General features: G+C 66.5%; 49 protein-coding genes (1 of these 49 cut by a window edge). 23 read left to right on the top strand and 26 right to left on the bottom strand.

Annotation, left to right across the window (positions count from 1 at the left end; genetic code table 11):
- Window positions 1–79: 79 nt before the first annotated feature.
- From LGR64_RS10975 to LGR64_RS10965, 3 genes are all read right to left on the bottom strand, one after another.
- Window positions 80–340, bottom strand: coding sequence for a hypothetical protein (locus LGR64_RS10975; RefSeq protein ID WP_141831999.1), 261 nt, complete (start codon window positions 338–340; stop codon window positions 80–82).
- A gap of 73 nt (window positions 341–413) precedes the next feature.
- Window positions 414–1,208: a TraI domain-containing protein gene (locus LGR64_RS10970; RefSeq protein WP_141831997.1), complete on the bottom strand. Its 795-nt coding sequence runs from the start codon at window positions 1,206–1,208 to the stop codon at window positions 414–416.
- 113 nt (window positions 1,209–1,321) lie between these two features.
- Window positions 1,322–2,191 (bottom strand): LysR family transcriptional regulator, encoded by an 870-nt coding sequence (locus LGR64_RS10965; RefSeq protein ID WP_063326077.1) that lies wholly within the window; start codon window positions 2,189–2,191, stop codon window positions 1,322–1,324.
- A gap of 166 nt (window positions 2,192–2,357) precedes the next feature.
- On the opposite strand from LGR64_RS10965, the gene LGR64_RS10960 reads away from it, so the two are divergent.
- The 3 genes from LGR64_RS10960 to LGR64_RS10950 all read left to right on the top strand — a co-directional run bounded on the left by LGR64_RS10960 (window position 2,358) and on the right by LGR64_RS10950 (window position 4,358).
- On the top strand, window positions 2,358–3,536 hold the full coding sequence (locus LGR64_RS10960) for a multidrug effflux MFS transporter (protein WP_230355427.1): 1,179 nt from the start codon (window positions 2,358–2,360) through the stop codon (window positions 3,534–3,536).
- Window positions 3,533–4,069, top strand: a complete 537-nt coding sequence (locus tag LGR64_RS10955) for an NADPH-dependent FMN reductase (RefSeq protein WP_141831995.1) — start codon at window positions 3,533–3,535, stop codon at window positions 4,067–4,069. Before LGR64_RS10960 ends, LGR64_RS10955 begins: the two co-directional genes overlap by 4 nt.
- Window positions 4,070–4,169: 100 nt before the next feature.
- Window positions 4,170–4,358, top strand: a complete 189-nt coding sequence (locus LGR64_RS10950; protein WP_141831993.1) for a hypothetical protein — start codon at window positions 4,170–4,172, stop codon at window positions 4,356–4,358.
- 273 nt (window positions 4,359–4,631) lie between these two features.
- On the opposite strand, the gene LGR64_RS10945 is transcribed toward LGR64_RS10950, so the two are convergent.
- Window positions 4,632–5,033, bottom strand: a complete 402-nt coding sequence (locus LGR64_RS10945) for a hypothetical protein (RefSeq protein WP_230355426.1) — start codon at window positions 5,031–5,033, stop codon at window positions 4,632–4,634.
- Between the two features lie 165 nt (window positions 5,034–5,198).
- Here LGR64_RS10945 and LGR64_RS10940 point away from each other — a divergent pair, with 165 nt between their 5' ends.
- From LGR64_RS10940 to LGR64_RS10920, 5 genes are all read left to right on the top strand, one after another.
- Window positions 5,199–5,417, top strand: a complete 219-nt coding sequence (locus LGR64_RS10940; protein WP_230355425.1) for a hypothetical protein — start codon at window positions 5,199–5,201, stop codon at window positions 5,415–5,417.
- A 103-nt stretch (window positions 5,418–5,520) separates the two neighbouring features.
- Window positions 5,521–6,468, top strand: a complete 948-nt coding sequence (locus tag LGR64_RS10935; RefSeq protein ID WP_230355424.1) for a Dyp-type peroxidase — start codon at window positions 5,521–5,523, stop codon at window positions 6,466–6,468.
- 331 nt (window positions 6,469–6,799) lie between these two features.
- Window positions 6,800–7,372, top strand: a complete 573-nt coding sequence (locus tag LGR64_RS10930) for a DUF3455 domain-containing protein (protein ID WP_230356177.1) — start codon at window positions 6,800–6,802, stop codon at window positions 7,370–7,372.
- 66 nt (window positions 7,373–7,438) lie between these two features.
- The gene (locus tag LGR64_RS10925; protein WP_202758716.1) at window positions 7,439–8,017 is read left to right on the top strand and encodes a sigma-70 family RNA polymerase sigma factor; all 579 of its coding nucleotides are present in this window, start codon (window positions 7,439–7,441) and stop codon (window positions 8,015–8,017) included.
- Window positions 8,014–8,760: an anti-sigma factor gene (locus tag LGR64_RS10920; RefSeq protein WP_230355423.1), complete on the top strand. Its 747-nt coding sequence runs from the start codon at window positions 8,014–8,016 to the stop codon at window positions 8,758–8,760. The genes LGR64_RS10925 and LGR64_RS10920 overlap by 4 nt, the downstream gene beginning before the upstream one ends.
- 98 nt (window positions 8,761–8,858) lie before the next feature.
- Here the strand turns inward: LGR64_RS10920 and LGR64_RS10915 are convergent, their stop codons facing one another.
- Together LGR64_RS10915 and LGR64_RS10910 are read right to left on the bottom strand one after the other, a co-directional pair.
- A complete protein-coding gene (locus tag LGR64_RS10915) occupies window positions 8,859–10,037 on the bottom strand; it encodes a porin (protein WP_230355422.1) in 1,179 nt (392 codons plus the stop codon).
- A 115-nt stretch (window positions 10,038–10,152) separates the two neighbouring features.
- Window positions 10,153–10,605, bottom strand: coding sequence for a nuclear transport factor 2 family protein (locus LGR64_RS10910; protein ID WP_230355421.1), 453 nt, complete (start codon window positions 10,603–10,605; stop codon window positions 10,153–10,155).
- Window positions 10,606–10,774: 169 nt separating this feature from the next.
- Here LGR64_RS10910 and LGR64_RS10905 point away from each other — a divergent pair, with 169 nt between their 5' ends.
- Window positions 10,775–12,046, top strand: a complete 1,272-nt coding sequence (locus tag LGR64_RS10905; RefSeq protein ID WP_230355420.1) for a LysR family transcriptional regulator — start codon at window positions 10,775–10,777, stop codon at window positions 12,044–12,046.
- A gap of 18 nt (window positions 12,047–12,064) precedes the next feature.
- Here LGR64_RS10905 and LGR64_RS10900 read toward each other — a convergent pair whose 3' ends face one another.
- The 12 genes from LGR64_RS10900 to LGR64_RS10845 all read right to left on the bottom strand — a co-directional run bounded on the left by LGR64_RS10900 (window position 12,065) and on the right by LGR64_RS10845 (window position 29,715).
- Complete coding sequence (locus tag LGR64_RS10900) at window positions 12,065–12,784, bottom strand: alpha/beta fold hydrolase (RefSeq protein WP_209801732.1); 720 nt, start codon at window positions 12,782–12,784, stop codon at window positions 12,065–12,067.
- The gene (locus LGR64_RS10895) at window positions 12,781–13,653 is read right to left on the bottom strand and encodes a class III extradiol dioxygenase subunit beta (protein WP_230355419.1); all 873 of its coding nucleotides are present in this window, start codon (window positions 13,651–13,653) and stop codon (window positions 12,781–12,783) included. The genes LGR64_RS10900 and LGR64_RS10895 overlap by 4 nt, the downstream gene beginning before the upstream one ends.
- Window positions 13,653–14,060, bottom strand: coding sequence for a protocatechuate 4,5-dioxygenase subunit alpha (gene ligA, locus LGR64_RS10890; protein ID WP_230355418.1), 408 nt, complete (start codon window positions 14,058–14,060; stop codon window positions 13,653–13,655). Before ligA ends, LGR64_RS10895 begins: the two co-directional genes overlap by 1 nt.
- An 84-nt stretch (window positions 14,061–14,144) precedes the next feature.
- A complete protein-coding gene (locus LGR64_RS10885) occupies window positions 14,145–15,485 on the bottom strand; it encodes an MFS transporter (protein ID WP_230355417.1) in 1,341 nt (446 codons plus the stop codon).
- A 292-nt stretch (window positions 15,486–15,777) separates the two neighbouring features.
- A complete protein-coding gene (gene paoC, locus LGR64_RS10880; RefSeq protein ID WP_230355416.1) occupies window positions 15,778–18,030 on the bottom strand; it encodes an aldehyde oxidoreductase molybdenum-binding subunit PaoC in 2,253 nt (750 codons plus the stop codon).
- Between the two features lie 4 nt (window positions 18,031–18,034).
- Entirely contained in the window at window positions 18,035–18,985 is a 951-nt protein-coding gene (locus LGR64_RS10875) for an FAD binding domain-containing protein (RefSeq protein ID WP_230355415.1), read from the bottom strand.
- A complete protein-coding gene (gene paoA, locus LGR64_RS10870; RefSeq protein ID WP_013802387.1) occupies window positions 18,982–19,626 on the bottom strand; it encodes an aldehyde dehydrogenase iron-sulfur subunit PaoA in 645 nt (214 codons plus the stop codon). Before paoA ends, LGR64_RS10875 begins: the two co-directional genes overlap by 4 nt.
- A gap of 257 nt (window positions 19,627–19,883) precedes the next feature.
- A complete protein-coding gene (locus LGR64_RS10865) occupies window positions 19,884–25,421 on the bottom strand; it encodes a DNA repair ATPase (RefSeq protein WP_230355414.1) in 5,538 nt (1,845 codons plus the stop codon).
- A gap of 136 nt (window positions 25,422–25,557) precedes the next feature.
- The gene (locus tag LGR64_RS10860; protein ID WP_012205645.1) at window positions 25,558–27,633 is read right to left on the bottom strand and encodes a hypothetical protein; all 2,076 of its coding nucleotides are present in this window, start codon (window positions 27,631–27,633) and stop codon (window positions 25,558–25,560) included.
- 98 nt (window positions 27,634–27,731) lie between these two features.
- The gene (locus LGR64_RS10855) at window positions 27,732–28,400 is read right to left on the bottom strand and encodes a hypothetical protein (protein WP_013802385.1); all 669 of its coding nucleotides are present in this window, start codon (window positions 28,398–28,400) and stop codon (window positions 27,732–27,734) included.
- Window positions 28,401–28,474: 74 nt separating this feature from the next.
- Window positions 28,475–29,185, bottom strand: a complete 711-nt coding sequence (locus LGR64_RS10850; RefSeq protein WP_012205647.1) for a PspA/IM30 family protein — start codon at window positions 29,183–29,185, stop codon at window positions 28,475–28,477.
- Between the two features lie 41 nt (window positions 29,186–29,226).
- On the bottom strand, window positions 29,227–29,715 hold the full coding sequence (locus tag LGR64_RS10845) for a YjfI family protein (protein ID WP_230355413.1): 489 nt from the start codon (window positions 29,713–29,715) through the stop codon (window positions 29,227–29,229).
- A 441-nt stretch (window positions 29,716–30,156) separates the two neighbouring features.
- Here LGR64_RS10845 and LGR64_RS10840 point away from each other — a divergent pair, with 441 nt between their 5' ends.
- The 4 genes from LGR64_RS10840 (at window position 30,157) to LGR64_RS10825 (ending at window position 35,347) form a co-directional block, all read left to right on the top strand.
- Window positions 30,157–32,790, top strand: a complete 2,634-nt coding sequence (locus tag LGR64_RS10840) for a bifunctional diguanylate cyclase/phosphodiesterase (protein ID WP_141831962.1) — start codon at window positions 30,157–30,159, stop codon at window positions 32,788–32,790.
- A gap of 157 nt (window positions 32,791–32,947) precedes the next feature.
- On the top strand, window positions 32,948–33,955 hold the full coding sequence (locus LGR64_RS10835; RefSeq protein ID WP_088164715.1) for a diacylglycerol/lipid kinase family protein: 1,008 nt from the start codon (window positions 32,948–32,950) through the stop codon (window positions 33,953–33,955).
- A gap of 23 nt (window positions 33,956–33,978) precedes the next feature.
- Window positions 33,979–34,794 carry a metallophosphoesterase family protein gene (locus LGR64_RS10830; RefSeq protein WP_141831960.1) on the top strand — a complete coding sequence of 272 codons (816 nt, stop codon included), beginning with the start codon at window positions 33,979–33,981 and terminating at the stop codon, window positions 34,792–34,794.
- 184 nt (window positions 34,795–34,978) lie between these two features.
- A complete protein-coding gene (locus tag LGR64_RS10825; RefSeq protein ID WP_012205652.1) occupies window positions 34,979–35,347 on the top strand; it encodes a response regulator in 369 nt (122 codons plus the stop codon).
- Between the two features lie 35 nt (window positions 35,348–35,382).
- Here the strand turns inward: LGR64_RS10825 and LGR64_RS10820 are convergent, their stop codons facing one another.
- From LGR64_RS10820 to LGR64_RS10805, 4 genes are read right to left on the bottom strand one after another with little or no spacing between them, the layout of a single operon-like run.
- Window positions 35,383–36,513 (bottom strand): hybrid sensor histidine kinase/response regulator, encoded by a 1,131-nt coding sequence (locus LGR64_RS10820; RefSeq protein ID WP_034393830.1) that lies wholly within the window; start codon window positions 36,511–36,513, stop codon window positions 35,383–35,385.
- 48 nt (window positions 36,514–36,561) lie between these two features.
- A complete protein-coding gene (locus tag LGR64_RS10815) occupies window positions 36,562–37,176 on the bottom strand; it encodes a chemotaxis protein CheB (protein WP_063326060.1) in 615 nt (204 codons plus the stop codon).
- Window positions 37,176–38,015 carry a CheR family methyltransferase gene (locus LGR64_RS10810; RefSeq protein ID WP_012205655.1) on the bottom strand — a complete coding sequence of 280 codons (840 nt, stop codon included), beginning with the start codon at window positions 38,013–38,015 and terminating at the stop codon, window positions 37,176–37,178. The genes LGR64_RS10815 and LGR64_RS10810 overlap by 1 nt, the downstream gene beginning before the upstream one ends.
- A gap of 13 nt (window positions 38,016–38,028) precedes the next feature.
- Entirely contained in the window at window positions 38,029–41,562 is a 3,534-nt protein-coding gene (locus tag LGR64_RS10805) for a response regulator (protein ID WP_230355412.1), read from the bottom strand.
- A 217-nt stretch (window positions 41,563–41,779) separates the two neighbouring features.
- Here LGR64_RS10805 and LGR64_RS10800 point away from each other — a divergent pair, with 217 nt between their 5' ends.
- Both LGR64_RS10800 and LGR64_RS10795 read left to right on the top strand, forming a co-directional pair.
- Window positions 41,780–42,169: a hypothetical protein gene (locus LGR64_RS10800; protein WP_012205657.1), complete on the top strand. Its 390-nt coding sequence runs from the start codon at window positions 41,780–41,782 to the stop codon at window positions 42,167–42,169.
- A 106-nt stretch (window positions 42,170–42,275) separates the two neighbouring features.
- Window positions 42,276–42,683, top strand: coding sequence for a hypothetical protein (locus LGR64_RS10795; protein WP_034393841.1), 408 nt, complete (start codon window positions 42,276–42,278; stop codon window positions 42,681–42,683).
- 46 nt (window positions 42,684–42,729) lie between these two features.
- On the opposite strand, the gene LGR64_RS10790 is transcribed toward LGR64_RS10795, so the two are convergent.
- The 4 genes from LGR64_RS10790 to LGR64_RS10775 form a co-directional block, all read right to left on the bottom strand.
- Entirely contained in the window at window positions 42,730–44,517 is a 1,788-nt protein-coding gene (locus tag LGR64_RS10790; protein ID WP_230355411.1) for a methyl-accepting chemotaxis protein, read from the bottom strand.
- Window positions 44,518–44,558: 41 nt separating this feature from the next.
- Window positions 44,559–45,389 (bottom strand): flagellar filament capping protein FliD, encoded by an 831-nt coding sequence (fliD, locus tag LGR64_RS10785; protein ID WP_141831955.1) that lies wholly within the window; start codon window positions 45,387–45,389, stop codon window positions 44,559–44,561.
- Window positions 45,390–45,612: 223 nt separating this feature from the next.
- The gene (locus LGR64_RS10780; protein WP_013802371.1) at window positions 45,613–46,350 is read right to left on the bottom strand and encodes a GntR family transcriptional regulator; all 738 of its coding nucleotides are present in this window, start codon (window positions 46,348–46,350) and stop codon (window positions 45,613–45,615) included.
- 814 nt (window positions 46,351–47,164) lie between these two features.
- A complete protein-coding gene (locus tag LGR64_RS10775) occupies window positions 47,165–47,647 on the bottom strand; it encodes an Hcp family type VI secretion system effector (protein ID WP_013802370.1) in 483 nt (160 codons plus the stop codon).
- A gap of 615 nt (window positions 47,648–48,262) precedes the next feature.
- Here LGR64_RS10775 and LGR64_RS10770 point away from each other — a divergent pair.
- The 8 genes in view from LGR64_RS10770 to LGR64_RS10735 are tightly spaced (at most 42 nt apart) and all read left to right on the top strand, a layout consistent with a single transcriptional unit that may run on beyond the window.
- Complete coding sequence (locus tag LGR64_RS10770; protein ID WP_230355410.1) at window positions 48,263–50,383, top strand: serine/threonine protein kinase; 2,121 nt, start codon at window positions 48,263–48,265, stop codon at window positions 50,381–50,383.
- Window positions 50,384–50,392: 9 nt separating this feature from the next.
- Window positions 50,393–51,181: a PEGA domain-containing protein gene (locus tag LGR64_RS10765; protein WP_063326055.1), complete on the top strand. Its 789-nt coding sequence runs from the start codon at window positions 50,393–50,395 to the stop codon at window positions 51,179–51,181.
- A gap of 2 nt (window positions 51,182–51,183) precedes the next feature.
- Window positions 51,184–51,678: a TssQ family T6SS-associated lipoprotein gene (locus tag LGR64_RS10760; protein ID WP_012205665.1), complete on the top strand. Its 495-nt coding sequence runs from the start codon at window positions 51,184–51,186 to the stop codon at window positions 51,676–51,678.
- 42 nt (window positions 51,679–51,720) lie between these two features.
- Window positions 51,721–53,853, top strand: coding sequence for a type VI secretion system-associated FHA domain protein TagH (gene tagH / locus LGR64_RS10755; protein WP_230355409.1), 2,133 nt, complete (start codon window positions 51,721–51,723; stop codon window positions 53,851–53,853).
- On the top strand, window positions 53,850–54,638 hold the full coding sequence (locus LGR64_RS10750; protein WP_034393863.1) for a PP2C family protein-serine/threonine phosphatase: 789 nt from the start codon (window positions 53,850–53,852) through the stop codon (window positions 54,636–54,638). Before tagH ends, LGR64_RS10750 begins: the two co-directional genes overlap by 4 nt.
- A gap of 19 nt (window positions 54,639–54,657) precedes the next feature.
- Window positions 54,658–55,257, top strand: a complete 600-nt coding sequence (gene tssJ / locus LGR64_RS10745) for a type VI secretion system lipoprotein TssJ (protein WP_013802365.1) — start codon at window positions 54,658–54,660, stop codon at window positions 55,255–55,257.
- 17 nt (window positions 55,258–55,274) lie between these two features.
- The gene (gene tssK, locus LGR64_RS10740) at window positions 55,275–56,609 is read left to right on the top strand and encodes a type VI secretion system baseplate subunit TssK (protein ID WP_230355408.1); all 1,335 of its coding nucleotides are present in this window, start codon (window positions 55,275–55,277) and stop codon (window positions 56,607–56,609) included.
- 21 nt (window positions 56,610–56,630) lie between these two features.
- On the top strand, window positions 56,631–56,959 hold the beginning of the coding sequence (locus LGR64_RS10735) for a DotU family type VI secretion system protein (RefSeq protein WP_012205670.1). The gene runs 1,003 nt beyond the window's last position; only the first 329 of its 1,332 coding nucleotides appear in the window; its start codon is at window positions 56,631–56,633; the stop codon falls past the right edge of the window.

The following is a 56,959-nucleotide window of genomic DNA, read 5'->3' as shown; positions in this document are numbered from 1 at the left end:
GCGACTCATATCGGTGGCATTCACTAACTATGCGGACGTTATGTTCAGAAGTTTCTTCGTTGACTCCAGCGCTAAGCTTTCAGAACACCTGATGAGGATTGCGCAAACCATTCCAGACCAGGCTCCACCAGAACCACGCACGATCGACCAAGCCCTGCTGTACCCACCGCATGAAGTCCAACGCCAACTCGCTGGGCTCGTGCGCAGGCCTTTCCTGGCCTTCGATCTTGAGTCGTTGCTGCAAGAGCAGCACCGGCTGGGGCTCATCCGCGCGTGAAGCCTGCGGCTCCGTCCTGGAACGCACCACGACCGGTGGCAAGTCATCGAGTTCGTCGCTCAAGCTCCGAAACTCCGCAGCTACGCTCATATGGCGCTTCGTTGCCGCGGATACAGGCGTGCGTGTCATGGCCGCCTCAGTGGGTATTGCGGCAGTTTCGGATGAAAGAATTTGGGCGGTAGGCGGTGCTGGAGGCTCTGGCGAAGCCGGGGCCTCGTCCAGGCCTGCGGCAGCTTCCGATGATTGCTCGCGCATCGCACCGCCCTCCTCCCTGGCCCGCGCCGGCTTCGGCGGCCGCGGGCCTTTCTTCGGTCGCATCGCCGGTTCCGCGTTCGGATTTCGCCGCAGGCCGCTTTGCCGTACCAGGTGGCGCCCTGAATGCCGGTTCACGCATGACTGCCGCAAGCTTCAATTCCTGCTTGCTGGGCGCCTTGGGAGCAGCTGCAGGCGCGCGAGCACTGGCTGGTAGTGCTGCAACTTCGGGTGCATGGCCTGCCGCATCCTCCTTACCACCAGAACCTGCCGCAGGAATCTGCAGCTGCACGGCCTGCTGTGAGGCACCGCCCTCACCGGCCTCATCCTTGCGTTTTTGCCGCAGGACCAATCTGCCTTGCATGGGCGCCGGATACTTGCTCTCGTGCGAAAAGACCTTGGCCAAGGGAAATCGCAGCATGGCCAGGTCGTGCTCATAACCTCCTCGATCTGCCGCAGCTTCGGATGCCTCTCCTTGCACTGTCACATGCCAGATAGCCTGCCCGGTAGCCGGGTTCAGGTCGATGACGCCATGGTCCTGCCAGGTGTCGAATAGCCGATCGTTCTTCGAGTCCCCTGGTACAGCCTCATCGGACTCATTGCGCTTGATCCATTCGCGCACCGAATCCGCCAAGCGCTTGGCCACGACCAAGGTCGTAGCACTCACCTCGGTGCTCACATCTGAACTGCCCGCAGCTCAGTTCATTGTTCGAAGATGAAACGCTGCTCGTCCTTATCGCCTCTCGGCCGTCGCCACCCAAATCAAATATGTGGCTTGCACATGTCTGCCTTTCAATCGCCGAAAGCCGCAGTGATCGACTCCACTACGACACGCACCCTGGCCGTGCGCGCCAGGTCCTGGTGCAACACCAACCACGCCTCGTAGGGCTTGGCCCGCTGGCACTGCGGCCATATCCTGACCAGCGTGGGGTCGCGTCGGGCCACGTATTCGGGTAATTCGCCTAGGGCCAGGCCAGCGCGCACGAAGGTCGCAAGCATCAGGCTCGAATCCAGTTCGGCAACTATGCGACCCTGTGCCCTGGATTCACCTGCCAGCGTGTCGTCCTGCCGGCCGGTCACACCCTCCTGGTAGAGCGCGATGTCGTGGTCTGCAAAGCCTTTTCCGGGCTGCGGTTCCCCATTTTTTGCCAGATAGCCTTCGGTAGCGTACAAGCCCACTTCCCAGCAGCCGAGTTGGCGAACGATCAGGTCCGGTTGCTCCGGCCGCAGGGTGCGGACAGCAATGTCGGCTTCCCGTCGCGCTAGATCGAGCTGGCGCCTCGTGGTGCTCAGGATCACCCGCACCTCGGGATGGCGGGCACGCAGGTGTTCGAGGGCGGGAACCACGAAATCCACCGCCAAGGCGTCGGTGGTGGTCACACGCACCTCCCCGGCCACGCGCGCATCGGCACCTTCGCCGCGGCGCTCGAAGGAGACGGCCATGCGCTCCATGTCTTCGGCCATGCGCAGCACTTCCTGGCCGGTTCCGGCCAGCACCAGGCCGCCCGTGGTGCGCAGGAACAGCCGGCTGCCCAGCGACCGCTCCAGCCCGGCCAGGCGCCGGCCCACCGTGGTCTGGTCGATGGCCAGTTGCTGAGCCGCCCCACGCAGGGTGCCTGCACGGTGGATTGCCAGGAATATCCGCACGTCATCCCAATTCATCGCTGCCCCATTGCTCGTACTGCAAATATGCAGCTATAGGCTGCTATTTTGTGCATTTTCACATTGAAGGCAGCTCCGTAGCATGGCGCTCATCCCTTCTGAACCCTTGACGCGCAGCCCGTTCGCCTGGCTGCCAGGAACTGCCATGCCTCGCTTATCTTTCACCTTGACCGTCGCCATGCTCAGTGCCTTCGGCCTGATCGCGTCGGACGTCTATCTGCCCGCCATGCCGGGCATGGCCACGGAGTTTGGCGTTGCCGACTGGCAGATGCCACAGACCGTCTCGTTCTACCTGCTGGCACTGGCAATTGCCCAGCTGGCCTACGGCCCGCTGTCGGATCGCAATGGCCGCAAGCCCGTGCTGCTGGCTGGCATCGCTCTCTACATCGTCGGCTCGGTGGGCTGCGCCATCTCCGCCAGCTACAACGGTTTCCTGGCGTGGCGCATGCTGCAAGCGGTCGGCGCGGCTGCGGGCCTGGTCGTGGGCCGGGCACTGATCGCCGACACCTGCGACAAACGTACCTCTGCCAAGGTCTATGCGGTGATCTACCCGCTGGTGTCGCTGTCGCCCGCCCTGGCGCCTGCCATCGGCGGGCACCTGGCTGCGGCTTTCGGCTGGCGGTCTGACTTCCTGTTCGTCGCTGCGTTTGGCGTCGTGGCTCTGCTGATGGTGATGAAGTGGCTGCCGGAAACGCTTCCCTCTGCCGCCCGTACCCGCACCGCGCCCTTTGCTGGCTTCAGTCATGTTTTGCGGGACCGGATTTTTCGCCGCTATACGCTGGTGGTCTGCGCGATCTATTGCGCCTGGTTCGTCTACCTGACCCAGTCGCCGTTTCTTTTTGCGCGCCAAGGGCTGAGCGAGGAACAAAGCGGCTGGCTGTACCTGCCGCTGACGGCGGGCATCATCGGCGCGAACCTGCTTGCCAGGCAGCTGCTTGATCGCTGGCCCTACGACCGCATCCTCTTTGCAGGCGTCGTGTGCTTCGTGCTTGGCGGCGTGGCATTCGCGGCCGTGGTGGAATCGGGGCTGCAGGGCGCGGCAGCCGTGGTGCTGCCGATGTGCCTGGTCAGTCTCTCCAATGGCTCGTCGCTGTCGCTGGGCGTGTCCGGGGCCATCGCCAGCGAGCACGGGCATGCGGCCACTGCATCGGGGCTGGTCGGGTTCTGTCAGATCGGCAGCGCAGCGCTGGTGGCGATGGGCGTGAGCGCGGCCTTCGGTACGGGCCTCGGCGTGCTTGGAGGCGCGGTATTGGTGCTGGGCCTGATCGCGCTGTGCGCCTGCCTGCCATGGTCCGGACGCCGGCCCGGCATGGCCGATGCTTGGCAAGCAAAGAGGACATCATGAAAATCCTGGCTATTTCAGGCAGTACGCGCGAAGCATCCACGAATACGACGTTGTTGCAAACCATGAAAAACTTGGCGCCGCTGGGCATTGATGTCTCAGTTTTTCATGGTCTCCAGGCACTACCCGTTTTCTCGCCGGATGCGCAAGGGGAGAGAACGCCCATGGCCGTGCGTGAATTCCTGGAAATTGTTTGCGCACACGATTGCATCACCATCTCGAGCCCCGAATACATCCGTGCAATTCCCGGCGGCCTCAAGAATGCAATCGACTGGTTGGTTTCACGCGTCGAAGTGATCGGCAAGCCGATTGCCTTGGTACATGCATCGCACCGAGGTGACGATATGTTGGCTTCGCTGAGGCTGGTACTTTCGACCGTAAGCAGCAATTTTTTTGAACATCTGTTTTTGCGTATCCCGCTCATTGGGAAATCCCCGGAAGACGCGGTGAAGTTTCTATGCCTACCCGAGAACGAGTCACAAATCAGGTCATTTCTACTTGATCTTGAAGCGCTGGTTATAAGTGCTCGTGCTTGACCCGCTCAGTCACGTAAGACGTGAAGGCTAAGTTCACCGACGGTAACTGAACTGGCTGACCGTCGTGGCTGGCGAAGTTCTGCTAGCGCAGAGGGCGACCATGCAGACGTTACTCGACATAGCCCAGCGAAGCGAGCAGGCCAAATGTCGGTTGCCCGCCCAATTTCCACCACCACGGCCGGTCTGGAAAGAACTCAGAGTCCTGACACTCGCGGCAGCGATGTCGCTGGGCCTGTTTGCCCAGATCGGGCACATCGCTGAACTCTTCTCCTTAAGCCAAATCCTCTGAAACTTGGTGGAGGCATGATCTGGCAGGCGGACAAGGATAAAGAGCAGGTAGATGCTGTTTCCACTGCACTGTACGTTTTACTGAAGTAGTGCCCTATTGATCCGAGCATTGGTATAGAGGACGATCTCCTACGTAAGTGGGGGATCGTCTGACGTCGCCGGGCGTCGCGAAGTTAATAGTCCGCCCTGAGCTACACACCGACTGAGGTGAGTGCGAGCAATCGTTCTCTGTACCGGGCGGGTGCGGGCTGCCTTGCCGCGCCTGGTAGATTTTTCATCTTGCTTTGCCCTGCAGCAGGCTTGCGCATTGCCGCGCCCTGCAGGGCATTCCTGAAGCAGGAGTCCAGACGGAAAGGTCTTCCTCGGCATGGCCAAGAGCTAGGAACTGCAGGAATGTGTGCTCGATGGGGTCCCAGCGAATCCGAGGTCGCAATCCGTCAATGCTCCAGTCGCAGCACACATGCACGAAGGGCTGGGCCACGATGGTGTGGACGATGCTGTGCCAGGTCACATCTGCCAGGCCTTTCCGTTCCCCGGCGCCTCTCGGCTGATCAGCTACATGCCGCAGGAGAATCTGGCGCACACACAGCACCGGATCGCAGTCCTCTTCCAAATGGCGCTCCAGCCCTTCAAACCTGCCCAGCCAGCTCAGCAGCCGCGCCGTCCAGCTTTCCAAACCAAGCTGCTGCAGGGACTCTATGACGGTGAAGATCGCACAGCCATGGTCCAGCGGATCACGCCCTCAAAACGGGTGCTCCTGTGAAGGGCGAACTGGCATGTGCTGGCTGCGAAACGACGGTGTATCCATGGCCGCGCCTGGATGACGGTCAGGGGGCTCTATATGGCGGCAGGCACGCCTCCATCGGCAATACGCTACTGGTGCGACACCTTGCAAAAGGCGATGGGCCTTCCTGGCTATATGGCACTTTTGGAGAATTTCGACCTGTACCGCTACTCCCTGGTCGGCAGGCCGCTGCAGGAGTACCTGAAGCAGAAAATCCAGGAGTACCGGGAAGATGCCGAAAAAATGGGGGTGAGGATCTGGCGAAACCGTCCGTGATGTTGCTCCTGGTGCCGGTTTGGCCGGTTGGGCCGGCTGCGTCGGTTGGGCCAGATAATGCGCCATCCCTGACGCCCATTTCGTCCATCTGCCGGTACTTCCAATGACCACACCTACGATCCCGCGCCAGGCCGAGCCCCAGCAAATTGATGCAGCGCTGTCGATCGCCGCATCCTTCCTGGTCCTTACCGTTGCAAGAGACGCAGCGTCCCTCTCCACCGTGCGATCCGTGCTCGGCGATCTGGACGGCCTGATCAAGAACGTCCTTGTACGGGACGTGACCGGGACCTTTACCTGCAACGTGGGCATCGGTGCCGATGTGTGGGGTCCGCTCGTCGGTACCCCGCTTCCGGCCGAACTCCATCCATTCCGCGAAATCCGGGGCGCCACCCATGTGGCAGTCTCTACTTCGGGGGACCTGCTGTTCCACATCCGCGCCAGGTCCATGGATCTCATCGTGGCGTTCGAGCAGATGCTCCTGGAAGCCCTGGAAGGGACAGTCGCGGCCATGGATGAGGTCGCCGGATTCCGGTACTTCGACGGACGCGACCTGCTGGATTTTGTCGATGGCACGGCGAATCCGGTTGGCCTGGCGCTGCCGGCCTCAACGATAGTCGGCGAGGAAGATCCTGAACATGCGGGCGGAAGCTATGTCGTCGTACAGAAGTACCTCCACGACCTCCCGGCATGGAAAGGCCTGAGCACCGAAGCCCAGGAGCAGATCATTGGACGAAAGAAGTTCACCAACACCGAGCTTCCCGATGCCTCGGAGGCGGAACAGAAGTCACACAAGACGCTGTGCACCATCACGCAGGACGGCGTCGAGCACGACATCCTGCGAGACAACATGCCCTTCGCGAGGCCTGCACTCAAGGAGTACGGGACCTACTTCATCGGCTATTCCAGGCACCTTTGGGTGATCGAGCAGATGCTCGAACGGATGTTCATCGGAAGCCCGCCTCCGCTCCATGACCGCATCCTTGACTTCTCGGCGGCGGTGACAGGCATTGCCTTCTTCGTTCCGTCAAAGGACATGCTCGCCCACCTTTGAGATCGACTCGGGCATCGACGCCTGCCGCACGCAGGATCGCAACCTCAGGCCCTCCATCAATGATGGTTGGGAAGCAGGCGTCAAGTTCTCTCCCCTGCCCTGGCTCAACGGCCGCGTGGCCTACTGGGAGCAGCGCGCCTCGGGCGAGGTGGCCCGGGTGCTGCAGGTCAAGAATGTCACCAACCGCAGTCTGATGGAGTCTGGCGCCGGCATTTGTCGAAAATATTTTTGCATGGGGTGCATCCAAACGATGCGATGGCGGGTAGTACCAGCAGCAGCCCAAAAAATACGCTGCTCCAGTCCCCTTCACAAAACTGTTTGGAGAATTGCAATGTTGACCTCTCGTTCCGCATCCCGCACCGCCGCCGTTTCTTTCGCTGTAGCCACAGCGGCCCTGCTCGCTGCCTGTGGCTCGATGCACAAGCCGGCCAGCACTTTCTCCCAGGCATCGCTGCCCGCCTCCATCCAGGTTCCTGCAGGGAACAAGGTCGCGTGGGAAACCGTCGGCAGCGGTGACATCACCTACGAGTGCCGCGACAAGGCCAACGCGCCTGGCCAGACGGAATGGGTCTTTGTGGGACCCGATGCTGTGCTGAAGGACCGCATGGGCAAACAAGTGGGCCGCTACTACGGTCCCCCTGCAACCTGGGAGGCCAACGACGGCTCCAAACTCACCGCCACCCAGCTGGCTGTGGCGCCGTCCGGCGTAGGCAATCTGCCTTACCAGCTGGTGAAGGCAAACCCAGCCATGGGCAGCGGCGCGCTGGAGGGTGTGAGCTACATCCAGCGCGTGGCGCTCCAGGGCGGAGTGGCGCCGGCTGACAAGCCCTGCATGGCTGCCAACAAGGGCCAGAAGACCACCGTGAAGTACCAGGCCGACTACATCTTCTGGAAGCCCATGTAAGAGCCGGCAGCGGCGCGGATACACTGGACGAAGGATTTCCCGCAACGCCCCCCTTCGCTCCATTTCGTGCCGCCCGCTGCCTCCCAGAACAACGAAGCTTTCGACCATGACGCAGCATTGCATGCATGTGCACGCGGCGAACGCGATGCTTTGCAGCGCATTTATGAGGCCGAGGCGCGCTTTCTTCTCGGCGTGGCACTGCGCATCGTCCGCGAGCGCGCCGCTGCGGAAGACGTGCTGCACGATGCGTTTGTCTCCATCTGGAACCGCTCATCCACCTTCGACGGCAATCGCGGAAGTGGTCGAGGGTGGATCTACAGTGTGGTGCGGCACGCCGCCCTCAACCGTGTACGGGATGGTGCACGCGAAACCGTGCTGGATGAAACTGCCCATGAAGCGCATGACGCCCAGGCCGCACTTTCGGCATGGAAGGAAGGCGGCAGTGAATGGGAGCGGCAGGCGACGCTGGGTCGTCTTGGCGATTGCCTCGACCGGCTGGACCCCGAGCGCCGCGCCTGCCTGTTGCACGCCTACGTGGACGGCTGCAGCCACAGCGAAATTGCGGCGCGTGTGCAGGCGCCGCTTGGTACGGTCAAGGCCTGGGTTCAACGCGGACTGCGTGCCCTGAGAGAGTGCATGCAATGAGCGGCGACACCCACCCCAATCCCTCAGAGTCGACGGATGACGGCTCCCCAGACGATCTCCAGATGCAGGCCGGCGAGTACGTATTGGGCACCCTCAATGCAGCCCAGCGCCGCTCCATCGAATCCCGTCTGCCCTACGAGCCTGCGTTGCGCACTGCCGTGCAGGCGTGGGAGCAACGGCTCTTGCCGCTGGTTCAGCTGGCTCCCTCCATCGAGCCCTCCGCAACGCTGTGGCAGCGCATTGCGGCCAGCGTCAAGCCGGCCCGGCCAGCGGTCCGCGCACAGCGCGGTGCCTGGTGGCACTGGGATAGCCTCGCCCTTTGGCGCGGCTTGGCGGGTGGCGGCTTTGCAGCTGCAGCACTGCTCGCGGCTGTGCTGGTTGTGCGAGAGGCATCACCGCCGGCTGCCCCGCGCTATTTCGTCGTGCTGGCAGCGCCGCAGAATCAGGCCCCCGGGTGGGTGGTCCAAGCCCAGTCTGAAGGCCGTCTGCGCCTTGTGCCACTGGGCAAGGATGCCATTCCGGCGGAGAAATCCCTGCAGTTCTGGACCAAGGCGGACGGCTGGAAAGCGCCGGTGTCCCTGGGTCTGGTCAAACCGGGCGAAGCCATCGAAGTGCCGGTAGACCAGTTGCCGCCTCTGCAGCCGAATCAGCTTTTCGAGCTCACCCTGGAGCCAGAAGGCGGCTCCCCGAGCGGACGCCCGACAGGGCCCATTCAGTTCATCGGCCGCGCTGTACAGATCTAGAGCGTGGTGTGCACTTTCAAGTGCCCGCGTCGGCTCTTCGCGCTGGTGATCACACGCTCCAGGCGTCGCATTGGATGCGGCCGGCCTGGCCTTCGGTTTCAGAACGAGTGGCGCAGGCCCAGCATCAGGCCAGTCTGCGATGCGCCCGCCAGCGGGCTGCCGCCGGCTGCGGCCGAGCTGACCGAGATGGCCAGGCGCTGTCCGTTGTCAATGCGCGCGGCCTGGGCATAGACCGCCGTGCGCTTGGAGAACCTGTAGGTGGCGCGCAGGGCCAGCAGGGTGGAGCGGTCGCCGCCCTGGGCATAGCGCAGTTGCTGCAGCTGGCCATCGACCACGACGGCGGCGCTGGGGGACCAGGACAGGCCGCCCCAGGCCAGGGTGCTGCGCGGCGTGGCGCCGTTGCTTGCCGAGGCCGCCTGGGCCGCGTCGTTGTCGCGGCGCATGAGACCGGCGCCCAGTTTGATGGTGGGTGACAGCGCGGCATAGCCGTTGAGCATGATGCGGCGGTCCTTCAGGTCCGAGCGCGTCAGCCCTGCAAATGCGCCGGCGCCGCCGCGCATCTCGTCCACGGCCAGCGCAAAGCCCCAGGGCGCGGTGTCGTATTTCAGCATGGCGGACCACTGGCGGCAGGCCTGCCTGTCCGTGGCCGATTCGCCGGCGCAGTTGGTGCCGGCCGGGCTGGGGCCGGCGTTGACGGCATCGCGTCCCAGGCTGTAGGCCGCACCCAGGCTCCAGGCGCCGAAGCGCCCCCGGTAGGCCAGGGAGTTGTCGGTGCGCGTGTTGGGGATGTAGCTGTCCAGGCTGCTCAGACCGAAGGCGTTGGGACCCAGCAGGTCGGCGTCGAACAGCGCCCAGTACAGCATGGTGTAGTTGCGCCCCAGCGAGACGCTGCCCCAGCCGCCGGACAGTCCCACCCAGGCCTGGCGCCCGAAACCCCGCCCGCCCTGGTTGAAGGTGCCGGCATCCGGGCCAAAGCCTGACTCCAGCGCAAAGACGGCGCTCAGGCCGCCGCCCAGATCCTCGCTCCCGCGCAGCCCCCAGCGCGACGGTGCCGTTCCCGTGAGGCCGGGCATGCGCGTCAGCGATCCGCCGCCTTGCACATTCGTCAGGTGCTCGATGCCGGTGTCCAGATGACCGTACAGCGTCACCGATGAGCCGGCCTGGGCCTGGGCGCCGCCTGCTGCTGCCAGCATGGCGAGCGGGGCGAGGCGGGCCAGACAAGCCCGCAGTGGGCGCTTGGCTGGGGGTTGGGGAATGCTCTTGAGAGTGCGTTTCATGCTTTTGTCTCCTGTTGTTGTCGTTGCGGAATCGGCACGCCGCAACGCTGCGCCTTGGGAAGGCGAGAGTGGCGGGCGCGGGGAAATGGGAGAAAGCGGCTGGGCGCCCTGCGCTTCAGGCGCCCGGGACGTCCCGGTACATGACGAAGCGCGCCACGCGGCGCGTGATCAGCCAATGGCCTTCAGGACTGCGGCCGAAGGTGTCATCGAACTCGCCTACGAGCTGGCGCGGTTGCGCCGGGCGGCCGTGCGGCGTGATGGCATCGGCCTCATCGCAGGACCACAGCAGCACCTGGCTGCGCGCGCTGGCGCGGTCCGGGCCTTGCAGTTCCACCAGCGTGTTGGTGACCAGATGCCGGGTCATGCGGCCCGCGGGACGCCGGGAGTACGCAGCGGCGATGGCCGTGCGCCCGCCCAGTACCTCGCCGCCGGGCCGTTGCAGCTGGCCGTCTTCGGCAAACAGCTGCGCCAGGGCCTGGGCATCACCGGCATCCGCAAAGGCAGCAGCGCGCAGCACCAGATCCATGCAGGCCTGGCGTGCCAGCAGCCGGTCGATTTCATGGTTCATGTTTCTTGTCTCCCCGGAATTCGCAGCCTGCGATGGGCTGTCTTGATCCAGGCACCAAGCATTCCACGCTGGCTTCGATCCGGCCAATGCCGGAGCCCCGGCCATCAATGCGTTTTTCTTATGGGACAATCAAAACACGTTCTTCCAACGTACCGCGAAGCGCCTTTCAATGAACCTTTCTCTTGCCCCCTGGACCAGCAGCAATCCCTCGCGTTTTCCCGAGTTGGCAGGCCATTTGCGAGCCATGCGCGCCATGCTGGGCGTGGTGCGCCACGGCAGCACCACGCGGGCCGCCCAGGCTATGCATCTTTCTCAGCCGGCCGTGGCGCGTTCGGTACTGCAACTGGAAGAGGCCTGCGGCATGCCGCTGTTCATGCGCGGTGCGCGCGGCATGATGCCGACCCCGCTGGGCAGCCAGCTGGCCGCCCGCATCGAGGCCATGCTCCAGCATCTGGGCAGCGGCGCTGCCGACGCCCAGGCCGCCGCCACGCTGGCGGCCAGGCGCCCTCCCCTGCCCGAGCGTTTTGCCGAGACCGTGCCGGCAGGCCAGCTGCGCGCCCTCATGGCCATTGCCGACTGCGGCAGCGAATCCCTGGCCGCGCAGTGGCTGGGCCTGACGCAGCCCGCCGTGCATGCGGCGCTGCAGGGGCTGGAAACCAGTCTGGGCATGCAGCTGTTCTACAAGCTGGCCTTCGGCACGCGGCTGACGCCGTCCGGCGAAGCGCTGCTGCGCCGTGTCAAGCTGGCCCTGGCCGAGGTGCGCGGCATGGACAGCGATATTTCCGCCTGGCGCGGCGAGATCCGGGGGCGCGTGGTGGTCGGCGTGCTGCCGCTGTCGGTGGGAATCTTCCTGCCGCGCGCGATCGACAGCCTGGCCGCCAGCCACCCGGACATCGAGGTCAGCATCGTGGACGGCACCTACGAGAGCCTGGTGCAGCACCTGCTGAGCGCCGACATCGACGCCATCGCCGGCGCCCTGCGCGCCGACATGCCCTCCGATGAGGTACGCCAGCTGCACCTGTTCGACGATGACCTGGTCGTGGTGGCACCGTCCGGCCATGCCTGCCTGGGCTGCGGCCAGCTGGTTCTGGAGGACTTGCTGCAATGGCCCTGGGTGTCGCCCCTGCCCGGCACGCCGGCCGATCGCGCCATGGTCCAGCTGTTCCGCAGCCAGGGCCTGGAGCCGCCGCGCGCCAGCCTGCGCGCCAGCAGCCCGACCATGACGCTGGCCTTTGTGCTGCAGACGGGCCGGCTGGCCCTGGCCTCGCGCGGACAGGCCCTGCAGGATGACCACGGCGGGCAGTTGTCCATCGTGCCTGTGGACCTGCCTTCCACACGCAGGCGCATCGGGCTGGCCACGCGTGCGCTGAGCACGGCATCGCAGGACCTGGAGCTGTTCATGCAGGCCTGCCGGCGGGCCGTGGGCGATCCGCCGGCCTAGTCTGAGTGCAGCGCTCGCTCAGCGCCCCATCCAGTCGAGCAGTGCCCGCGACACCTGCTGCGGCTGCTCCATGGTGCTCATGTGGCCGCTGTCCTCGATCACCACCAGCTCGGCGCCCGGGCACAGGGCCTGCATGCGCTCATGGCGTGACAGCGGGCTCCAGGCATCCTGGCGACCGCAGGCCAGCAGGGTCGGGCAGCGCAGCTGCCTGAGCACATCGCCCGCATCGGGGCGGTTCAGCAAGGCATTGATCTGCGCGGCGAACACCTCGGGCGTGAAGCGCGCCACCATGTCGAGCACCTCACTGAACAGCGGCGTATCGAGCCGGTCCGGATGCACCATGCCGCGCGCCCATTGCAGGCCCATCTCGCGCATGCCGCTGTGCCGGGCGATCTGCAAGAGCGCCATGCGCTTGGCGCGTTCGCTCTCGCCGGCCTCGCCCGGGGCGATGGGGTCCATGCCGGTGTCCAGCAAGGCCAGCCGCTCCACACGCTGGGGCGCCATGCCGGCAATGGCCAAGGCCACGCGCCCGCCCATGGAATGGCCCGCCAGCGAAAACCGCTCGGCCGCCACGCCATCCAGCACCAGGCGCGCCATGTCTTCGATGGTGGCCGCCGCGCCATAGGACGGAACAATGCACTCGGCAACACCGGCAAAGGACAGGGCCGCATGCTGCTCGCGCCAGACCGTCTCGTCGCACAGCAGGCCCGGCAGAAGTACCACGCAAGGCCGGCTCATGCAGCGTTCTCCAGGATGAGGTGTCCCACGGCCGTATTGGACGCGGGCACATGGTAGAAGCGGTGGTTGACCCTGGGCAGCGGCGCGGGGCCGTCCACATCGACCATGGCGCCGCGCGCGATCAGCCACATCACCAGCTCGATGCCTTCGGAGCCGGCCTCGCGCACGTAGTCGATATGCGGCATCTTGGCCAGGCCGGCAGGGTTCTCGATCAGCAGGTCCAGGAAGCGGTTGTCCCACTCCTTGTTGATCAGGCCCGCACGCGCGCCCTGCAGCTGGTGGCTCATGCCGCCCGTGCCCCAGATCTGCACGTTCAGGTCTTCGTCGAAGCTTTCCACGGCGCGGCGGATGGCGCGGCCCAGGTTGAAGCAGCGCTGGCCCGACGGCACGGGGTACTGCACCACGTTGACGGCAAACGGAATCACCGGGCAGGGCCAGGCGCCCGTGCGCGCGTCCTGCTCGCCGCACATCAGCGACAGCGGCACGGTCAGGCCGTGGTCCACGTCCATCTTGTTGACGATGGTCAGGTCGAAGTCCTGCTGGATCACCGACTGCGCCATGTGGCTGGCCAGCTCCGGATGGCCGACGACCTTGGGCACGGGGCGCGGGCCCCAACCTTCGTCGGCGGGCTGGTATTCAGCGGCCGTGCCGATGGCAAACGTCGGGATGAAATCCAGGCTGAACGCGGTCGCGTGGTCGTTGTAGACCAGGAAGATCACGTCGGGCTTGTTGTCCTTGAGCCATTGGCGCGAGTGCTCGAAGCCCTTGAACAAAGGCTGCCAATAGGGGTCGCCCACCTTGCCCAGGTCCATGGCCGCGCCGATGGCGGGCACATGCGAGGTGTAGACGGATGCGGTGATGCGTGCCATCAGATGCCTTTTTCCTGTCGTTCCTGCTCATGCAGGTAGCGGTTTCCATTGATGCTGCGTCCGCCGCCCAGCATCATCTGGCGGTAGTCCTCCTCGTTCATGCCGCTCATGGTCGAGACCATGTTCTGCACGCTGACGCCGTCGGTGGCGCCGATCTTCACGAGGAAGTAGATGTTTCCGCCCAGCGCAATGCAGCGGTTCAGGTCGCGGTCCAGCACGGCCTCTCTTTGCTCGGCCGTCATGGCCCATTCGCCCAGATAGGCGCGCTCGTCAGCCCGAAAGCGCTCACGGTTCTCGGCCTTCATCAGCGACATGCAGAACTGGTTGAGCCAGTAGCCCTGGCGGGATTGCTCGGCGTCGAAGACCGTGGTTCCCGGTACGTCGAGATAGGGTTTGTCCAATGCCATGGAAGTGTTTCTCCTGCGCTTGAGCGCTTGGGCGCTTGGGCGCTCGGGCGCTCGGGCGCGTGCTCACGGATAGGGATTCAAGGATCAAGCACCAGCCGCTCGCAGCGCGCCATCCCCCGGCGCCAGGGTGCGGCCGGCGCCCGTGGCCCACACGGCCAGCGCAGCGGCAATCAGCGGCAAGGCAAAGACGTAGTACAGCGAGGCAGGCTGCCAGCCACCGTCCAGCAGCAGGCCGGCCATGGTGGGCGCCACGATGGCGCCTATGCGCCCAATGCCTATGGCCCAGCCCATGCCGGTGGCGCGCACCTGGGCCGGATAGGTGGCCGACACCAGCCCGTACAGCCCGGCCATGGAGGCGAACAGGAACACGCCCACGCCCACCGCTGCGGCAAACGCCCAGCCCAGGCTGGCCGAGGCCAGGCCGAACAGCGCGGTGAACAAGGCATTCAGCAGCAGGCTGCCCATGGCCAGATGCCGCAGCCTCACCTTCACTGCCAGCAGGCCGAACAGGCTGCCGCCGGCAATGCCTCCCAGGTTGAGCAGCACGCCGCCCGTCACGCCCTGCTGTGCCGACAGGCCGGCCTGCACCAGCAGCTTGGGCGTCCAGCTCAGCGAAAAATAGACGCTGAACATCAGCAGGAAGAAGCCGGCCCAGAGCATCAGCGTGGGGCGCGCCAGGCCGTTCCTGAACAGGGCAGCCACGGTGTTGCCCTGCCGGACTTCGCCGCCGGCCCGTGCAGGCAGCTGCAGCAAGGCAGGATGGCCCATCAGCGCCATCAGCCGGTTGAGCTTTTCCAGCGCACGTGCCGGGCGGCGGTCCAACAGAAAGTCCACCGACTCCGGCAGCCGCCACAGCACGATGGGCACCATCAGCGCCGTGGCCAGGCCGCCGAACACGAAGACCGAGCGCCAGCCATGGTGTGTCAGCAGCCAGGCGGCCATGAGCCCGCCCAGCGTGGCGCCAATCGGATAGCCCGTGGCCTGCAGCGCAATCGCCGTGCTGCGCCATTTGTTCGATGAATACTCAGAGGTGATCACCCCCACGCTGGCCAGCATGCCGCCAATGCCCACGCCCGTCATGGCGCGCAGGGCTGCCAGCTCGACATGGCTGCGCGCTGCCGCAGACAGCAGCATGCCCACGGACACCAGCACCAGGCACAGCACGATGATGGGTTGCCGGCCACGGCGGTCGGCCACGGGCGCCAGGAACAGCGAGCCCAGGGCCATGCCGATCAGACCGGCGCTGAACAGCACGCCCAACTGCGCCCCGTTGAGCTTCCATTCGGCAGCGACGGCCGAGGCGGTGAAGGCCATCACCAGCACATCGAAGCCGTCCAGCATGATGAGCAGGGTGCAGATGGCCACGGCCAGCCACTGGAACGGCGCCATGGCGCCCTCGTCCATCGTCTTGCGGATATCTTTCATACAAGTCCTTGTCGGAGCAGGTTGTCTCTTTGCCCTGGCAGGCGCTTTGCGCCCAGGCCAGGTTCTTTTGTGGGAAAACTGGGGGACAGCCTGCGTTCGGAGCGCACAGCGCCGACATTCCCCAGTGCAAAAAGTATCTCCACGCCAGCCTTTCCAGGCCAATGCCGACGGACGCGCAAGCTATGCGTTCTATTGATGACCACATGCAAAAAGGCCGGCCACCCAGAGGTGACCGGCCTTCGTTCATCAAGAATCCTGGGCCTGAGCGGGCTGCCTCAGGTGCAGTCCCCTCTCATGCCAGCCTCCCCAGTCCTGCCAGCAGCTTGTCCAGCGTGATCGGGTAGTCGCGCACCCGAACGCCGGTGGCGTTGTGGATGGCATTGGCAATGGCTGCGCTCACGCCGCAGATACCCAGCTCGCCCACGCCCTTGGCTTTCATGGGCGAGGCCATGGGATCGACCTCGTCCAGAAAGATCACTTCCTGGTGCGGGATGTCGGCATGCACGGGCACCTCGTAGCCTGCCAGGTCATGGTTGACGAAATAGCCCAGTCGCGTGTCCACGGCCAGCTCTTCCATCAGGGCCGCTCCCACGCCCATGGTCATGGCGCCTATCACCTGGCTGCGGGCCGTCTTGGGGTTGAGGATGCGGCCGGCCGCGCAAACGGCCAGCATGCGGCGCACGCGGACCTCGGCGGTGAATGCGTCCACGGCGACCTCCACGAAGTGCGCGCCAAAGGTGGACTGCTGCATCTTCTTGTCGAGCATGCCGAATTCGATGGCGTCCTCGGCCGTCAGGTCGGCGTCGCCGGCAGCGCTGGCCAGGGCCCGGCGCTTGCCGCCCGCCTGCACATGCCCATCCGAGAATTCGGCCGTCGCCGGGTCCATGCCCAGCTTGCGCGCCACGGCCTCGCGCAGCTTCACGCAGGCGGCATAGACGCCGGAGGTGGCACTGGCCGCACCCCATTGCCCGCCCGAGCCGGCCGACACGGGAAAGCCGGAGTCGCCCAGCCGCACGCGCACCTGCTGCAGCGGCAGGCCCAGCATCTCGGCCGCCGTCTGGGCAATGATGGTGTAGCTGCCCGTGCCGATGTCGGTCATGTCGGTTTCGACGGTGAGCATGCCCTGCCTGTCCAGGCGCACGCGGGCGGCGGACTTCATCACAGGGGCGCCTCGGTAGGCACCGGCCATGCCCAGGCCGATCAGCCAGCGCCCTTCGCGTCGTTGGGCCGGCTCGGGATTGCGCTGGCTCCATCCGAAACGCTCGGCGCCCGTGCGCAGGCACTGCACGAATTCACGGCGGGAAAACGGCTTGTGCTCCTGGGCAGGGGTGCCCTCCTTCGCCTTGGGTTGCGGCTTCTTGCCGCTGTCCGGCACCACCTGGGTGTCGTTGCGGATGCGCAGCTCCACGGGATCGATGCCGAGCTTTTCCGCCAGCTCGTCCATGGCAACCTCCAGGGCCATGTGCCCCGTGGCCTCGCCGGGGGCGCGCATGGCATTGGCCTCGGGCAGGTCCAGCACGGCCAGGCGGGTGGCGGTCATGCGATGGGTGCTGGCATACATGCGGCGGGTCTGGTCCACGGCACCGTCCGCCGATCCTCCGGGCTGGTCGCCCGACCAGCTTTCGTGGCCGATGGCGGTGATCCTGCCGTCCTGCCCTGCCGCGATGCGCACACGCTGGATGGTGGCGGGGCGGTGCGTGGTGTTGTTGGCCATCAGTGGGCGCTGCAGTGCAACCTTGACGGGCCGGCCTGCCGCGCGCGCCCCCAGTGCGGCCAGCAGGGCATCGGCCCGCAGGAACAGCTTGCCGCCAAAACCGCCGCCAATGAATGGCGAGACCAGGCGCACCTTGTCCTTGGGAATGCCCAGCGTCCTTGCCAGCTCGCCCTGGCCCCAGGCAATCATCTGGTTCGAGGTCCATACCGTGAGCTGGTCGCCCTTCCATGCGGCCAGCGTGGCATGGGGCTCCATCATGGCGTGCGACTGGTCGGGCGTGGTGTATGTGGCGTCCACCTTCACGGGGGCAGAGGCGAAGGCGCCGTCGAAATCGCCAATGGCCGTATCCGGCGCATCGCCATTGATGCTGTCGGGTGGCACGGCGGAGTCCTTGGCCTTGGCCAGGTCATAGGCGCCAGCCACGGGCTCGTAGTCCACACGGACCAGTTGCGCGGCAGCGCGCGCCTGCTCGAAGGTCTCCGCCACCACCAGGGCCACGGCCTGGTGGTAGTGGGCCACCTGGGGGCCTGCCAGCAGCGGCGCGGTATTCATCTTGCCCTGGCCCAGCTTCCCAGCGGTCTGCGCGGTGACGATGGCGAGCACGCCGGGCGCGCGGCTTGCCTGCGCCAGCCCGATGCTGCGTATGCGGCCCTTGGCGATGGCCGAGCCCACCACATAGCCATAGGCCGGGTGCTGGACCACGTCATGCCGTTCATAGGCATACGGCGCCGTGCCGGTGGTCTTGAGCAGGCCGTCGATGCGGTTCATCGGCTGGCCGATGATTTTGAGCTGGTCAATCGGGTTGAGGGTTGCGGGGGTGTCGAATTTCATGGCGTCAGCTCCTTGCCTGATGCAGCACGGCGGCGAGGGTGCGCTCGGCCAGCGGGAGTTTGAAGGCGTTGTCCTGCGTGGGCCGGGCGCCCGCCAGCAGGCGGTCGGTGACGGCCTTGGCTCCCTGCGGCATCTGTGCTTCGGCAGCCTCCAGACGCCAGGGCTTGTGCGCCACGCCGCCCAGGGCCACTCGCCCGCTGCCGTCGCGCTGCACGATGGCAGCCACCGACACCAGCGCAAAGGCATAGGAGGCCCGGTCACGCACCTTGTGATAGATGTGCGTGCCGCCCGGCGGGGGCGGCAGGGTGACGGAGGTGATCAGTTCGCCGGCCTGCAAGGCCGTCTCTACATGCGGCGTGCTGCCGGGCAGCCGGTGGAAGTCGGCAATGGGGATGACGCGGGCCTTGCCGTCGGCGTGGATGGTTTCCACCGTGGCGTCCAGCGCGCGCAGCGCCACGGCCATGTCGCTGGGATGGGTGGCAATGCAGGCCTCGCTGCCGCCTATCACCGCATGCTGGCGGCTCACGCCGGCAATGGCCGAACAGCCGCTGCCCGGCACACGCTTGTTGCACGGCATGTTGGTGTCGTAGAAATACGGGCAGCGTGTGCGCTGCAGCAGGTTGCCGCCTGTGGTCGCCATGTTGCGCAATTGGCCGGAGGCGCCGGCCACCAGGGCGCGGGTCAGCACGCCGTAGTCGCGCCGCACGCGCGCATGGGCGGCCAGGTCGCTGTTGCGCACCAGCGCGCCTATGCGCAAGCCGCCTTGTGCGGTGGGCTCCACGGTGTCCATGCCGGTGCCGTTCAAATCGACCAGATGCACGGGGGTTTCTATCTGCAGCTTCATCAGGTCCAGCAGATTCGTGCCCCCGGCAATGAAGCGGGCGCCCGGCCGGGCCGCCACGGCGGCGGCGGCCTGCGCGGGGGATTGGGCGCGTTCGTAGGTGAAGGCAATCATGTGCGCCCCTCCCCCGCCACTTCGGTGATGGCATCGACGATGTTGGAATACGCCCCGCAGCGGCACAGGTTGCCGCTCATGCGTTCACGCAGTTCATGGGCCGACACCAGGGGCTGGGCCACGATGTCTTCGCTGGCATGGCTGGGCATGCCGCGTTTGATTTCATCGAGCACGCCCACGGCAGAACAGATCTGCCCCGGCGTGCAGTAGCCGCACTGGAAACCGTCGTGCCGCACGAAGGCGGCCTGCATGGCGTGCGGGGATTGCGGTGTGCCAAGACCTTCGATGGTGGTCACGGCGGCGCCCTGGTTCATCACGGCCAGGCTCAGGCAGGACACCACGCGCCGGCCATTGACCAGCACCGTGCAGGCCCCGCACTGGCCATGGTCGCAGCCTTTCTTGGTGCCGGTCAGGTGCAGATGCTCGCGCAGGGCGTCGAGCAGCGTGGTGCGGGTGTCCAGGTCCAGGCGGTGTTCCTTGCCGTTCACCTGCAGGGTGACGGGCAGTTGGACCCCTTCGGGGATGGAGGGAGGCTGCACTTGCGCGCCGGCCGATCGAGGCACGGCCGTTGCCGCAGCCGTGGAGGCACCTGCAATCAGCAGGTCCCTGCGCGAAACGGAAAGCTGGGTGTTGTGTTCCATGGGGCGTCCATCGTGTTGGCTCGTTCGTGGGGCGTGCACACTGCTGCGAACCCGCCGCTCCAAGCATCGGTTCGGGACGCGTCTCGGGTTGTAGGTGATGGTCCAACGTCCGGGACATCGGGTTGTCCGATGACGGATCAGCGCATGCAGACGTGCGAGGGCCCCCGGCCCATGCAAAGGCAGCGCCAGCAAGGCGCCCCAGCCTTTGCCGATGTGCCCTGCCCCGGCTTTGTCCCGGCTTTGCCCCAGCGATGGGCCTAGGCCGCAGGCGGCACGTCGCCGCGCTGCATGCGCTCGAAGGCCTTGTCGATTTCCTCGGAGCGTATGGCGCCCGCAGCCGGCACGGGACGGCCCGCGCGCTGGGCGTCGATCTGCTCCTGCATGCGCGTGGCCACCTGCATCAGCACGCGGTGCAGGCCCAGCTGCTGGCGGCGGGCCTGGTCCAGGTGCGTGACCACGGGCTCCAGGGACTGGGTCAGCGACCGGGTCAGCAGTTGGCCCAGCATGTGGACCAGGGCCTGACGTTCCTGGGCGGCCTGTACCTCCGAAAGGGTGCTGGCCTGGGTGCCGACGGGCTCGCTGGCCGCCCTTTGCGCCATCAGCTCGCGTATGCCGTGCAGCGAGTCGCCTGCGGCGCTTTGCGTCTGCAGCAGCCGGGCCAGCAGTGCCTGCAGCGCTTGCAGGAGCTGGGACTGTTCGGCGGCGCCTTCCTGCATCGCCTGCTGCTGGGGCTGGGCCACCGACTGGGCCACCTCGCGCGTGGCGGCGACCAGGTCGACCAGCTGCGCCGTCACGCGCGTGGCAGCGTCGGCATTGGCGCCGCCTGCGGCCTGGCGGCGCAGGAACTGCTGGCGTATCTGCTGCCAGCGGGCGCTGTCCTCGTCGCTCATGTGGCCGCGCAGCTCGGCGAGCTTGAGCAGGTTCTCCTCGGCGCCCGTGGTCAGCATCTGCGCTTCGCCCTGGTAGTGGTCGGCCAGCATCTGCTGCATTTCCTGGTCGTTCATCACGGGCGTGATCTTCTCGGCCAGCTTGTTCATGTTGCGGTAGCTGCCCTGCAGCCGGAAGGCCGGCTCGGTGCGGTAGCCGTCGTCCTGCGCGGCGCTCTGGATGTACTGCTGGTTGACCTTGAACACCAGTTCACGCACCTGCACCATGCGGGCCAGCACGGCCTCGATCTCGCGCAGCTCGGCCGATGAATAGTCGTGCGACAGCGCATTGCCCGAGACCTCCCGGCCCTGCGCCTTGTCCAGCAGCAGGTACAGGTCCTGCAGGCTGCGCGTGGCCATCGGCGCCAGCACGGCGTTCGAGGTCATGCTGTTTTCGATGTAGCTGAGCTTGAACACCTCCTGCATGCCGCCCAGCACATCGCCCAGGTTGTAGATGTCGGCACGGTTGGCCAGCATGTCGGGGATCTTGAAGACCTCCCCCGACTCGGTGTACGGATTGCCCGACATGACCACGCAAAAGCGCTTGCCGCGCATGTCGTGGGTGCGGGTCTGGCCCTTCCACACGCCCTCGATGCGGCGCGTGCCGTCCGACAGCGAGATGAATTTCTGCAGGAACTCGGGGTGCGTGTGCTGTATGTCGTCGATGTACAGCATCACGTTGTTGGCCATCTCCAGCGCCAGGTTAAGCTTTTCCAGCTCCTTGGCCGCCGTGGCGTCCGGCGCCTGGGCCGGGTCCAGCGAGCGCACGGAGTGGCCCAGCGCCGGGCCGTTGATCTTCATGAAGATCAAGCCCAGCCGGTTGGCCACGTACTCCATCAGCGTGGTCTTGCCGTAGCCGGGCGGCGAGATCATCATCAGCAGGCCCATCTGGTCGGTGCGCTTGTTCTCTCCGGCCACGCCGATCTGCTTGGCCAGGTTGTCGCCGATCACGGGCAGGTAGATCTCGTTGATGAGCCGGTTGCGCACAAAGGACGACAGCGGCCGGGCCTTGAATTCCTCCACCCGCACGCGCGAGCGCCAGTCCTGCAGCAGCTGCTGGCGCAGCGCCTGGTAGCGGCCGAATTCGGGAACAAAGGTACGGAAATGGCGCGCAGCGCGCTGGCCCAGGTCGTCGATCTGCAGCCACATGCGGCCGTCCGCAATGCGCGGATGCTGGCCCAGCAGGCCCGGCACTTCGTGGCGCAGGTCCACGCTGCTGACCTTGCAGGGCAACTGGCCGGCACAGCACAGCCAGGCGGCGGCCTCGCCACAATAGGCCAGCCAGGCCTGCCCTTGCCCGCCGTCCAGCGCGCGGCAGGCGGTCTGCAGCCAGTGCAGCGCGCTGCGCCAGCGCTGGTCCAGCGGCGCCACGGCCTTGTCGCGCCGGTCCTCGCCCTGCCAGTAGGCCTGCATTTCTTCCCAGCGCTGCAGCGGCTGGGCCTGCTGCTGCACGGCGGCCTGCAGCGCGGCAATGGCCGACTGGCTGTAGCTGGAGAAGGAAAAGCGCACGGCCTTTTGCGCCAGCTCGGCCTGCAGGTAGTCGGCGGCGCCGTGGATCAGGCTGTCGATATCGCTGTCTGCGGGCGCCGCCTGTCCTGGCAGCAGGTCGCGCAGCAGGCCCCGTTCTTCGGCATAGGCGCGCAGGCGCTCGGAGATGTCGGTGCGCAGGCTCAGCTGTTCGGCCTCGCTGCCGAACATCTGCTGCATGGCCTGCGCCTGCTGGGCACGCAGCGGCCACTGCGCCATGGCGGCAACCAGCTGCGGCTGCTGCACCTGGGCCTGTGCGCTCCAGAACAGCAGGGCCAGCGCACGGGCGTCGGGCGCAAAGCGCAGCACGCCGGCGGCATCGCGCAGGGGCAGCAGCACCTGCAGGATGCGGGCCGCATCATGGTCGTGGATGCCGCGCTCATAGCCTTCGCGGTAGCGCGGCGCGGAGAATTCGCGGATGGCCTGGGTCAGCGCCGCCTCGTCGGGCAGCAACTGGGCCAGCCGGGCCTCGCTCCAGCCGTCACGGCGCTGGCGCGCGGCCAGCACCACTTCCAGGGCCAGGTATTCGCCCCGGTAGAACTGCGGCGATTCGGCCGGCGTGGAAGCATCCCAGTAGGCCTGCAGGGCGGCCAGTTCCGGGTTGTCCATGGGCTCGAAATACTCGGTGCCGACCAGGTGCAGGAACAGTTCGCCGTTGCGCGGCAGCAGGGTCAGGTCCAGCTCCTGGTTCCCCACGCTGAAGCGGTGGCGGCCCAGGCGGATGATGGCGCCGTCGCCTTCGTACAGTTCGGTGCGGTCCTGCAGCGCGCGAAACGCCTGGTCGCGCAGGTTCTTGACGCGGCCGTCGATGTCGTCGGCCTTGACCGGGTCATGCAGTTGCTCGCGCAGGCGCTGGGCCAGCTCCTTGAGCTTGCCGATCAGCGGATCGCCCGCAAAAAAAGCATGTAGGGCATCGGCGCTGGCCAGTTTTTCGGTGCGCTTGGGCAGGCTCTGCACGATGCGCAGCGCCGCGTCCAGCACGCCCTGCGCCTTGCGCTGGCGCTCGTCCTGCAGCGACTGGCGGCGCGCCTCGAAGCTCTCCAGCACCTCCTCGCGCTTGGCCATGATGTCGCCGAGGAACTGCTCGTGCTCGCCGAAGCGGCTTTCGATTTCCTCCAGCTGCACCAGCAGGCGCGCCAGCTGCTCGTCGCATTTCTCGGGCGTCTGCGCCAGGCCCAGGGCGCTGACGATGCTTTGCGAGAACAGCGCCAGCTGGGCTGCGAACTGGGCCACGTTCTCGGCGCCGCCCAGACCAGACCGGCGCTGCTCGGTGCGTGCACGCACCTGGTTCAGGCGCGCGTAGACGGCCGAGATGCGATCCACCACCTGGGTGCGCTGCGTGGCGTCGTCAATGGACAGGCTGCCCATGAGCTCGGACAGCATGTCCAGCGCAGCCGCCATGTCGGCCATGCGCGCCAGCGGCTCGTTGATCTGCGCCACCGTGGCTGCCGCCTGCGCGGCCTGGTCCAGTGCCTGCAGCTGGTCGGCATAGGGCTGCATGGCCTCGTCGGTGGCAATGAAGGCGGCCGTGCGCTGGGAGACTTCGGCCTGGGCCTCGTTGACGCCCCGCACCATGGTGTCGATGGCGGCCTGGTCCACATAACGCAGGTCGCGCGTGGCCATGAGCTGGCCGCGCAACTGGCCCAGCTGGGTGAGCGCGTCCACGTACTCGCCAATGCTTTTCCAGTCGGCCAGCCGCAGTGTCTTGAGCAACTGGCCGTGGCGGCCGGAAACCTCGCCCATGGCCTTGGCCGAGGCGTTGCGGATGCTCTCGACCTTTTCGTACTCGTCGATGACCGCATCACCCGTGGCGACGATGCCCAGCAGGGTCTCGTGCACGCCCTTGAGCTGCGGCGCGCCCAGCCAGTGGTAGCGCTCGAACAGGCGGCGCGCTGCGTCGATCAGGCGCTCGTAGCGCGGCAGCGAGACCTCGGTGGCCGCGATTTCCTTGCGCACGCTGTACAGGTCGGAGATGCCGCTGACCAGCTCGGCATTGCCGATGCGGCCCAGGAAGCTGTCGCGCTGCGGCTGGCGTGCCGCATAGTCGTCCGAGGCGAAGGGCGTGCGCCAGACCTGCATGGGGTGCACGCGCGAGGCCTCGTTGCTCTCGGCCGCGAAGATGACGACGCGCCCGTCGTCCATGCGCGCATAGCCGTGGCCGATGATGGGCGGCTGCAGCGCGCGCTCGATCAGGTTGTACTTGAACAGCGCCATGCGCCCGCTCTCGGGCTCGTAGAACACGTAGAGCACATCCTCGCCGTTGGGCGAGCGGATGCTGCGCCGGTAGCGCATGCCCTGCATGTTCTGCTCGAACGAGCGGTTCTCGCCGCTTTGCAGGTAGTAGCCGCCGGGGAAGATGATGCCGTGGTCCTGCGGCAGCTGGATGCAGGCCGCGCCGATGGCGTCCATGCGCAGCACCTGGCGCGACAGGGTGTTGAAGATCAGGTAGCGCCACTGCTCTTCGCGGTAGGGCAGGATCTTCAGCAGGATCAGGCTGCCGACGGCGGCGTACTCGAACACGGCGTCGTCCAGCGACTGGTTCTTCTCCTGCACGGGCTCGCTGTAGATGCCCAGTCCGTCGTTGGTGTTGTTCTCGACCTTGATGGTCAGCGTGCCGCCCAGCGTCTCGACGAAGACCTTGTCCAGCACGTTGATGTGCGGGTGGCGCCCCTGCACCAGTTGCTCGCGCCCGGCGCGCTGCCACTCGAAGTCATGCGGTGCGGGCAGCTCGATGTCGCGCTCGCCCCGGTTGTCTATGTAGCGGATGGGCTGGCCATCGACGGGCACGGACCAGCGGAATACGCGCACATCGGACAGGCGCTCGCCAATCTGAAAGCTCGCCAGCAGCTTGCCGTCGCGCACGGCCAGCTGCATCAGCCGGGTGTTCTTGTAGTAGGCGTACAGCTCCTGGAAGTCCTGCACGAAGCTCTGTATGCCCAGAAAGCTGTCCTTGAGATCGACCGGCGTGACCTCGTAGCCCTGCTCTCCCTCGTGCAGGCGGTACAGCACGAACACGTCTTCCACGCGCGTGGACTGCTTCAGGCCCATGAAGACGTTGTAGCCAAACAGCAGGTAGCCGCCGACCTGGGCGATGTCGCGGCCCAGGCAGTTGTTTTCGGTGCGCACGCGCATGCGCCCGATGACTTCCATCTGGCTGCGGCCGAATTCCTCCAGCCGCTCCTCGTTGAGCTGGCGTGCCAGCGTCTCCAGTGCCTGCCCCTGGCCGTCAAGGCGCTTGGCCAGCACTTCGTAGGAGCCGCCGCTGGCGACTGCCTGGTCCACGGCGGAGGCCGCGGTGTCGGGGGACAGGGACTGTGAGGACGATGGGGACGGTTGGGACATGGGCGTCACGGGCTTTCGCGTGTCAGGGACCATTCACGCCCTCCCCGGCCAGCTGACTGGCAGGCAGGCGGGCGGAGGAAGGCGGATGCGGGAGGCTGGGCAGCCGGTGGAGGGAGCGGCCGGGCGGCCGCCCCGTTCAGTCGACCCTCTGCGTGGGCGGCAGGCCCTTGCCGTCGCCCAGCGCGTTCAGCAGCGATGCGCCGCCCTTGCCGCTGAGGAACTTGCTGATCAGGTCCTGCACGATGGGGCTCTTGCCCGCCACGCCTTCCACGGCCTTGCCCACGGACAGCGCCTTGGCGAAGTTGTCGAAGAAGGCTCCCTCGCCACCCACGATGTCGATGTTGGCCTTGCTGAGCGCGGCCGACAGCACCTCGGACTGGTCCTTGGCCACGCTCTTGTTGGCCTCGATGGCGGCCAGCGCCTGCTCGAAGTTCTTCTCCAGCTGCATGCGGAACTCCTCATGCGAGCGCGCCTGGTCGGACAGCGAGGCCAATGCGGTGAACTTCTCGGTCAGGCCCTTGGCCTCGGCGAAGAGCTTGTCGCGCAGCACATCGGCCTCGGACATGCCAACGTCGCGGGTGACCGTGGCCTTGGTGGCGCCCACCTGGGCTTCGCCGCGCGCCTGGGCCAGCAGGCGTTCTTCCAGCACCTTGGCATCGGCCAGGCCCTGCTTTTCGTTGGCGTCGGCCGTGGCCTCGATGACGCGCGCCTCGGCCAGGCCCTTTTCCTGATGGCCCTTGGCTTCGGCCATCAGCTTCTCGGCAATCACGCGGGCCTGGGCCAGGCCTTCCTTTTCCAGGGCGGCGGCGGTGACTTCGCGCACCTTGGCATCGGCCAGGCCGGGCGCGGCGCGCTCGACCTCGATGGCCTCGGCCAGCTTCTTCTTGGCTTCGGCGGTCTTGCTGGCCGCTTCCAGCTCGGCCTGGGCCATGGTCGTGACTTCCACGGCCTTGTGGCGCGAGGAAGCCTCTTCGGCCTCGGCCTTCTTGACCTGGCGCACCATGTCTTCCTCGGCCTGGGCCTGGGCGGTCAGCACGGTGACCTGCTTCATGCGCTCGGCCTCGGAGACCACGCGCACTTCCTTGATGCGTTCCTCTTCCTGGGCCACGGACTTCTCCACCACCACGCGCTCGCGCACCACGTTGGCGATGTTGGCCTTCTCGACCTCGATGGCCTTTTCCTTCTCGATGCGCTGCAGCTCCACCTCGCGCTGGCGGGCCACGATCTCCAGCTCCTTGGCGCGCGTGACCTTCTCGACCTCGATCACCACGGCACGCTCACGGTTTTGCTGGGCCACGGCCACTTCGCGCTGGCGGTTTTCCTCGCGGATGTCCAGCTGCTCCTGGGTCTGGATGCGCGCCTGCTCGGCCTTCAAGCGCTCTTCTTCCTGCACCTTCTGGGTTTCGGCCTGCTCGCGGGCCTGGATGGTGGCGATCTCGCGCTTTTGGCGCGCCTCGGCATCGGCCTGCTGGCGCTCCAGCGCCAGCATGGCTTCCTTGGTCTCCACGTTCTTCTTGGTGATGGCCAGGTCGGAGTTGCGCTCCAGTTCGTTGGTGACGATGTTCTGGTTGGCCGTCAGCTCGGTGATCTTGCGGATGCCCTCGGCATCCAGAATGTTGTTGGGGTCCAGCGAGGACTTGGGCGTCTGCTCCAGGTAGTCGATGGCCACGTCTTCCAGCACATAGCCGTTGAGGTCGTTGCCGATGACATGGATGATCTGGTCGCGGAAATCCTGGCGGTTCTCGAACAGCTTGACGAACTCGATCTGCTTGCCCACGGTCTTGAGCGCTTCGGAGAACTTGGCGTTGAACAGCTCGTTGACGGCCGTCTTGTCCGAGGCCCGGTCCACGCCGATGGCCTTGGCCACCTTGAGCACGTCTTCCGCCGTTTCATTGACGCGCAGGTAGAAGGCCACGGTGATGTCGGCGCGCATGTTGTCGCGGCAGATCAGGCCTTCCTTGCCGCGCCGGTCTATCTCCAGCGTCAGCAGCGAGATCTGCATGAATTCCTTCTTGTGGATCACCGGCAGCACCAGGCCGCCCGTGAACTTGACCTTGGGCTGCGACGTGGTGTCGTTGATGATCAGCGCCGTGCCCTGCGGAACCTTGATGTAGAAGGCCTTGACCAGGGCGAACAGCCCGAGGATGACGACGAAGACGGAACCGATCACCACCCCGGCGACGATGTACCACTCCATGTTGCTCATGTTCATGCGAATCTCCCCTGTGAATTGCTATCTGTGAAAACGCTGAAAAAACGGAAAGGCCGCGCCCGCCGAACGGACGCTCGAGCCTTGTGGGAATACCGGAACTAGCGCGGCAGCTCGGTGCCGTCGAACTCGGCCTTGCTGACCACGCGCCAGGCGTTGTGCTCGGGCAGGTGCTCGATGAGCACGATCTCGGTGCCCCGGCCCAGTGCGCGCTCGGGCGAGCGCATCTGCACGTTCAGGCCTGCGCCGCCGTCCTCGACACTGCCGTAGCCCTGCGTGCCGTCCACCACGGCGCTGCGCACCAGGCCGGTGCGGCCCAGCAGCACCTTGGGCTCCTCTGCAGGCGCCACCTTGTTGACGATGCCCCGCAGCGGGCGCAGCAGCAGCACGGTGGCGGCAAAGCCCAGCACCATGGCTGCCGCTGCCACCAGGGAGCCGGTCAGCAGGTTCACCAGGGTCCAGCCCTGGGGCATGGGCACGAAATGGCACAGCACATACGAGGCCAGCCAGGACATCAGGAACAGCGCGGTGAGGATGACCGTGAGCGGAATGCCGCCCAGGCCCACCTTGAGCAGCAGCCCGGCCAGCGCGCTGACCGAATGCTCCACGCCGTGCGCATGGTCGCTGCCGTCGAACAGCACCCAGTGGTCCAGCGAGTCCACCTCCAGCAGGCCCAGCATGGCGATCAGCCAGTACAGCAGCATGAACAGCAGCAAGGCGCCAAAGATGAAAGTCGGAAAGCCAAACGCGTATTGCAGGAACGCAGACATGTTTTTCCCCTCCCCTCAAATCCGGCAGCCGAGGCGGCAGGCCTGGCAGTGCCTGCCTGGACAACGGCCGCGCATCAAGCGTTTTTTCCGCCAGTTGCGGCGCGCTGCGCCTTCAGGCGTTCCAGCACCGATTGCGCATTGCCCGCCTGGGGCGTGATGCCGGCAGCGCGCAGCTTGGCATCCAGCGCGTCTTCGCTGCTGTCGCGCGCCAGCTCGGCCGCGCTTTCCATGCGCGCACCGCGCTCGGCCTGCTTTTGCTTGATGCGCTCCAGAGAATCCAGCGCGCTTTGCACGCGCGTCTGCGAGCCTGCGTAGCGGCCGGCCACCGTGGCCTGGGCGCGCTGCACGCTTTCCGTGGCCTTGACCGTGTCGGCCTGCTGCTTGAGGCGCTTGATATGCGTTTGCGCCGTCTGTATGGCCACGCGCAGCTGCTCCACGCTTTGCGTGTAGGCGTCCAGCTGGGATTGCTCCTCGTCGCGCTGTGTCTCCAGCACGGAGACCTTGCCGGCAACTTCCAGCGCCAGCGCCTCGTCACTGGTGTCCAGCGCCTTGACGGCATAGCCCTCGTACTCGGCAATGCGTTCCTGGGTCTGCTTGAGCTTGCCGGCCGCCAGCTTTTGCTTGGCCATGATGTCGGCCAGCGCTTCCTTGGACTTGTTCAGGTCGCTGTCGGCATCGCGGATTTCCTGGTCCAGGATGCGCAGGGCCTGGCTGTCGGTCACCGCCTCGCCGGCCTCGTGGGCGGCGCCGCGCAACGCTGTCACCAGCTTGTTCCAGATGGTCATGATGATCTCCTAGGGGCTCAGTGTCTTCAACGGGCGGGGCTTCAGGCCTGCGCGGATGCGGGTGCGGGTGCGGATGTGGGTGCGGGCAACGGCGTCAGGTAGTGGGCCAGCGCCTCGGTGGCCTGGATGACGCTGTCGGCCAGGGTCAGGATCTCGGCAATGATGTCGCCCTCGCTGCTGCTGGCGTGCAGGGCGGCGAACATTACATAGCCCTCGCCGCCATGGGCTTGGGGTTCCAGCGCCATCGTGGTGAAGGGAAACAGTTTTTGCAGGCGCAGCATCTGCTCGTTGAGACCGGCGCGGTCGTGCACCTGGTCGGCGGGCCACAGAAAGGCCTCCACCACCAATTGGTCGCCCGAAAGCGCCACATGCACGGGCAGATCGCCGAATTCGGGCAGGCTGACCAGCAAACTTGCGTCTGCGCCTTCCAGCACCTCGATATGGAGCCGGCCGCCCTGCACCAGTGCCGATTGCTGCAGATCGCCCGCCAAGGCGTGAATATCCCGATATGCCTGTCTGCTGTTGTCCATGCCGCCCTCCTTGTGGATGAGAACCATTGATTCCGGTTGCAATCCCGGCATGCGCATTTGCTTTTCCAATTGCTGCAATGCCGCGCCGTACTCTGGAAGAATCCAGACCTCCTTTTTCACCAGCCCCTGTTCGCGCAGCCGTTGCCGGTGCAGGCGCTGGTAATGGGCTGATGTCTTTTGTTCCATGCGGATACCATAGCGGTCATTACATGTGATGTCTACATGTAATGGAGATCAATTTGTAAACGGATATGTAAACCGAGTGGCGCAATGGCCGGCTTTGCGCAGGCCCCGACCCGGCCTTTGCGTTCTGGTAAATCGCCATCAAGAATTCGTTTTTTCTACCGAAAACCATTTATCAACAAATTTCCCTATCAACCAAGGGAGCGCCCAGGCGCGGACTGCTTCGGCGGCGGTGCAGGGCTGCGAAGGCACTGCACAATGGCCGCTGTCGCAGGCAGATCCGGCCCTTGGCTGCCTGGCGCACGCTACGGAAACCTCTGCATGCCCGCCTTCAGGCTCTCACTTCGCACGGCAGTCACAGCCCCCTTCATAGCGGTGTTCGTGGTCACGGCCGGGCTATTGGCGGCATGGCAGCAGCGCCAGGTGGACCAACTCATCAACCGCGAAAGCCTGCGGCTGCTCGACTCCCTGTCCACCACCACGCGCCACCAATTGGCCGATTACCTGGAGACCCCGCTGCGCGTGCAGCAGGCCCTGGCCGAGACCGTGGCCCGGCAGGCGCTCTACACCCCCGGCGACCTGCGTCCCATCTATGGCTATCTGGCGCGCTCATTCACCGAGCTGTATGCCCAGCACCACCAGATCAGCCTGTTGAGCTTTGGCGGCGCACAAGGTGAATACACGGGGGTGCGGCTGGAGCCTGATGGCCGCTACCGCCTGATTCTTCAGGACCGCAGCACCCAGGGCGCCCTGCAGATCTTCGAGGGGCTGGAGCCCGGCCCGCCCATGTCCAGCCTTGCCGGCTACGACCCCCGCGTGCGCCCCTGGTACCAGCCTGCCATCCACAAAGACGGCCCGCACTGGTCGCCCATCTACACGGTGACTGGCGACCGGGGCGACACCACGATTTCCGCATCCACGTCCGTGCGGGTGTCCGGCCAGCTGGCCGGCGTGGTGGCCGCCGATGTGCGGCTGAGCAGCATGAACCGCTTTCTGCGCGACGAGCCCTTGCGTGGCAACGGCCATATCGCCGTGGTCGACGCACAGGGCTACATGGTGGCGCACTCGTCCGAGCTGTCGGTGCTGAAACGGCGCGAAGGCCCCTATGACCCACCCGTGCGCCTGCGGCTGTCCGAAAGTCCCGATCTTGCGCTGCGCAGCCTGGCCGCCCTGTTGCCTGCGCATCTGAGCGCGGATTCATCGGCGCCAGCGGGCCCCGAGAACACCATCAACCTGAGCTTCAAGGAACAGGGGCAGATCTACCACGGCCAGGTCACCGCATTCCACGATGGACGCGGCATCGACTGGCGGATCCTGGTGCTGCAGCCCGAATCCGATCTGGTCAGCAGCATGCGGGCGGACAGCCGACATGCGCTGGTCCTCGCTTTCGGCCTGGCCTTGCTGGGACTGGGGCTGGGCGTGTGGTGCCTGCGCCGGGCGCTGCGCCCCCTGGCGGTGACGGCCGATGCGGCCAACCGCCTGGCCAAGGGCGACTGGAGCGCGGTAGGGGCACTGCCGGATACGTCCCTGGTCGAGACATCGTCCCTGGTTTCGGCCTTCCACAACATGGCGCAGCGGCTGCAGGAATCCTTCGAGCACATGCGCACCCTGCTGCAGTACGACAGCCTGACGCAGCTGCTCACGCGCGCCGGCCTGATCGAGCAGGCCGATGCGGCGGCAGCCGCCAACACGCCCTGCCCTGCCGCGCTGTGCCTGCTGGAGCTGCAGAATTTCCGCAGCGTCCGCGACGATGTGGGCCACGGCACGGGCGAGCAGCTGCTGCGGGCCGTGGCCGAGCGGCTGCGCAACCACCATCTGCAGTTTCCTGCCCTGCTGGCGCGCACGGCCAGCAACGAGTTCGCCATGCTGTGGCTGCATGACTGCACGCCGCAGCAGATGCAGGACAAATGCCGCCATCTGCTGGAAATCTTCGACCAGCCATTTTCCGTGGGCAAGGACGACATCGTGCTGCGCGCCTGCGCGGGCGCCGTCAGCGGCGAGCTGCTGCCGGGCGCGCTGCCCGAGTGGCTGCGCAACGCCAGCATTGCGCTGGGTGAGGCGCAGCGCGGCTCGCACCCGTTCCTGCTGTTCGAGCCCAGCCTGGCGCAGAAGATGCTGGGCCGCACGCAGCTGGCCATGGAGCTGCGCCAGGCGCTGGAGCGCAACGAGCTGCGCGTGTTCTACCAGCCCGTGGTGGACCTGGCCACGGGCAGCATGGTCGGCGCCGAGGCCCTGGTGCGCTGGAACAGCCCGACGCGCGGCATGGTGCCGCCCGGCGTCTTCATTCCGGTGGCCGAGGAGTCGGACCTGATCCTGAGCGTGGGCGAATGGGTGCTGCGCACGGCGGCGCACGACATCGCCTCCCACCTGCCCCGGCTGCCCGCCGACTTCGAGCTGCACGTCAACATGTCGGCACGCGAGCTCATCCAGTCCGACTTCGCCTCCACGCTGGAGCAGGCACTGGCCACCAGCGGCCTGCCCGCCCGGTTGCTGACCCTGGAGCTGACGGAGTCCATGCTGCTGGACGACAGCGACGCCACGCTGCAGCGCATTGCCGCCATCCGCGCGCTGGGCGTGAAGATCGCCATTGACGACTTCGGCACCGGCTACTCCTCCCTTGCCTATCTCAGCCGCCTGCGCTTTGACTGCATCAAGATCGACCAGAGCTTCGTCGGCCAGTTGCCGGAGTCCGAATCCGACAAGTCCATCGTGACCGCCGTGCTGCGCATCGCCCAGGGCTTTGGCGTCAAGGTCGTGGCCGAAGGCGTGGAGGAGCAGGCCCAGGCCAGGCTGCTGCACGCGCTGGGCTGCGAGCATGCACAGGGCTATCTGTTCGAGCGGCCGGTGCCGCTGGCGCAGATGCTGGAGTACCGATCTCCCTGGCACGAGTGAACCACCAGTGAGACGCTGACGAGCCGCTGGTGATCCACTGCTGCCTTGTGGTGCCCTGCCTGTCGGCTTTGGCTGACGTGTGTCGCTTGCATGATCCGGTGCACATGCAGGTGCAATCCACGAAACAATCGGCGCCTGTTCCAGCCTCCCGCCTTCCATGACGCCCACCTATTCCGAGAGCCAGCCGCCCCCGCCCCGTCTGGACCCCGCCGGCCCCATCCACCTGATCGTGCCCCTGCGCCCAGGCGCCGACCTGGAACAGCTGCGCGCCCGCCTCACCAGCGTGCCCGCGCTGCAGCAGCGCAGCGTGCAGTGGCATGTGCCTGGCGCACGCGCCGACATCGTGCACCTGGCCGCCCGCGCCGTGGACAGGGCCAGCCAGGATGGCGGCCTGGTCGTGGCCGCCGGCGGTGACGGCACCATCAATGCGGTGGCCGCCGCAGCCTGGGCGCGGGGCGTGCCCATGGGCGTGGTTCCGCTGGGCACCTTCAACTACTTCGCCCGCGAGCAGGCGCTGTCGCTGGACCCCGCCCAGGCCGTGCAGGACATTCTTCAGGCATTGCAGGCCGGCCAGATGCGGCCCGTGAACGTGGGCCTGGTCAACGAACGGCTGTTTCTGGTGAACGCCAGCCTGGGCCTGTACCCGCGCCTGCTGGACGAACGCGAGCGCGCGTCCACACGCTTTGGCCGCACGCGGCTGGTGGCCATTGCGGCCTCCATCTGGAGCATTCTTCGCGGTGGCAGCGCGCGCCGCTGGCGCATCGCCCTGCGCTCTGACCGCCAGGCGCCGCTGCAGCAGCAGGAGCACCTGGCCAGCACACTGTTCGTGGGCAACAACCCGATGCAGCTGGAGCGCGTGGGCATTGCCGAAGCCCGCGCCGTGGCCGACGGCCAGCACCTGGCCGCCGTGCTGCTGCTGCCGCAGGCCAGCGAGGCCCCGGCGCGCGTGGTCTGGAATGCCGTGTTGGGACGGCTGGCGCAGGACGATGCGGTGGCCAGCCTGGCCTGCACCGAGCTGGTGGCAGAGCCCGCAGGTCGGCGCCCGCGGCGCCTGAAGGTGGCCTTTGATGGCGAGCGCGAATGGATGGCCCCGCCCATTCGTTTTCGCCTGGGCGATAAGCCGCTGTGGCTGGTCGTGCCGGGCGAGGCCGGGCCCTCCTCCTGATCATCAAGGGACAAGGAACGCCCATGGCTTTGCTCATGCATATGTCGGACCTGCATTTCGGCGCCCACGATCCGGCCGTGTGCGCCGCCGCGGCAAGACTGGCCGCACGTCTGCCCGTGGCGCTGCTGGTGGTCTCCGGCGACCTGACCCAGCGTGCCACGGCCGCGCAGTTTGCCCAGGCGCGCGAGTTTCTCGATGCCCTTCCCGTACCGCGCCGCCTGGTTGTGCCGGGCAACCACGATCTGCCGTTGCTTGCCTGGTGGGAGCGACTGGGCGGCCATGCCCATGATCGCTACGCCCGCTGGATCAGTGCCGAACTGCAGCCCTGGTGCGCAGAACAGGGCTTTTGCGTGATTGGCGTGGACACCACGCGCTGGTGGCGCCACCAGCGCGGCAGCCTGTCGGTCAGCCAGATTCGGCAGGTGGCCCAAAGGCTGGCGCAGGCCAGCCCTGGCGACTGGCGCATTGTGGTCGGCCACCACCCGCTGGCAGCCGCCCATGCGCAGGACCGCAGCCACCGCCCGCACCGCGCGGCAACGGCCCTGGCGGCCTGGCGCGACGCCGGAGCGCAGTTGGTGCTGTCAGGCCATGGACATGACCCCGGCCTGGTCCAGCCGCTACCGGGGCTGTGGGCGGCGCAGGCGGGCACTGCGGTATCGCTGCGGCTGCGCGCGCATGCGCCCAACAGCCTTTTCACGCTGGAGCAGCAGGAGGACTCGGCTGGACAGGGCCCGGCCTGGCGCCGAGAGCTCACGCGCTGGGACTATTCACGGCAGGCGGATGAATTCCTGCCCGTGCAAAAGCATGTTCTGGACCCGCCGCAGGCCTCCACCCGCTGAACGCGCGCAAGCCTTGCTCTGGCGTTCTTTGTTGTATTGCACAATCCACAACCTCGGCTCCACGCAGGCGGCGGCAGAAAAGTTTGCATGCTGTCCTACGCGATGGCCGCCCGAGGGTGTGGATGATCAGCCCTCGTCAATGCTGCTTTTTTGATAGCAGCATGATGCACTGCAACAAAGAGATATGCGAATCCTGTACGTTGAAGACAATGCCGACCTGCGCGAAACCATTGGCCTGCTGATGGAGAGCGAATCACGCTTCGTGACCAGTTGCGCCACCGCCGAGCAGGCCCTGGAACTGGATGCGGCCCAGCCTTTCGACGTGGTGGTTTCCGATGTCAGCCTGCCCGGCCTGTCAGGCACCGACCTGGCGCGGCAGCTGCTGGAGGCCGATGCGCAGCGCTGGATCATCCTGTGCTCCGGCTACGACCTGGGCCCCTACCCCACGGCCTGGGGCCCCCATGTGCGGACCCTGCTCAAGCCCTTCGAAATCGAGGACCTGGAGACGCTGCTGGACTCCATCCAGGAAGCGCTCGGCAACCCAGCCCACTGAAGCGTTCGCGCTTTCGCGCCCCCCGGCTCCCGCCGTCACAGCACGGCCTTGGAGCCTCCCACCGCCGCCTCGCGCGGCAACTCCACCCTGAAGCTGGTCACTCCGTCGGCGGAGCGCACATCGATGCGCCCGCCGTGCGAACGCACGATCTGGTGCGCAATGAACAGCCCCAGGCCCAGTCCCTGGTGCTGGCCGGGCCGGCGTTCACCACCGCGAAACGGGTTGAACAGCGTGGGCAGCAGTTCGGCGGGAATGGTGCCGCCGTTGCGCACCGTGATGGACACGCGATCGTCCTGGCGGCCATCGGCCGTCACCTGCACCGGCTGCGCGGGATCTCCGTGGTGCATGGCATTGCCCAGCAGGTTGGTCAGCACCTGGCACAGGCGTTCGCCATCCCAGATACCTTCCAGATTGCCCAGCATCTCGCTTTCCAGGCGCCGCTCCGGGAAGCCCGTCTCCACCTCCTGCAGCGTGCGCTGCAGCAGCGTCTGCAGGCTGGCCGGCTGAGGCGACAGCGGCAGGCCTTCTGCCTGGCGGATGCGGGTCACGTCCAGCAGATCCTCGATCATGCGCGACATGCGCTGGCTGCTGCTGAGCATGCGCTCGGCCATGTTGGCCACCTTGCCGGGATCGGGCTGGCGCGTGAGCACGGTGGCCGCCGCCTTGATGGACTGCAGCGGCGTACGCAGGTCGTGGCTGAGCACGGCCATGAACATCTCGTTGATGCGCAGCGCCTCGGTGCGCTCCTGCAGCTGCTGGGCCAGCGCCTGCTTGCGCTGGTGCAGCTCGAAGAACACGTTGGCCTTGGTGGTCAGCATGTGCGGGTCGATGGGCTTGTACAGAAAGTCCACGGCGCCGCTTTCGTAGCCGCGGAATTGCCAGTTGTGCTCGCGCGAGCCGGCCGTCATGAAGATGAGCGGGATGTGGCGCGTGCGCTCGCTGCCGCGTATCAACTCGGCCAGTTCGAAGCCGTTCATCTCGGGCATCTGCACGTCCAGCAGGGCCAGCGCCACATCGCCATGGTCGAGCAAAAGCTCCAGCGCCTCGGGGCCGGAATGCGCCTTGAGGAACTCGATGCCGTCGCGCTGCAGCAGCGCTTCGATGGCGATCAGATTCTCGGCAATGTCATCGACGATCAGGCATTTGACGCGATCTGTTTGGGACATGGATTCTCTCTCGGTATTTTGTCTGGTGGGAGCGCGCTGAATGGACATTCAAAGCCTCCCCTGGCCGTGCAGCGATGCGATGAGGGCGGCAATGCCCTGCGGCGCCAGCACCTGGGCCTGTGGCACGCGGGCCAGAGCCGCCCGCGGCATGGCCTGCATTGCGGCACTGTCTGGCGACTGCACCACCGCCAGGCCGCCGGCCGCGTGCACGCTGGCCATGCCCTGGGCTCCATCCTCGTTGGCGCCGGACAGCAGCACGGCCAGCAGGCGCTCGCCATAGCAGTCGGCAGCCGACTCGAACAGCACATCGATCGAGGGCCGCGAAAAATGCCAGGGCGCATCCAGCGACAGCGCCAGCCTGGGCCCGCTGTCCACCAGCAGGTGGTAGTCGGCCGGCGCAAAGTACAGGCAGCCCGGCTCCAGCCATTGCTGGTCCTGCACCTCGCGCACCGGCAGGGCGCAGCGCGGCCCGAAAAGCTGGCCCAGCAGGCTGCGCCGGTCGCGCGGCAGGTGCAGTACCACCAGCACCGAAGCGCGCAGGCTGGCGGGCAGCGTGGGCAGCACCACGGACAGCGCATCAAGCGCGCCGGCCGAGCCGCCGATCACGATGGCCTCGTAGGCTGTGGCGGCGTCGGAGGCGGGTGTGTTCGTGGTCGCGGGCATCACAGCCCGGCCCTCTTGCGGTAGATGCGGTCTTCGAGCACGAAGTCCTCGAAGGCCTCCGAATGTCCTGAAAACCGCAGCGACTCCTTGGAGCCCAACCCCAGGAACCCGCGATGGCACAGCGCATCGCGGAACAGGCCCAGCGCCCGGTCCTGCAGCTCGCGCTCGAAATAGATCAGCACGTTGCGGCAGGACACCAGGTGCATCTCGGCGAACACGCTGTCGGTGGCCAAGCTGTGGTCGGAGAACACCATGTGCTCGCGCAGCCCCTTGTCGAAGACCACACGGCCATAGCGCGCCGTGTAGTAGTGCGACAGCGAGCTGTGCCCGCCCGAGCGCGCATGGTTGTCGGTGAATGCCGCCACTCGCGCCATGTCGAACACGCCCTGCTCTGCCGCCTTCAGCGCATGGGGATTGATGTCGGTGGCGTAGATCAGGGTGCGGTCCAGCAGGCCCTCTTCATGCAGCAGGATGGCCAGCGAATACACCTCTTCGCCCGCGCTGCAGCCGGCCACCCAGACCTTGAGCGAGGGATAGGTGCGCAGCAGCGGCACGACCTCGGTGCGCAGCGAGCGGAAGTAGGTCGGGTCGCGGAACATGTCGCTGACCTGGACCGTGAGGTACTCGAGCAGGGCCGGGAACACGCTTGTATCGTGCAGCACACGGTCCTGCAGCTGCGACAGCGTCTTGCAGTCGAACTGCACCAGGGCCGACTGCAGGCGCCGCTTGAGCGAGGCCTGGGCGTAGCCCCGGAAGTCGTAGTGGTAGCGGTGGTAGATGGCATCGATCAGCAGGCGCTGCTCGATGTCGGCGGTGCGGGCTTTTTTCAGCTGAGGCATCGCGTCCTCCTTGCTACTTGGGCATCCACACCCGCACCAGCGACAGCAGCTTCTCCACGTCCAGCGGCTTGGCGATGTAGTCGTTGGCACCGGCGGCCAGGCATTTCTCCTGGTCGTCCTTCATGGCCTTGGCGGTCAGGGCGATGATGGGCAGGCGGCGCCATTGCGGGCGGTTGCGGATCTCGCGCATGGCGGTGTAGCCGTCCATCTCGGGCATCATGATGTCCATCAGGACCAGGTCGATGCCGGCCTGCGCCGTGCCCCGCGCTTCCAGGGTTTCCAACGCCTCGCGCCCGTTGCGCGCGATCTCCACGCGGATGCCCGTGGGCTCCAGGATGCTGGACAGCGCGAACACATTGCGCACATCGTCCTCCACCACCAGCACCGTGCGCCCTTCCAGCGCCGACTCGCGGCTGCGCGCCACCTGCAGCATCTGGCGGTGCTCGGCCGACAGCTCGGACTCCACCTGGTGCAGGAACAGCGTGACCTCGTCGAGCAGGCGCTCGGGCGAGCGCGCGTCCTTGATGATGATGGACTTGGAAAAGCGCCGCAGCTGCTGCTCTTCATCGCGCGAGAGCGCGCGGCCCGTGTAGACGATGACAGGCGGGAAGGAAACATCGTCCTGGTCCGTCATGCGCTGCAGCAGCTCGTAGCCGCTGATGTCGGGCAGGTTCAGGTCCATCACCATGCAGTCGAAGGTGGCGCCGCGCAGATGTTCCAGCGCCGCCGCCGCCGTGCCCGCGCAGACGATGTCCACGTCGCTGCGGCTGAGCAGGTGGCGCACGCTCTCGCGCTGGCGCTCGTCGTCCTCCACCACCAGCACGCGGCGCAGGTCCTGGGTGAACTTGGCCTCCAGCCGCTTCAGGGCATGGACCAGTTCCTCGCGCTTGACGGGCTTGAGCGCGTAGCCCACGGCGCCGCGTCCCATGGCCTCCTGCGAATAGTCGGCCACCGAGACCACGTGCACGGGAATGTGGCGCGTGACGGGGTTGCGCTTGAGCTGGTCCAGCACGCCCAGGCCCGAGAAATCGGGCAGGTTGATGTCCAGCACGATGGCGTTGGGCTGGTTGCTTGCCGCCATGGCCAGGCCGTCGGACGCGGTGTTGGCGACATCGCATTCGAAATCCATCTCGCGCGCGAGCTCGGAAAGAATGTCGGCAAAGCGCCGATCGTCCTCGATGACGAGGATGCGGCGCCCGCTCTGCCCGCTCTTTCGCAGGGCGTCCGCGGCGGACGAAGTAGGCGACAGCATCGGCGCAGACATGGCTGGCGACATGGCCGGCGCGAACGCGGGGGCAGCCGGCGCGACATGGGCCGAAGCGACGGCGGGCACGGACGCGGGCGATGACACCGGCACCTGCGTCTGCGCATTCGCCAGAGATTCCCGCGCCGGACGGGGCAGCGGCGCGGCAGCCAAGGCCTGGCCAGGCTCCACCAGCTCCAGGATCACAGGCACGGTCAGCGTGAACACGCTGCCCTGCCCCGGCATGCTGGAGACGGTCAGCGTGCCGCCCAGCAGCCCGGCAAGATCACGTGAGATCGACAGGCCCAGGCCCGTTCCGCCGAACTTGCGATGCGTGCTGCCGTCCGCCTGGCGGAAGGCATCGAAGATGAATTGCTGCTGTTGCTCGGCAATGCCGATGCCGGTATCGCGCACGGCAAACGCCAGCATGCCCCCAGGCACGCGGGACACCTGCAGGCCGACCGAGCCCTTGGCCGTGAACTTGAGCGCGTTGGACAGCAGGTTCTTGAGCACCTGGGCCAGCCGCATGGGGTCGGTCTGCATGGAGGCCGGCACGCCGGGGTCCACCGTCCATGTCAGCTCCAGGCCTTTTTCGCGGGCGATGGGGCGCAGCGGCTCCATCAGCGCCTGCAAGGCGGTGGCGATGGTCATGGGCTCCACCAGGACGCTGACCTGGCCGGCCTCGATCTTGGACAGGTCCAGGATGTCGTTGATCAGCGCCAGCAGGTCGCTGCCCGCCGCATGAATGGTCTGTGCGTACTTGACCTGATCGGCCTGCAGGTTGCCGGGCTTGTTGTCGGCCAGCAGCTTGGCGAGGATCAGCGTGGAATTCAGCGGCGTGCGCAGCTCGTGGCTCATGTTGGCCAGGAACTCGCTCTTGTACTGGCTGGCCAGCTCCAGCTCGTGCGCCTTGTCGGTCAGCGCACCCTGGGCGCGCAGCAGTTGCTCGCGCTGGTACTCCAGCTGCTGGGTCTGCTCCTCCAGATGGGCATTGGTCTGCTCCAGCTCGCTTTGCTGGTGCTCCATCTGCGTCTGCGACTCCTGCAGGATGCGGCTTTGCTGCTCCAGCTCCTCGTTGCTCACTCGCAGCTCTTCCTGCTGGGCCTGCAGCTCTTCCGACTGGCGGCGCGTTTCTTCCAGCAAGGTCTCGAGGCGCGAACGGTCCAGGCCCGAGCGGATGGCCACGGCCAGCATTTCGGACGCCCGCTCCAGCAGGCTGCGCTCTGCCTCGCTCACCCCGCGCAGAAAGCCCAGTTCGATGACGGCGAACACTTCGCCGTTCTCCAAGGCGGGCGCCACCATCAGCTGCAACGGGCTGGACTGGCCGGTGCCCGAGGAAATCGGCAGGTGCTGCGCGGGCACGTCCCTGACATGCAGCAGCTTGCGCGAGGCGACCGCCTGGCCCGCCAGTCCCTCGCCCGGCAGCAGCTTGTGCTGCAGGCGCTCGCGCGGCAAGGCATAGCCGCCGAACAGGCGCAGACCGCCGTCGGCGCAGTCCACCACATAGCCGGCGCCCACCTCGGCGCGCAGGTAGGTGGCCAGATATTCCAGTGCCTTTTGGCCCAGGTCTTCCAGCCGGCGGTCGCCCTGCAACTGCTGGCCCAGGCCGGACAGACCGGACGTCACCCACGACTGGCGCGCCTTGACGCGGTACTCGCGCACCGTCAGCGCGGCCGATGCCAGGATCAGGCCCAGCAAGATGAGGGAGCCGCCCCAGGAGTAGTACGTCGAGGTGGTGGATGCCTCCACCCACAGCTGGCGGCGCTGCTCCAGCTCACGGGTCTGGCGGGTGTAGAGATCATCGATCAGCTCGCGCAGCCGGTCCATGGCGTTCTTGCCCACGTCCAGGCGCACCAGGGCCATGGCGGCGTCCAGGTCGCCGGCCTTGCGCAAGTCTATGGTTTCCTGCAGCTCGCGCAGCTTCTGGGTCGAGATGTCCTCGATCTGGTCCAGCAGCCGGTGCTGGACGGAGTCGCTGGACGTGCGCTCCTTGAGCGCCTCCAGCTGCTTTTGCAGCACATCGCGCGCCTGCTGGTAGGGCTGCAGATAGGCTTGGTCACCCGTCAGCAGAAAGCCCCGCTGCCCGGTTTCGGCATCCTTGAGCGAGGCATTGAGCTGGCTGAGCTGGCGCATGGCCAGCGTCGTGCGGTCCATGGCATTCACGGCCTGGCCCCGCGCCTCGGACGCCCGGAAATTGACGAAGGCGATGACCAGGGTGGCCAGGGCCGCTGCACCAAAGCCTGCAACAAGCGTCCATGGAATGGCAAAGCGCTGGGTGGTCTGGTGGCTGGAAGATCGTGGCATGCAGTGGAATTTCTGGCGGAAATGGACGAAGGAATCCGCCAGGGACTGTAACGGTTTTGCGCAGCCCTCGGCAGCACTCGACCACACTCCGCCGCAGTCCGCGCTGGTTTCAGCGGTGCGCGACACACGGCGCCACCACGGCAGCCGTTAACATGGCCCGATACCGTCCTTCCGACATCCCGCTGCGGTCGTCGGCCCACACTCCAGGAACCATTGCATGAAAACCTTTGCCCTCACCGTCGCATCGCTGGCCGCCGCCGCCTCGCTGGTGTCCACCAGCGCCAATGCCGCAGCGTCGATCTTCCTCAACGACACCATTGCCGCACGCATTCCCGCCAGGGACCTGCCCGACGCAAAGGCCGCCGTGGCCAAGGTGCTCAACGAGGCCGCCGACGGCTCCGTGACCGAATGGACCAGCGGCCCGAACCGTACCAACCAGCGCGTGACGATGGCCTTGCAGCCGCAGCAGACCGTGCAGACCGGCTCGGCCGGAAGCTGCCGCCTGCTGTCGGCCGACGTGCGCCTGAAAAAGACCTCGGAAAACTGGCGTTTCTGGTTCTGCAAGCAGTCCGATGGATCGTGGAAGGCCAGCGGCAGCCAGCCCTGAGCAAGGATTGCGGTGGCCGGTCACCGGGAATCCGGCATGGACCTACGCCACCAGTCCTGGACACATGGGAGCATGTCGGCCGGAAGATCGACATCGGAGAACAACCATGCCCCATGAATTTGTGCAGGCCACGACACTCGCCAGACGGCTGGCCCTGGGCGTCGCCGCAACCTCTTTGCTGACGCTGGCCGCCTGCTCGGGCGAGACCTCGTCAACGCGCGCGGGATTTCCCATGGCCGAAGTGCCGCGCTTCAACCAGCCCCCGCCGGACAAGCCCCTGCTGGGACAGCCCGTGATCATGGCCGAGCAGGTCATGCCCCATGCCAAGGGGGATCCGCACGAGCCCTTGCCGCCAGCCGCGCCCCTGCCCGCCAAGGCATCGGAGCCCGCAAGCGGCGCAGGAGCCACGAACAAGGAAGATGCCGGCGGCGTGAACCCTGCCGCCGGCCAGGCCGCCGCCATCACCGATGGCCAGGGCGAGGGCTCCAAGTACCAACTGGGCGCCCCCAAGTAGCTGAACTCGGCCAAACCCGGCAGAACTCAACCGGAGCCGGACGGACTCAGAACGAAGTCCAGTCCCCGTCGTCATTGCCCTTGGCCGCCACGGCCTGCCTTGCGGCAGGCAGCTTTGCGGCGGGCGCTGGGGCGGCAGAGGCGCTGCGCGTGGCAGCAGCGGGTGCAGTGCCAGCAGCAGGGGCGGACGCGGCCAGCGGTCGGGCCGCAGGACGCATGGGCGCTGCCATAGACGGCGCGCGCGCGGCAGGTACTGAAGACGAAGCTGCTCCTGTCCCTGCACGGGCCGGCGCCACGCCGTCGATGCGGAACACGCTCACGGCGGCCGCCAGCTGATTCACCTGGGATTTGAGCGAGCCGGTCGCGGCAGCTGCCTCCTCGACCAGCGCGGCATTCTGCTGGGTCACCGTGTCCATCTGCGAAATCGCCTGGTGCACCTGGTTGATGCCGCTGCTTTGCTCCTGGCTGGCGGCCGTGATCTCGGCCACCAGGTCGCTGACCTGCTGCACGCTTTGCACGATGCCGTCCATGGTGCGACCGGCCTCGGCCACCTGGCGCGTGCCCGCGTCCACCTTGGACACGGAGTCTGCAATCAGGTCCTTGATGTCCTTGGCCGCCGAGGCGCTGCGCTGGGCCAGCGCACGCACCTCGCCCGCCACCACGGCAAAGCCACGGCCCTGCTCGCCGGCACGTGCCGCTTCCACGGCAGCGTTCAGCGCCAGGATGTTGGTCTGGAAGGCAATGGAGTCGATGACGCCGATGATGTCGGCAATCTTGCGGCTGGACTCGCTGATGCCGCCCATGGTGTCCACCACGCCCGCCACCACCTTGCCGCCCTGCACCGCGGTCTGAGACGCCGAAGCGGCCAGCTGATTGGCCTGGCGTGCGTTCTCGGCGTTCTGCTTGACCGTGCTGGTCAGCTCCTCCATGGCGGCAGCCGTCTGCTCCAGCGAGCTGGCCTGCTGCTCGGTGCGCGAGGACAGGTCCTGGTTGCCCGCATCGATCTCGCCCGAAGCCGTGGCGATGCTGTCCGCCCCCGAGCGCACCTGCCCCACGACCTGGGCCAGGTTGTCGTTCATCTGGCGCAGCGCCTGCAGCAACTGGCCGGTTTCGTCGCGCGAATCAACGGTGATGCGGCTGGTCAGGTCGTTGTTGGCCACGGTGCGCGCCACGCGCAGGGCTTCGGCCAGCGGCACGGTGATGCCGCGCGTGATCCACCACGCGGCCAGCGCGCCCAGCACCACGGCCAGGGACACCACGGCGATGATGGTGGCGCGGCTGGCAGAAAAGCGCACCTGCACTTCCCCGGCGGAGCTGTCTATGGCGGCGCGCTGCATGTCCAGCAGGCGCTGCACGATCTCTATATAGCGCTGCGTGGCGGGCTGGTACTCCTGGGTGAACAGGCGCTCGGCATCTTCTGCACGGCCTTCGGCCTTGGCCTTGGTCACCACGTCGCGGCCCGCCAGGTAGCCGGCGCGCGCCTTCTTGATCTCGACCCAGATGTCCTTTTCTTCCTGCGTCTGCAGCAGCGGCTCGATGCGGTCCTGCAGCTTGCCCGACTGGCGCGAGGACTCGGCCGCGTCTTCGGCAAAGAAAGTGGCCAGCGAAGGATCGCTGCTCTTGGCAATGGCCGTGGTCCGGCGCGAGCCCGAGTGGATGTTGCGGAACCAGTCGCTGATCATCCGCTCCTTGGCCAGGGCCACCTCGGTGATTTCCGTGGTCGCACGGGCCATGTGTCCCATGCTGACGATGCTGGTGACACTGATCAACAGCATGATCAGCAAAAGAATGGTGAAGCCGCCTCCGAGACGGAGGCCGATGCGCAGGTTTTTCATGTTTTCCGGGAGCAGGATGCAGGGCGGGGATGGTGCTGAAATCAGTTCTTGAGGTAGGCGTCCAGCACCATGCGGTTCCAGTTGGCCGAACCGACCAGGGAGTCGCCCAGCTTCTCGGCCGTGGCAACCACCGCACTTTGCTGCTGCTGCAGCGTCTTGACCCGGTCGCCCAGACTGGCCATGGACGAGCTGAGGCGGCTGCCAGTGGACAGCGCAGAGTTGGCGCTGTTCTCCACCGCCTTGCCAATGCCGGCCAGGGCCGAGGTCACGCCGGCGGCATCGGCGGCCATGGACTTTTCCAGGGCCTTGGCATCCACCGCCAGCGTGCCGTCCTGGCGCTGGACGATGCCGAGCTTGCCCAGGCTGGGCGCGGTCGCGCTGCCCGTGACACTCATGATGGCCGAGCGCAACTCGCGCAGGGCGCGGGTGGCACCCACATCGGTGGAAGAACCGGCCGCCGCGCTCACGCTGCCCTTGGCAACGCTGGAGTTATAGCGCGCCACCAGCTTTTCCAGCGCGCCTTGCACCGACTGGGTGGTGCTGGTGGCCGAGAGCGCGGCCACATCCTTGCCCGCCGAGGCCAGGTCCACCAGGGATGACTTGAACTGCCCCAACGCCGACAGCGAGGTCGATCCCGCCTGGGCCTGGGCCGCAATGCGCTCGTGCGCCTTGGTCAGCGACGGTGCCAGCTTGCGGACCTTCTCCGCTTCGGTGGTCTCCGTCTTGGTGCTGTCCGTCTTGGTGGCGCTGGTCTCCGCAGCGCTCTTCTTGCCGGCCGAATCCGAAGCCGCCTGCGTCGTGCTGCTGTTGAGCTTGGATTGGGCGCGGGCCAGCAGGCTTTGCACGTTCAGGTTGTCGGTTCTGATGCTCATGTTCTCTTCCCTGTGAGTTGGCAGATGGCGCGGGCGCGAGGCCCGTCCACGGTTTGGCAGGAAGACTACCGGGACGCCGCCGCAGCGATGCGGGGAAAAGCAGGCCCCTTGCCCACGACTTGCAGGCTTTGCTGCGCCGGAACGGATGTCCGCCGCCTTCCCGCAGCGGCCCGGCCATGAAAAAGGGCCTCCGAAGAGGCCCTCCACCAACACATTGCGGCCCTCAGGCCATCTGCGTCAGGGCGCCATAGCGCTCGCGCGCCGTTTGCAGCATGTAGAACGTGATGCGCTTGACCTCGGCCCGGCTGTCGGCGATGTGCTCTCTCAGGCAGGACTGGGCCCGCGCCGCATCGCCAGCCTCGATGGCCGCGAGGATGGCGGCATGGTCGTCATAGGTAGCCGAGACGCGCGGCAGCTTGATGACATCCAGGCGCCGGATGATGCGGATGCGTTCGGTGATGTCCAGGTGGATGCGCGCCATCTCCTGGTTGCCGGTCGCGGCCACCAGGCCGGTATGGAAAGCCTCGTCCAGCGAGGCCACCACGGCGGGGTCGGTCTCGCGCTGCTCCTCGGGCACGCACCAGACTTCGCGCAACGGCTGCAATGACTTCAGCGATTCGCCCACCAGGCTGGCCACGGCGCTGGTCTCCATCAGGGTTCGCACCTCATAGAGATCCTCGAAGTACTTGAAGTCGAAGGCCTTGATCTGCCACCCGCTCTTGAAATGCACATCGACATAGCCATCGCGCTGCAACCAGAACAGCGCCTGGCGCACGGGCGTGCGGCTGACCTGCATGCGCGTGGCGATTTCGCCCTCGCTGAAGCGGTCGCCGGGCAGCAGGCGGAAATCGAAGATGTCGTTCTTCAGGCAAGCGTAGATCTGCGCGGCCAGCGAGTGCGCGCTGCTTGCAGGCCCCTGGCGCGTCTCGCACACGGGCGGGGAGGCAACCGCGATGCTCATGCGACTGCCATGCCGGTTGGAGAACACCGCCCCTGCCGTTGGCGACAGCCAAGTCCAGCCAGGACCCGGCGCAAGGCGGTGGAAAAGAGCGAAGCCATGCCTGCGGCACCGGGCAGATTTGCGGGCGGTGACAGGGTATACGCCGATTGCTGCTGCAATCTCTCTGACGGGTTTGCACGCCGGCAATGGGCAATGGTCCATTCACGCATTTAGTACTCTTTCTTGTACACAAGTTGGCAGTGGAATTTATTAAAGAAACGAATTGCGTTTTAATAATTGGACCGGCAAAAATATTCTCGACAACGTCCGATGTTCGTGTATGCTCCGCCACTCGCCGCAGTACAGGCCAAACGCACCACAACGGTTCGCAGGCCCCGGCACCAGGCATTCAATGTGCCTGATCAATAGACACAGGAACCCACGCGCGGTAATCCTGCGCATATCCACGGCAATCCATTTTTATCAGAAATTTTCTGCACATTGATAGTGCAGCGAGCAAGTCGATTCCCCATGCCTGCAGCCATGGGTTTTCGTGTTTGTCAAAGATTGACAAGCCTAACGACATTCAGCTTTTGACAGGAATGGAAAGCTGGCCCACGTCAAAAAAATGACACAAAAACCAGCCAGGCACGCGGTTACCCACGCGGCCTCAAGGCACGTCTCTCCGATATTCCCCCAACAGCCTGATTTCGGCTTTCCATACTGAAAAGCCTCCATCGATAGATGGAGGCCATATTCCCGCACGTCCACGGCAACACCCGCGCCAGACGAGTCCGACGCGGGTTGCCGCAGCAGCACAGCTGCGGGAGGAAGCTCAGGCTTCGCGGTTTTCCTTGATGTTGAAGCCCATCTGGCTCTCGGCGCCCTTGCCGCCCTGGTTGGTCTGTTCCCAGTACTGGGTCTTGACCTTGGCAGCCTGGAACGAGTAGTTCACGGTCACGGTGTCAGAGGAGTTGGCGCCGCTGACGGTCACGTTCGTCACCATGACGTCGGTCAGGGTGATCTTGGTGAACTCGATCTGCGAGCCGCCGGCCTTGCACAGCGAGATGTCGACCTGGCCCAGGTGCTTGCCCGTGGCGCAGTGCTTGAGCACGGCGGGGTAGCACTTGTCCACCTTGGCGATGACGTTCAGGTCATGGAAGCTCACCTTGCCGGCGCCGGCACCACCGCCGCTGGACATGGTGTTGGGCTGGGTAGCACCCCAGGTGAAGGAGTCGATGTCGGTCCAGCCCTTGTGGTTGGAATCCTGGGACTCGCCACTGGCGCCCTCGACCTTCATGAACATATCAACGGACATTGCACACCTCTCGAACTAATGGATTAAACGTTCGCATGCAACCCAATAGCCTGATTGCATCGGATAGTTCACACGCGAACAAAGGGGAAACCACTCTCGGGTAGAGCGCACGAAACCGATTCACTTAACACGTGATTCAGATCAGTGCGGCGCATACCCTGGATGGTCAAGGAATGTATTGACAATCGCCTGCAATCCTCACTGTCGTGAACCGCCCTCCTTTGTTGGAGCCGCGATGATAGTGGATAAGGCCGGCAAAATACAAACAATTGAGCAGACTGAATTGTTACGGCGGATACATCTGAAAAAAAATGTATCCACCTCATATCCATTCGATTCGTGTCATGGCTTTTTGCGGAACTCAAGCTACACTCACGCCGCATTCGGAGTCCGATTGAAATACGATCTTGTATTCATGACGAATCCATGACGCTCGTCTTTGGCCCCTGGCTTCAGACAATAGGCTGATTGAGGAAAACCAACGGTTTACAGAGACAGATTGCCGGTGTGATGCCGGCTTTCTCCTTGTCCAATGGCCTCGAACAGGTTCGGCACCCTGGCTGCGCGACAGACGTCGCCCGCCAGGGTGTGAAACAACATCTTGGGTGGGATTGCATGGATAGCGAAGCAGCATGTTCGACCAACTGCCTTCCGGCAGGTGTCCAGATTGGCGAATACCGCGTGCTCGATGTCATCGGCGAAGGCGGTTTCGGCATCGTCTACAAGGCCCGTGACCTCTCGCTGGACCGCGAGGTCGCGATCAAGGAGTACATGCCTTCGGCCCTGGCCGGGCGGCAAAGCTCCCATCAGGTGCATGTGCGCTCGCAGCACCGTGGCGCGTTCGACGCCGGGCTGCGCAGCTTCATCAACGAGGCCCGCCTGCTGGCGCGCTTCTCGCACCCCACCCTGGTGCATGTCTACCGATTCTTCGAAGCCGGTGGCACGGCCTACATGGTGATGCGCCACTACGAGGGCCAGACGCTGGGCCGCGTGCTGCAGGCATCGTCGGGCCGCATCGACCAGGCCCAGCTCAGCACCCTGCTGGCACCGCTGCTCGATGTGCTCGAGGTCCTGCATGCACAGGACTGCTTCCACCGCGATATCGCGCCGGACAACATCTTCGTGCAGCGCGATGGCAGCCCCGTGCTGCTGGATTTCGGCGCCGCGCGCCGCATCATCGGCGACATGACCCAGGCGCTGACCATGGTGCTCAAGCCCGGTTTTGCGCCCATCGAGCAGTACGTGGACGACGGCGCCATGCCCCAGGGCGCGTGGACGGACATCTACCAGGTCGGCGCCCTCATTCACCAGGCCGCCACGGGCCGCACTCCTGCCACCTCGGTGGCGCGCATGGTCACGGACCCCATGCAGCCGCTGACTTCCGAGCAGGTTCCCGGCTACTCCGACGCCTTCCTGCAGGGCATGCAAAAAGCCCTGGCCGTGCGCCCGCAGGACCGGCCCCAGTCGATTGCCGAACTGCGCAGCTTGCTGGGCCTGTCTGCCGAAAACCGGGCGGCGCCTGCGCCTGTGGAGCCCAGCCCCATCTACATCCCGATCACGACGCCTGCGGCCGTTCAGGCCGCCATGGCCAGTGAGTCGGCATCCGCGCAGGCACCCCGGTTCCTGCCGATCACGGAAACCTACGTTCCCGCACCCACCCCACAGGTTGCGCCCGTGGCGACGGTCATGCCGGTGGCACCTGTGGCACCTGTGGCACCTGTGGCACCTGTGGCACCTGTGGCACCTGTGTCGCCTGTGTCGCCTGTTGCAACGGTTCCACCCGTGGCCCCGGCATCACCGGCTCCCAGCACACCTGCCGCCATGGCCACGCCTCAGATGGCACCCCCATCTGCGCCCCAGGCCTCTGCCGCCGACCCGATGGGCCTGGGCAACGGGCCGTTCATCGACATCGACCAGGCACTGCCAGGCATGCCGGCGCCTCAGGCTACGGGTCAGGCTCCGGCTCCGGCTGCACCACCTGCTCCCGTTCCCGAGCAGCCCGCCGCAGCGCCGGCCGTCCAGGCCAAGCCTGCGGCTGCCCGGCCTCCAGCTGCGGGGGCCCAGGCTGCGCCCAAGGCCAGGCGCAGCAGCATGGCCGTACCGTTGGCCATCGGCGCCCTGGTGCTGGCTGCCATCGCGGGCGGCGGCGTGCTGTGGTACGACCATTCCCAGGACCAGGCACGCGCCAAGACCCTGGCAGCACGCGACAGCCTGGCCTGGCAGCAGGCGCAAAGCCAGTCCAGCCTGGCCCGCCTGCAGGACTACCTGGACAGCTTCCCCGAAGGACAGCACCGCACCGAGGCCCAGGCGCTGCTCAAGCAATTGCTCAACGAGGCCTCGCTGGCCTCCACGGAGCAGGTGCAGCCGACGACCTCGCCCGAGCAGCAGGCCGCGTTGCCCGAGATTGCCCCTTCGCAGCCCGAGCAGAGCACGCCTGTCGTCCCCGTCACGGTGGCCACCGGGTCCGAGCCGTTGCCGACCGAGCCGCCCAAGACCGAAGCCCGCCCCGTCAAGCCCGCAGCGGCCACGGGCAAGGTGGTGTTCCGGGTCGTGCCCTGGGGCTATGTCTCCGTGAACCGCGCCCCGGCACGGACCAGCCCGCCGCTGACCCAGATGGAGCTTCCAGAGGGCGAGTACCGCATCGACATCAGCAACCCGGGTGCGGCCTCCACGGTGACCAAGACCATCACGGTCACCAAGGGCGAGTCGGTGACCGTGAACCATCTTTTCGAATGAGCGCGGCCCATGGCTCGACTGATGAACCACCGCTGGCGATGGATGCTGTGCACTGCAGTGCTCGGCCTGCCCTGCCTGGCGCATTCCCAGGCGGCATGCGAAGAGGCAGCGCCCGCCCAAACCGGCTCGGCAGGACGCCCGCAGCTGGCGCAGGGCATTGCGCTGTTCGAGGCGCGCGACCTGGCCCAGGCCGAGCGTGCGCTGCAGGCGGCGCTGTTTGGCGGGCTGGCCGATCCCATGGAGCGGGCCTCCGCCCACAAGTACCTGGCCTACACCTATTGCACGCACAAGGAATGGGCGCGCTGCGAGGCGGCCTTCGATTCCGCGTTCTCCGCACACCCGGGCTTTGCACTGCAGGCCTACGAAACCACGGGTACGCCGTGGCGGGACGCCTACAGCCGCGCCCAGGACCGCTGGATCCAGCGCTGCCCTTCCGCGCAGCGGCTGCGCACGGCGCCTGCGGCACCCACGGCCGGTGGCTTTGCACTGAACAGCCGCGTGATCACCTCGATCACCGCCCTGACACCCGGCCTTGCTCCAGCGCGCTCCGCAGCGCTGGCCGCACGGTCTGAGACGCCACGGACAGATCACAACCTGCGCCTGAGGGTCAGCCCCTGGGCGAATGTGCTGATCAACGGCAAGCCGTCCGGCGTCACCCCTCCCGTCGTGCTGCTCAAGCTGGCGCCAGGCTCCCACACGGTGGAGCTGCGCAATCCCGGCTTCGAGAGCTATCGGCAGGTGATCCGCATCACCGACGGCCAGTCGGTGACCCTTTCCCATGACTTTGATGCCCGCTGACCATGTCCATGACCCTGAATATTCCTCACTCCATCCAGCGCCTGACCCTTGCCCTGGCCGTTGCCTTCGGCCTGGCCGCGTGTGAAACCGCGCCCAAGCCCGTGGAGCCCGAGCCGGCCCCGACCGTGGTCCAGCCTCCGGAGCCCGTCAAGCCCGTGGACCCCGTGGTGATCAAGGAGCAGGAGCTGGTCGAAGCCATCCAGCTCTATGTGGACGGCCGCTATGAGGACGCCATCACGGCGCTGACGCCCCTGTCCACCGCACAGGAACTGCCCATGAGCAGCCAGGTCAAGGCGTTGAAGTACATCGCCTTCAGCCACTGCGTGGAAGGCCGCCGCAAGCCCTGCCGCCAGCACTTCGACATGGCCCTGGCCCTGGACCCCACCTTCCAGCTGACCGAGGCCGAAAAGGGCCATCCCATCTGGGGCCGGGAGTTCAACAACGCCCGTGCCGCGCTGCGCAACAAGCGCCCTGCGCCCGCGCGCAAAGCCTCCTGAGGCATCCCGACGCTTCCTGAAAACTGCCTAGCCTAAGACTCCATGGACAAAATCGAACTCAGGGTCGTGGACCACGATGGCGTTCCGGTCGATCGCCACTGGCATGCCGTATTCGGCATGGCCGGCGGCACGATCGGACGCAGTGGCCAGAACAAGCTCATCATCTCGGACCCGGACGCTTCCGTCGCGCGCGTGCACGCCATGGTCAGGCTGGATTCCGAGGGAGCCTTTGTTGCGAACCTGAGCGAGCGTGATCCCATCTGGGTGGCAGAGCAGCCCGTGCGTTCGGGCCAGGAAGTGGGCCTGCCCCTGGGTGCGCGCATCCGTATCGGCGCCTACACCCTGGCCGCCGTGGCGCCGGGCACGCCTTTCGAGGCACCGCCTTCGGCTGCAATGCAAAACGCGCAGGCCGCGCAAGCAACGCAGACAGCGGCCCCAGCCGCCACAGCCGCCCCGCAGCCCCAGATCGCCCCGCCTCCCGTCGCCGCCCAGCCCCCGCTGCCGGAAGCAGCGCCGCTGGCAGAGGCAGCGCCGCTGGCAGAGGCAGCGCCGCTGGCAGAGGCAGCGCCGCTGGCGGACGTATTGCCTGCCGCCGCCCCCGGCATCGCCGATCCCTGGGAAGGCCTGACGGCACTGAGCCTGGATGCCATCCAGACCCCTGCCGTGCCTTCGATCGAGAGCGCCATCCCGCCCGAGCAGGCTGCACTGGCCATGCCGCAGCCCGCCAAGCCGCAGCATCGCCCCTTGCTGATCCCCAATGATTTCGACCCCTTTGCTCCGCCGCCCCAGCAGGCTCGGCAGCAGGAGGAAGGCTGGGCCGGCCTGCCATCGCAAGGCACGGGCGAGCTGATACAGCAGCGCCATGACGGCATGGTCCACACGCTGCCGCTCAAGGGCCTGAGCACCGAGGCCTTGCATGATGCCTCCCATACCGGCCTGCCTTCGTGCTTCGAGCAATCCCAAAAGCTCGACCCGCTTGCGCTGTTCGACCAGGGCGGCCTGCCCCCCGATGCGCAGCCGCTGCAGCAGGCCTCGGGCCGGGGCTCCGAACTGGGCCAGGCCTTCAATCTGCCGCGCATGCAGTCGCATGCACAGCCCGCTGGGCCGGTGCCACCGCCGGAGGCGGCAGCACCGGCCCAGCCTGCACTCCCGCCTGTGATCGATACCGTGATTCCTGCTGTGCAGGAGCAGCTTCCTGTACAGGTGGAGGCACGGGCACAGGTACCGACGCAGGTACAGACGCAGGCACCGGCGCAGGCACAGGACATTCCGGTTGCCGCGCCTGCCCCGGCGCCCGTGCCCCAGATCCCCGCCGAGCCGGCCGCGCTGGACGGTCTGCTGCCCACCAATGGACTGGATCTGGACCTCTTCAAGTCCGGTCTTGCCCATGTTGCGCCCGTCGCCAGGGCTGCCGTTGCCCCTACCTCGGCCCCCCTTGACACAGGCATCAACGTCAATATCCCCGCGGCCTCCAGCATCCTCGGCCAGGGCGACGCCGCCATCCCCATCGGCGCCCTGCCCTCCACCGCCGCGCCCGTCGATATTCCCGTGCAGCCCCAGCCGGCCGCCAACGCCGATCTGCAGGCACTGGCCGCAGCCTTCATGGAGGGCGCAGGCCTGAACCCGGCCAAGACCCATTTCGAGGTCACACCGGAATTCATGCGCACTTTCGGCGAAGCCCTGCGCATTGCGGTGCAGGGAACCATCGACCTGCTGGCCGCGCGCTCCGAGATCAAGCGCGAGTTCCGCGCCGGCGTGACCATCATTGCCACGGGCGCCAACAACCCGCTCAAGTTCCTGCCCAATTCCGAGGGCGTGCTCATGCAGATGGTCCACCAGACCTTCCCGGGCTTCATGAAGCCGCTGCCTGCCATGCAGGACGCATTCCAGGACCTGCATGTGCACCAGCTGGCCCTGATGGCCGGCATCCGCGCCGCCTATGCCGAGGCCCTGACCCGGTTCGATCCGACCGAGCTGGAGCGCCGCACAGAAACCAACCCCGGCCTGCTGGACAAGCTGCTGACCAATGGCCGCAAGGCCGCGCTGTGGGACGACTACAAGCACAACTTCGACGTGCTGCGCCGCCATGCCGAGGACGACCTGATGGCCTTCTCGGGCCGCACCTTCGTCGAGGCCTACGAAAACGCCGAGCAGTCCGTGAAAGGCCAGCCGTGATCGCCTATCTCGACGGAGCCGGCCACCGCTACAGCATCCAGGTGGCCAGCGCCTCCCACAGCGGCAGGCGTTCCAGCAACGAAGACGCCATGGGCCTGATGGACCTGGGCGCCGGCGGCCTGTGCTGCACGCTGGCCGATGGCGCAGGCGGGCATGGGCACGGCGAGCTCGCCGCCCAGCTCACCGTGCAGGCCGTGGTGGATGGCTTCCGGCAGAACCCGCTGTTCGCCCCCGCCAGCCTGGCCTCCCTGATTTCCCAGGCGGAGCACCGCGTCAGCGGCCAGCAGTCCACCTCGGTCTCGCGCATGCACATGAGCGCCACCGTGGTGGTGCTGTGCATCGATCCCGAGCAGGGCCGGGCCCTGTGGGCGCACTGGGGCGACTCGCGCCTGTACTGGTTCCGCGCGGGCCGCATGCACCTGCGCACCGAAGACCACAGCCTGGTGCAGCAGCTGCTGCACGCCGGCCTGTACGAGGAGAACGACCCGCGCCGCCTGCCCAACCGCAACGTGCTGGCCGGCGCCATTGGCGCCGAGGGCCAGGTGCCGCCCAGCATCCGCGCCGACGCCGTGGCCCTGGAGGCCGGCGATGTCTTCCTGCTGTGCTCGGACGGCCTGTGGGAAGGCATGCACGAGTCGGAAATGGAGCAGTTGCTGGCCGCCAGCCAGCGCCCCGACGAATGGATACAGCGCATGGTCGGCCGCGTCGTATCCAGCGGCAACCCGCACCAGGACAACCTCAGTGCGCTGACGGTGTGGATCTGCCCGCGTGAAACCAATGACTGACATCGAGACAGGAGAAGCCATGTGGAGATCAGAGGAACCGCAGGGATCGCAGGGGCGCCGGCAGGCGCTGCAAACGCTGGGCGCCTTGGGCCTGGGCACGGCTGTGGTGACCGGCCTGGCCGGCTGCGGCTCCCTCAACCCCCTGAGCCGCGCGCCCGAAGTGGCGCCCACAGCCGTGCCAACCGCCATATTCGAAGTGGTGGCGGACATGGACATCAACCCAGACCGTGAAGGCATTCCCAAGCCCGTGCTGCTGCGCATCTACGAGCTGCGCGCCTCCGCCGCCTTTGACCGCGCCGGCTTCTTCGACCTGCAGGACAAGGACGACGGCCAGCTGGGCAGCGACTTCGTGCGGCGCGAGGAATTCCTGGTCGCGCCCGGCCAGCGCCAGGTCATAGAGCGCAAGGGCAACCCCGATGTGCGCGCCTTCGGCCTGTTCGCCGCCTACCGCGATCTGGAGCGCAGCACCTGGCGCGCCTCGGCCGTAGCGCCCAACTCAGTGGAGCTGCGCCGGCGCTGGTGGGGCATGGGCTCCACCGAAAAGCTGCAGCCCGTGCGCTACCAGGTGCACCTGACCCGCGAAGAGGTCACCGTCCGCATTCAACCCGCATCCCAATAAACGCACATCTATCCACCATGGTCTGGCAACGCAAAGTCATCTGGGCCGAGGGCATGTTCCTTCGGCCCCAGCACTTCCAGCAGCAGGAGCGCTTCCTGTTCCGGCAACTGCAGTCACGCAGCCTGCCGGGGCAGCCCTTTTTCTGGGGCTTCTCGGAACTGGAGCTGGACACCGATCTGCTGCGCATGGGCAAGCTGGGAATCCGTTCGGCCCACGGCGTGCTGCCCGACGGCACGCCGTTCCAGCTGCCGGGCGACGACGAGGCGCCCACCCCGCTGGACGTCGGCAAGGACGTCAAGGACGTGGTGGTCCACCTGGCGCTGCCGCTGCGCCGCTTCTCGGGCAGCGAAGTGACCTTTGGCGAAGGCTCCCAAAGCCCCGCGCGCTATCTCAGCGACGTGACCGAAGTGGCGGACAGCAACGACGTGGGTGCCCAGCCCGCCGAGGTGCAGCTGGGCCGGCTGCGCCTGAGCCTGCGCCCCGCCCACGAGCTGACCGAAGGCTGGGTCAGCCTGCCCGTGGCCCATGTGGTGGAGCGCCAGGCCAGCGGCGGCGTGCTGCTGGAGCCCGGCTTCATCCCCACCGTGGTCAACAACGGGCCCAGCTCGGTGCTCAACACCTTCTGCAAGGAAATCCACGGCCTGCTGCGCCAGCGCGGCGAAGTGCTGGCCCAGCGCATGATCCAGCCCGAGCGCGGCGGCATCGGCGAGGTAGGCGACTTCCTGCTGCTGCAGCTCATCAACCACTGGACGGGCGCGGCCCAGCACTGGGTGCGCACCGCCAGCATCCACCCCGAGCGCCTGTTCGAGGAACTGCTGCGCCTGGCCGCCGAGCTGACCACCTTCGACCACGAGCGCCGCCGCCCCGAGGTGCTGCCCGCCTACGACCATGACGACCTGCGGCGCAGCTTCCCGCCGCTGATGCTGGAGCTGCGGCGCAGCCTGTCCTCGGTGCTGGAGCAAAACGCCATCCAGATCCCGCTGCACGACCGCCAGTACGGCGTGCGCGTGGCGCTGATCCCGTCCACCGAACTGCTCACCACCTGCGACTTCGTGCTGGCCGCCCATGCCCAGACCACGCCGGAATTCCTGCGCACCCACTTCCCCACCCAGACCAAGCTGGGCCCCGTGGAGCGCATACGCGACCTGGTGAACCTGCACCTGCCCGGCGTCACGCTGCGGCCCCTGCCCATTGCCCCGCGCGAGATTCCCTACCACGCGGGCTACAACTATTTCGAGGTGGACACCACGCACGATCTGTGGAACCAGCTGCAAAGCTCCGGCGGCCTTGCCATGCACGTCTCCGGCGAATTCCCCGACCTGCAACTGGAGTTCTGGGCCATCCGCCGCTGACGGCGCGACGCATCTTCCGACATGAACAGTTCCAACATCAGCCACCAAATGCCCTGGGGCGGCGACGCCGACACGGGCCGTGCCGAAGGCGCGGCCAGCGCCGCGCCCGCGCCTGCCGGCCAGGAGCCGCTGCGCTCCAACCTGCCCGACGTGGTCAGCGGCGGCAACCCGCTGGTGGCCGCCGCCAACCGGCTGCTGAACCTCATCCCCCAGATCCGCGCCATGGTCACCAACGAAGACCCGCGCGCGCTGCAACAACTGCTGCTCGAGCACATCCGCGAATTCGAGCAGCGCGCAGGCGCCAGCGGCGTGCCCATGGAAACCATCATCGGTGCACGCTACTGCATCTG

Origin of the sequence: Delftia sp. Lp-1, assembly GCF_020523835.1 — a bacterium.
Classification (GTDB): Bacteria; Pseudomonadota; Gammaproteobacteria; order Burkholderiales; family Burkholderiaceae_C; genus Comamonas; species Comamonas acidovorans.
This window is presented reverse-complemented; position numbering and strand designations above follow the sequence as displayed.

What these genes read in the sequence shown, in the direction of transcription:
- LGR64_RS10850 (WP_012205647.1), bottom strand. Translation starts at nt 29,185, where the DNA reads ATGACCATCTGGAACAAGCTGGTGACAGCGTTGCGCGGCGCCGCCCAC.
- LGR64_RS10865 (WP_230355414.1), bottom strand. Translation starts at nt 25,421, where the DNA reads ATGTCCCAACCGTCCCCATCGTCCTCACAGTCCCTGTCCCCCGACACC.
- LGR64_RS10935 (WP_230355424.1), top strand. Translation starts at nt 5,521, where the DNA reads ATGACCACACCTACGATCCCGCGCCAGGCCGAGCCCCAGCAAATTGAT.
- LGR64_RS10875 (WP_230355415.1), bottom strand. Translation starts at nt 18,985, where the DNA reads ATGATTGCCTTCACCTACGAACGCGCCCAATCCCCCGCGCAGGCCGCC.
- LGR64_RS10810 (WP_012205655.1), bottom strand. Translation starts at nt 38,015, where the DNA reads ATGCCTCAGCTGAAAAAAGCCCGCACCGCCGACATCGAGCAGCGCCTG.
- LGR64_RS10825 (WP_012205652.1), top strand. Translation starts at nt 34,979, where the DNA reads ATGCGAATCCTGTACGTTGAAGACAATGCCGACCTGCGCGAAACCATT.
- LGR64_RS10895 (WP_230355419.1), bottom strand. Translation starts at nt 13,653, where the DNA reads ATGGCACGCATCACCGCATCCGTCTACACCTCGCATGTGCCCGCCATC.
- LGR64_RS10955 (WP_141831995.1), top strand. Translation starts at nt 3,533, where the DNA reads ATGAAAATCCTGGCTATTTCAGGCAGTACGCGCGAAGCATCCACGAAT.
- LGR64_RS10900 (WP_209801732.1), bottom strand. Translation starts at nt 12,784, where the DNA reads ATGAGCCGGCCTTGCGTGGTACTTCTGCCGGGCCTGCTGTGCGACGAG.
- LGR64_RS10815 (WP_063326060.1), bottom strand. Translation starts at nt 37,176, where the DNA reads ATGCCCGCGACCACGAACACACCCGCCTCCGACGCCGCCACAGCCTAC.
- LGR64_RS10770 (WP_230355410.1), top strand. Translation starts at nt 48,263, where the DNA reads ATGGATAGCGAAGCAGCATGTTCGACCAACTGCCTTCCGGCAGGTGTC.
- LGR64_RS10950 (WP_141831993.1), top strand. Translation starts at nt 4,170, where the DNA reads ATGCAGACGTTACTCGACATAGCCCAGCGAAGCGAGCAGGCCAAATGT.
- LGR64_RS10795 (WP_034393841.1), top strand. Translation starts at nt 42,276, where the DNA reads ATGCCCCATGAATTTGTGCAGGCCACGACACTCGCCAGACGGCTGGCC.
- paoA (WP_013802387.1), bottom strand. Translation starts at nt 19,626, where the DNA reads ATGGAACACAACACCCAGCTTTCCGTTTCGCGCAGGGACCTGCTGATT.
- LGR64_RS10820 (WP_034393830.1), bottom strand. Translation starts at nt 36,513, where the DNA reads ATGTCCCAAACAGATCGCGTCAAATGCCTGATCGTCGATGACATTGCC.
- LGR64_RS10855 (WP_013802385.1), bottom strand. Translation starts at nt 28,400, where the DNA reads ATGTCTGCGTTCCTGCAATACGCGTTTGGCTTTCCGACTTTCATCTTT.
- paoC (WP_230355416.1), bottom strand. Translation starts at nt 18,030, where the DNA reads ATGAAATTCGACACCCCCGCAACCCTCAACCCGATTGACCAGCTCAAA.
- LGR64_RS10765 (WP_063326055.1), top strand. Translation starts at nt 50,393, where the DNA reads ATGGCTCGACTGATGAACCACCGCTGGCGATGGATGCTGTGCACTGCA.
- LGR64_RS10930 (WP_230356177.1), top strand. Translation starts at nt 6,800, where the DNA reads ATGTTGACCTCTCGTTCCGCATCCCGCACCGCCGCCGTTTCTTTCGCT.
- tssJ (WP_013802365.1), top strand. Translation starts at nt 54,658, where the DNA reads ATGTGGAGATCAGAGGAACCGCAGGGATCGCAGGGGCGCCGGCAGGCG.
- LGR64_RS10905 (WP_230355420.1), top strand. Translation starts at nt 10,775, where the DNA reads ATGAACCTTTCTCTTGCCCCCTGGACCAGCAGCAATCCCTCGCGTTTT.
- LGR64_RS10760 (WP_012205665.1), top strand. Translation starts at nt 51,184, where the DNA reads ATGTCCATGACCCTGAATATTCCTCACTCCATCCAGCGCCTGACCCTT.
- fliD (WP_141831955.1), bottom strand. Translation starts at nt 45,389, where the DNA reads ATGAGCATCAGAACCGACAACCTGAACGTGCAAAGCCTGCTGGCCCGC.
- tagH (WP_230355409.1), top strand. Translation starts at nt 51,721, where the DNA reads ATGGACAAAATCGAACTCAGGGTCGTGGACCACGATGGCGTTCCGGTC.
- LGR64_RS10965 (WP_063326077.1), bottom strand. Translation starts at nt 2,191, where the DNA reads ATGAATTGGGATGACGTGCGGATATTCCTGGCAATCCACCGTGCAGGC.
- LGR64_RS10780 (WP_013802371.1), bottom strand. Translation starts at nt 46,350, where the DNA reads ATGAGCATCGCGGTTGCCTCCCCGCCCGTGTGCGAGACGCGCCAGGGG.
- LGR64_RS10835 (WP_088164715.1), top strand. Translation starts at nt 32,948, where the DNA reads ATGACGCCCACCTATTCCGAGAGCCAGCCGCCCCCGCCCCGTCTGGAC.
- LGR64_RS10915 (WP_230355422.1), bottom strand. Translation starts at nt 10,037, where the DNA reads ATGAAACGCACTCTCAAGAGCATTCCCCAACCCCCAGCCAAGCGCCCA.
- LGR64_RS10910 (WP_230355421.1), bottom strand. Translation starts at nt 10,605, where the DNA reads ATGAACCATGAAATCGACCGGCTGCTGGCACGCCAGGCCTGCATGGAT.
- LGR64_RS10790 (WP_230355411.1), bottom strand. Translation starts at nt 44,517, where the DNA reads ATGAAAAACCTGCGCATCGGCCTCCGTCTCGGAGGCGGCTTCACCATT.
- tssK (WP_230355408.1), top strand. Translation starts at nt 55,275, where the DNA reads ATGGTCTGGCAACGCAAAGTCATCTGGGCCGAGGGCATGTTCCTTCGG.
- LGR64_RS10830 (WP_141831960.1), top strand. Translation starts at nt 33,979, where the DNA reads ATGGCTTTGCTCATGCATATGTCGGACCTGCATTTCGGCGCCCACGAT.
- LGR64_RS10840 (WP_141831962.1), top strand. Translation starts at nt 30,157, where the DNA reads ATGGCCGCTGTCGCAGGCAGATCCGGCCCTTGGCTGCCTGGCGCACGC.
- LGR64_RS10805 (WP_230355412.1), bottom strand. Translation starts at nt 41,562, where the DNA reads ATGCCACGATCTTCCAGCCACCAGACCACCCAGCGCTTTGCCATTCCA.
- LGR64_RS10885 (WP_230355417.1), bottom strand. Translation starts at nt 15,485, where the DNA reads ATGAAAGATATCCGCAAGACGATGGACGAGGGCGCCATGGCGCCGTTC.
- LGR64_RS10860 (WP_012205645.1), bottom strand. Translation starts at nt 27,633, where the DNA reads ATGAACATGAGCAACATGGAGTGGTACATCGTCGCCGGGGTGGTGATC.
- ligA (WP_230355418.1), bottom strand. Translation starts at nt 14,060, where the DNA reads ATGGCATTGGACAAACCCTATCTCGACGTACCGGGAACCACGGTCTTC.
- LGR64_RS10800 (WP_012205657.1), top strand. Translation starts at nt 41,780, where the DNA reads ATGAAAACCTTTGCCCTCACCGTCGCATCGCTGGCCGCCGCCGCCTCG.
- LGR64_RS10775 (WP_013802370.1), bottom strand. Translation starts at nt 47,647, where the DNA reads ATGTCCGTTGATATGTTCATGAAGGTCGAGGGCGCCAGTGGCGAGTCC.
- LGR64_RS10920 (WP_230355423.1), top strand. Translation starts at nt 8,014, where the DNA reads ATGAGCGGCGACACCCACCCCAATCCCTCAGAGTCGACGGATGACGGC.
- LGR64_RS10845 (WP_230355413.1), bottom strand. Translation starts at nt 29,715, where the DNA reads ATGGACAACAGCAGACAGGCATATCGGGATATTCACGCCTTGGCGGGC.
- LGR64_RS10940 (WP_230355425.1), top strand. Translation starts at nt 5,199, where the DNA reads ATGGCGGCAGGCACGCCTCCATCGGCAATACGCTACTGGTGCGACACC.